Here is a 57,671-nt window from a genome sequence, read left to right on the forward strand (position 1 = left end):
CGAATCGCTGCACAGCAACCGCAGCATCTATTCGCTCCGCTACTCCCTATCGTGCAGCATCTATCTGGCGAAGTCGCAGCACAGCAGCTGGACTATATTATCAAGCATACAGCAGAATATCCGTACAGCGTCGGCTACATGCGCCGCCCTTATCGCACGTCCAATCTTCTTTTACATATGGATCAAGTCATTAACAAGATGCTCTCACTTATCCGTCTGCACGGATTCGGCTTCACACTGACAGAATATTTGACCGCACCGGATTATGATCTGGTCGAACCGTATATGCTCAGCCGGGAAATTGTTATCCCTGATCTGATCGCTTATGCGCTGGATCAACAGGATCAGACTGTACATGATGCGTTATTAACGATTATTCATGGCGATAATCAGAATGCGTTGCTGGCACGTCCTATGATCAAAGGCATGCTGATGTCCCATCGTACGGAAGCGCATCAATCCATCAGCGATCTGCTGCTTGCCGCGCGCTTGCAGGAAGGCTTGCGCCAATCGATTACCGAGGTCATGGACGAAGGTACAGTGGACAGTATGCGCGGCTTGCTGCATACCATTCTTGAGCACAATCTGATTCGCTACAGCTCTGTCGTACGGGCGCTGGATGTATGGACGGGGATGAATCTGGAAGCCGCCAATACCCGAGTCGCAGGGCAGGTGATTACACAGCTGTATGAAGTGCTGTGCGACGCTTCGCTGCGTCAGGAATGGTTATCCAGCGAGAACGCCAATCATATTTATCTTGCCCTATGGGCGATTGCCGTACATGAAGAGAATGATGTACCGGATGCTCTGGAGCAGGTCATTCATTCCGGTCTTCGTTATCGCAAAATCATTGGACTGTATGTACTGGGCAACAGTCAGAATACCGAGCTGCGATTAGCAGTAGCTCGTCAATTGTTGCAAGAGTCAGCGATTCAGCCAGCGGAAGACCCGGAGCTACTCTATCGGATCGTATATAACTACGCTTACGGCTGTGAATACGTATGGGATTTTGTCGGCGACAGTAAGGAATCGGAGCGACTTCTGCGTATTCGGCGCACACCGCAACTGGAAAGTAAGAGTCAACGCGCGCGCGATTTCGCCACATTCCGTGCACTGTTGGACGGAATGCCTGGTAGCTCGCTTGCCGGAGCTTCCAGCGTGTTGGACTTTGCATCGTATCATCTGGATCACGATCTGCTGATTGATAAGCTGCTGTATTTGGCATCTTACGACAATGATCCCGCCTGGATGGAGCAGGTGCTGCAATACAAAGATAAAATGTCGCCGGATCTGCGCGGCAACATACTGGAATATGTCATTCGTGATGGTAACGATCCTGCCCAGCGCCGTTTTGTGCTGGAAGCACTGGCTGACAAAAGTATGAGTAATCGTGAGAAGGCACTGCATTGTGCTACTCATTTTGTGCTGCATGCGGATGAATTACAGCGGATCGAAGACCTGTTCAAATTGAAAACAGGTTCCTTGCGGCAAGGTGGCATTCGTATCCTGCTCTCTCAGCCAGAAGAGATGCTTGATCCCGTACTACCACGCCTGCTGCATGGCAAAAGCGAGTTGCAGCGACTTGCCGGGCTGGAGATGTTAACGGAATTACAAGGGCTACCTGAGCGACAGGAGCAGCTGGCACGCCTGATTGGGCTGACGGAAGTGATCCAGTCGCCAACGGCGAAGGAACAGCTGCTGCTGGATAAACTTCAAACTGCAAACGACGAACCTACCTATACAGCTGCTAACGGATTCGGTCTGTTTGATCCTCAGCAAACGGAAACATGGCTACAAGAGCCTGTCGACACGAGAGGATTTCGGTTTGAACGCGATATATTCCAAATGTCGACCGAACGCATAGCTAGTATTTTGCAAGGATTGGACGAACTGGTGCATGAGCATCGGAATGTGGAATACGATATTCGTCACTACGGCGGGTATACATCCCAATATTTGATTGGTTCTCGTCTGATGATGATGAATATGGATACAGATGATGAGCAGACATCCATGCTGGAGCAATTTCCACTGGTGCATGTTTGGCGAGAATTTCTGCAACGTTATCAGCTGACTCCGTCAGAATTGTTAGAATTGCATGTACATTATCAGCTGTATGATTCCTTGTTCCAATATTATGATACATCTAGCGGTACGTTCAGCCAGTTGCCCGGATGGTGGAATTATCGAGGAACGAATTTGAAAGAGTTACAGCAATGGCTCAAACCATTCCTTGCATCGGTCTATCCGCTGGAGCATCTGCTGACTGTGACCGATTATTATGCAAAACAAACCTATCCGCAGCAGACCAGCATGCTCTTATGGGCGGCATTTAACGATGTTATGAATGACGATACGTGGCAGACTGTACGCTTTGCGCTGCATACGTGGTGTACAGCGATTACAGCAAAAGAGGTTCAAAAGCATATCCATATATGCGAAGTCCTACTGTCGCCATGGATTCGGTTATTGCACAATGATCATATATCTGAGAAACAATTCAAGGACGTATTCCAGACACGTTATCAGACGGAGCAGACGATTGTCGGTCTATTTGATCTGAACGCCCCAGCCGATTATGGACGTGCTCATCAGCTCCATCTGATTGAAGATAACGAAGTATATCGCCGCATCTTGAGTCAATCGGATTCGCGTAGAGACTATATGCGTGCTCTGACTACAATCTATTCGCGGAATAATCTGGTAGAGAAATATCCCAATCTGCTACCGATTCGCGATCATACTGTTGCACGTATACTGGATATTGAATTAAAGCGCGGGGAACTGCCGACCGAAGTCTCATCCATGGCAGCGAATATTGAGCGTTTTTACGGCATGCACTACTTTGTCGATATTCTCGTGCGACTGGATCGGGAAACGTTTATTCGTGGCTATATTTACAACTCTGGCAACAGCAGTACCAAAAAGGAAATCTTCAGCCAACTATTGAAACGATGCTACCCACTTCCAGGGGAAGATGAAGCTCTATTGGCGCAATTGCTGAATCAGCAGCCTGTACCGGAACGTCGATTGCTGGAAGCGGCGATGTACGCGCCACAATGGATCGAGATTGTTGCCCGTCACCTGAATTGGAACGGATTGCGCAGTGCCGCATGGTACTTCCATGCGCATATTAACGAAACCTTTTCCGCGGAAAAGGAAACCATTGTGGCGCATTATTCACCGATTACACCACAGCAATTCAACGACGGCGCATTCGATCTGAACTGGTTCCAGCAGGCATATGATGAGCTCGGTGCGGAGCGCTTCAAACTGCTGTATGAATGTGCCAAATATATCTCCGGTGGCTCCAATCACCGGCGCAGTCAGCTGTTCGCTGATGCAGTGCTTGGCAAGCTGAATGTAGAACAGACACGCCAGCAGGTAGAAGACAAGCGCAACAAGGATCAGCTGTTGACGTACAGCCTGATTCCGCTAGCAGAAGGCAATTCGCGCGATGCCGATCTGCGCGCACGTTACGAATATATTCAGCTATTCCTCAAGCAGAGCAAAGCTTTCGGTGCTCAGCGTCGTGCCAGTGAAAGCAGTGCCGCCGCTATTGCGCTGGACAATCTGGCACGCAATGCAGGTTATACCGATGTCACCCGACTAAGATGGGATCTGGAAGCACGCAAGCTGGACGAGCTGCTGCCGTATTTTACCGATCACGAAGTAGAAGACGGTCTGTTCGTACGACTGGATATCGACAATGAAGGGCAAGCCAGTCTGCTCGCTGCCAAAAACGGCAAGCCGCTCAAATCTGTGCCAGCCCGATTGAACAAGCATGACTATATTATCCGACTCAAGGAATTGAAGTCTGAGCTGACCGATCAGTATAAGCGTGCACGCGAGGAACTGGAACGCTCGATGCTGGCGGAAACGGTATTTACGGCGAGCGAGATCGCTACTCTGCTGCGCAATCCGGTGCTGTCGCCACTTTTCACAGCGCTCGTGCTCCGCAAAACCGATGGCAGTGCGCTTGGTTATATTAGCGGACATGCGGAATACGAACAGCAAGCTCCATTGCAATTAGTCGCTCCAACAACTAGCGCAGATGCTAGTGCGACGACAGCCATAGCAGATAATACTGCCAAGGATCACCAGCCTGACGATATCCAAGCAGGTTATGCGCTGACCTCTGTTCCACTATTGCCAGAGGAAGAATTAGTTATCGCGCATCCACTGCATCTGTATGAGAGCGGCACATGGCATCTGTTCCAGCGCCATCTGATCGAGAAACAATTCTGGCTACAACAGCAGGATCGCGGCAACAAACAACAACGCGAGCCATTCAAGCAAGTATTCCGTGAATTGTATCTGCCCAATGCCGATGAGAAGTCCAGTAATACCATTTCTCGTCGCTATGCCGGGCATCAAGTACAGCCGGGCAAAACGACTGCTCTGCTGCGTGGACGCGGCTGGACAGTCAGTTATGAAGAAGGGCTGCAAAAGGTCGATTACCGTCACAATCTAATCACCAGCCTGTATGCGCTGGCAGATTGGTTCTCACCTGCCGATACCGAAGCGCCCACGCTGGAAACGGTCAGCTTTTACGATCGATCCAGCTATCAACCGGTATCGCTGGATCAAGTGCCACCTATTGTCTTTTCCGAAGTGATGCGCGATATTGATCTGGTTGTCAGCATAGCTCATGTTGGCGGTGTCGATCCTGAAGCCAGCCTGACAACGATTGAACTGCGCAGTGTCATCGTGGAAGAGGCGGTGCGCCTGCTGAAGCTGGACAATGTGAAGATTAGCGGCAACTATGCGCATATTACCGGCAAACTGGGCGAATACAACGTGCATCTGGGCAGCGCCAATGTGTCCAGACCAGCGGCGGATTCCCTATATATCATTCCGGTGCATTCCCAGCATCGTGGTCGTCTATTCCTGCCATTTATCGACGAAGACCCGCGTACAGCAGAGATCGTTTCCAAAGTTCTACTGCTTGCCGAAGATCATAAGATCAAGGACCCGCAAATTCTGGAACAGATCAACAATGGATCGCGGTAACGAATACAAACTTGCATCGTTACTGTCGTCACACCGCGGTCACACTGAGGTCGCGCTGAGGTCGCGCTGAGGTAGCACTGAGTTCATACTGAGTTCATGCTGAGTCCACATTGAGGATATTGCCGAAAAGGAGCTTACATTTGTGAATGTATACAGTCAAGGTGTGTTCCATCAGATGGATATGGCGATCCAATCTGTCATCAATATAATCCATACGCTACGCGCTGAAGACTTGAATGTGAAGCCAACGCAGGAGAAGATGTCCATCGGTGAGCTGCTTGTGCATATGTCTGTACTGTGCGAAGCTGATTTTCTAATCGGCGCTGGGGCATCTGAGGAAGAGATGGATATCTTTTATGCCGATAGCGAGCCTGCCCTGAATAGCGAAGACATCATCCATTCGCTGACCAAGCATTATACCGCCTTGAAGCACGGCATTGCCGGGCTGACAGAGGAACAATTGCTCACTCCTACGACAGCTTACTGGGGCGGGACGCATTCCCGTTATGAGTGGCTGCTGGATACGCAGGCTCACTTCTACCATCATCGTGGACAGCTGCATGCGATGCTTGTGCATGTACTCCAGCGTGATCCCAAAGTACAGCTATTTGAATAAGCGCTGACCATGGCAATCATCAAGGAATGAACGGACTGAACAATATAGAGCGATAATGATACAGAACGATACTGATACAGAACACGCTCATCATACCAAACCATAGTGATATAAAACGACAATGAGAACCATAATGATAAATAAAAAGGCAGAGCGATCTTGGAATAGATCGCTCTGCCTTTTTTGGTGATACGTTTGATAACACAATTGATAATACAACTAATAATACAACGCTGTTTCCTTCGATGATGTGCTTCACTTACAGCTCATACGCATTCCATACCATCACCGCTGCACCCGTAGATACTGCGGTCTCCTGCAAAATGCCTTTGGAAAACTCCGGCTGGTAGCTCGCAGAATAATAAATGTTTTGTTCTGCCACTGCAATCGCTGTATCGTAAAACAGATCGTGCGCGCTGATCATCACGCCACCAAGAATGATTCGTTCCGGGTGCAATACATTGATCAGATTCGCCAGTCCAATGCCCATATACGCCGCCGATTGCGCAAAAATCTCGCGCACATACTCATTGCCTGATTGCATCGCCTGCACAATTGTCGCAAAATTAATCGCTTCCGGCTTTAATGCCAGATTGCCGCCCGTCCACTGCTCCCGACTCATTTTACTACGCGAGCGTACCTGCTGCTCCACCGCCTGCACCGATGCAAAAGCTTCCAGCGCGCCATAGTTGCCTGTACCGTGCAGTCGTGGTCCATCTGTCTGAATGATCATCTGACCGATCGAACCTTCCATATCGACCGCTCCATGCACAATTCGTCCGTTGGACATCATCGCCGACCGCAAACCGGTGCCGATATGCACATACAGCATATGTCGGATATTATCGCCGCGCACCATCCAGTGCTCACCCGTGAGCGCCGTATTCGCACCATTTTCTACAATGACCGACAACTCAGTCGCTTCCTCTAGCCAGCTGCGCAGCGGCACATCGTTCCAGCCCGGCGCGGCAAAATAGAGCGGATTCAGAATCCGTCCCTGCTCCCGACTAAGTGGACCTACCGCACCGACACCCAGACCAAGCACCAGATGCCGCGGAATATCGTGACGTAACAGTAGCTCATGAATCTGCTGCGATGTATGCTCAACGAGTCGCTGCGGGGTCATCTGTTCATCCATGCTCCAGCGCACCATTTCCAGCGGTCGCATCTCCATGTCGTATAACCCCAGCACCGAATAAATCCGCGAAATATCCAGCCCCAGAATGTACCGATGTGCCGGATTGATTTGATATAAAATAGGACGACGCCCACCTGTCGATTGCCCAAAGCCGGATTCCATAATCCAACCCTCACGCGTCATTTCATCCAACAGCCGCGTCAGACTGCTGCTGGTCAACTGAAACTGCTCCATGATTTCAGCCTTGGAAATATTGCGCTGCGCCGCGATGCGATCGTACACTGCTTTTTTGACCGAAGGCATCCCTTTTATGTGTTTTGCCATGTCATTTCACCATTCCCTATAATTCTTATCGGAATTATTTTTTTCATTATATCCGTTTTTGCTAGGGAATGCTATGTATTTATGTTAATTGTTGATATTTGGAAGAGGAATACGGTTACTCATTCTCCAAATGCTTAAGGGGAGTCGTTCCGATAGGATCACGAATTTCGCCATTTGTTGGTCGATGCTGCATTTGTTTAACTCCCGCATGAGCAAAGTACGTATACGTTATGTTAGGTTCATCTGCAAACACCACATCCACATAAAATGCGGGCAGCATAATTCCCCAGAATCCTTCTACTGACTGCAATTCTTGTTGGGTATAGTGCTCTTGCTGTATCAGATAATCTGTAACTCGCTGCGCATAACTCCATTTGTTGTACTGTACATATCCATATGGCGTACCGACCAGCAGTGCGATTATGATTGCTGCTATGATAAGTCTTCGTTTGGATTGAGGACTCATCTTTTGAGGTGGTGCACCATTACCGCCGCGTCCTTGTGAGAATCTGCGGTCATATTGCTGATTTTGTACTTTCATACGAAGCCTCCTTTGTATCATCATTAGGTGATCTCGAACTAGACCATTCCGACATAAACCGATCATCTCGTTGATATCCACCAGCAAAACATATTGTCTGATAAATGACATATCTGTTTATATGTTCAGCATAATATGTAAAGTTAATAAAATCCATTTTATACCAACTATTCAATAACAACATAAGCTCATTCTCAAACGAAAAAACGCCTTCCCTATAAGCAAGCAGAGAAGGCGTTCTTTATTATATTCTATTTAAATCTTTAGATAATGTGTGTGTTTGCCTATCCAATGATGATGCACCAAATACGGATTCGAAATCGCTAATTACTTCGCTTCCGTTACTACGCTAATGCGCTCGTTGACATGAGCTGCTTGTTCGGCTTCGTCTACAATCGCGATGGCATAGTCAGCGTAGCTGGAATAGCTGTTGCCTTCACTGTTGACGGTCAGTTTCTCGCCTGCCAGTGTGTACGAGCCTGTGCGCGGACCGCTTGGGTCGAAGAAAGCGCCTGGGCTAACAAATGTCCATTGGATGCCGGACGATTGCTTCAGGTCTTCCAGGTTTTTGCCTTGATTGGATGCAGTCGGTTTGTATTCGTCTGGGAAGTCCGGTGTATCGATAAGACGAGTCGTTTGTGCATCATCCACATACAGGCTACCTGCGCCGCCTACGACGATCAGGCGTGTTGTTGGGTTTTGTTGCAAAATATCGATCAGGTGGCGACCGACGGGTACGTGCTGCTCCGCATCAGGAGAACCAAAAGCGTTCACCAGTACGTCCACACCTTGCAGATCGTTGGCAGTCAGATCATTGACTTCTTTTTCGACGACATGTAGCTTGTCATTTTGCACTTTGCTTGCGCTGCGTACAACCGCGACTACTTCATGACCTCTGCTCAATGCTTCCTCGGCGATCAGTGAACCTGCTTTACCTGTTGCTCCAATAACTGCGATTTTCATATCAATTGCCTCCTCGTAAAATGATGTATCTATAGAATTCAGCTTGCATACAAATAACGTCTTCCTGTAACCATAATAGTTACATTACATTCGAATGTCAACTTTGTATCGTCGATTCCATTCATTTTCCCATTCCGGCACAAAGCTTAACCTGCTGCAACACAGCTGATAACAAGGACTGGTGAAACGGGTAATGCATAGGAGGTAAACGAAATGGCAAGAGCCACAGCGTGTTCTAAAACGTACTCGTTAGCGTAAACCAATGCACAATTGCATCTATCCACCATTTATACCAATCAGTTGAAGATGAAACGTCATTTAACAGACAAAGGAGTTTTAATCATGAGCAATGTAGCATGGATTGGCACCGGACATATGGGGTTGCCGATGGCACAGCGTTTGCAACAAGCAGGCTATTCCCTACACGTATACAACCGGACTGCCGACAAAGCAGCACCACTAAAACAAGCGGGCGCTACATTACATTCGTCCCCGGGCGCAGCGGCAGCCGAAGCGGATACGATTTTCATTATGCTGACCAAGGGCGATACCGTGCAACAAGTGCTGGATGGTGAGGACGGCATTCTGAATCATGTACGCGCAGGCAGTTATATCGTCAACATGAGCACAATTAGTCCGGGCGAAGCGCGAGCATTTGCACAATCCGTACAGCAAAAAGGCGCTATCTATCTCGATGCACCTGTGTCTGGTTCAGTTGCCCCCGCGCAGCAGGGACAACTCGTTATTTTGGCGGGCGGTACAGCGAATGCGGTACAGCATTGTCAGCCGTATTTTGATATGCTTGGCAAACATACGATTCATTTTGGCGATGTTGGCGCAGGCAATTCTGCCAAGCTGTCGATCAATCTGATGCTCGGCATTACGATGCAGGGCATTGCCGAAGCACTGGTGATCGGGGAGCATGCCGGGTTGAAGCGCGAGCAGCTGATTGAGATGATCGGTCAATCCGCAGTCGCTACGCCGATGCTGAATGCCAAAAAAGACTCTTTATTGCAAGAAGACTTTCCATCCGCCTTCATGATTCGCCTACTATCCAAAGACCTCGGTCTGCTAATGGACGAAGCGCGCCGTGACGGTGTTGATCTGCCACTCGCGGCTGCCGCCGACCGCACATTTGCCGATGCGACAGAGCATGGTAAAGGCGAACTCGATATGGCAGCAATTTTGCTAGAGCTTCAGGAGCGCAGACAGCGATAACAGATATTTGTAAACTGATCAGATCAACATCCTATAGACCCCCAAACCGTTCATTCCTTTTACATAATCAGCGGCTTGGGGGTCTTGTATGAATCTCTGCTACTTTATTCAGCGAGCCTCTATACCTGCCCGAATGAAATCGACCACACGCTCCGCTGTACGTAACTGTCCTTCCCCATTGCGAATGATGACATCGCATTGTGATAGCGCTGCAATCTCCTCATCAAATGAAGCCAATCGCAATTGCTGCTCCTCCACGCTCACCTTACGATCAAACAACCGCTGTGCCAATTGCTCGCGGCTAGCACTTACACCGATCAGTAGTGCCTTGTCGCCCAGCTGTCGTTTAACAAGTGCCGCTCCCGGCGCATCCATCACGCTAGAACGCGGCTGCTGATCGCGTACCGCTTCGTCCAGCGAACTTCGTGCTGTACCGTACAGATTGCCGCGATATTCGCTAATTTCCAGCATTAAGCCCTGACGGTTCATCACCTCCATCTGCTCGCGTGTAGCGAAGTGGTAATCTACCCCGTCCTGCTCGCCCGTTCTTGGCGTACGCGACGTCCATGTGACGATCTTGGGCAAGCCCAATCGCGCTTGTAGCGTGCTTTTTCCCGAAGCGCTTGGTCCCTGAAAAATCACGATGGAAAATGACATGTAATCCCCTCCTATAAGTATGCCCATTATACAAATGCACCTTCCTTTATACAAGCGCAGACAGCAGCAGACGAATGTCACTTCCTAGCATAATTAACTTGCTATTATAGCCATTTCAGCTTTTCATTTGCAGGATGTTGCGTATGGTGTTCCTTTGTAAAAGATGGTTGCCTGCCATGAGATGTTATATTAAACTGAAATGTATGACTTTTCATTTTCTTGCATACATATTGATGAATAGGAGGAAGTACATTAGTGGATATTTATTTGAAATATATTCTGATTGGGCTAACCATTGCTCTGCCGATTGGTGCGATTACGGTGGAGATGATCAAGCAAGGTTTGAAAAACGGCTTTATCCATGGTTGGGCGGTTGGTCTCGGTGGCATGACGATTGATCTGACGCTGATTGTTGTACTGTATTTTGGCGGAGCATCCGTATTGTCATTGCCGTATATCCAGATTCCACTCTGGCTGATTGGTGCTGGATTTCTCGGGTATCTAGGTTATGATTCCATCCGTAATGCCGACAAGGACATTACGCCAGCCGATAGCAAAACGCAAAAATCATTCTTCGCCACTTACCGCAATGGCTTGCTCGTCGCCATTTCGCCAGGGAATCTAGTATTCTGGGTATCCGTATTTGGAGCCGTGCTCGCCAGCTCGTACGATACACGTCAACAGGGCGGCTTTGTAATTGCAGCCTGTGGGATTCTGAGTGGTATCCTTGCTCATGACATAGTGCTGTTAAGCATCGTATCGGTGACACGTAAAGTGATGAGTCGCCAAGCGATCAAGATCGTCTCTATAATCGCCGGTTTGCTATTGATCGGATTTGCGCTTTATTTTGTATACGAATTTGTATTGGCGCTCATGCCGTATTTGAGATCATAATGTGACACAATCATAGCTACATACTGCATGAATATACATAAATGTCACACTTGAGCAGATTGTATTCGGAATATAGATTTTGCTGCCTTCTCTTCAAAGAGCGGTGGTATAATGGGAAGAATTTAGATGACATATCATCGCATATTGCATAGGAAATGAGGAATGATTGGGATGGAAAAAGCAACATTTGCTGGCGGATGCTTCTGGTGCATGGTGACACCGTTCGAGGAACAGCCGGGTATTCACAGCATCATATCTGGATATATGGGCGGTACGGTCGAGAATCCAACCTACGAACAGGTATTAACTGGCGAAACCGGGCATCTGGAAGTCGTGCAAATTACGTATGATCCTGACATTTTTCCGTATGAGCGTTTGTTAGAACTATATTGGCCGCAAATCGATCCAACCGATGCAATCGGTTAGGGCAATGATCGTACTAGCCAGTATCGGGCGGCGATTCTGCACCATACCGAGCAGCAGCGTGAGCTTGCCGAGCAATCCAAAGTGGATCTGCAACAATCCGGTCGTTTTGAACAGCCGGTTGTAACTGCGATTGAACCTGCCTCCGTCTTCTATCCGGCAGAAGAATACCACCAGAATTTCCACAAAAAAGACCCAAAATACTACAAAGAATCCCGCATGTATTCCGGTCGCGACGAGATTATTAATAAATACTGGAAATGATCACAATGTAGACCCATGGTTATACGTGCGCTATCCCTCGGCTCTACTGATTCATTGTCCATGTCTATACACGATGTCGGACTAGAAAAGGAATGCTTATATGCCGTCATCCACACAGAAGAATCCTGCGCCATGATCATTCGTCTATATCGAATATAGTTCACAAATCCAGTCTTGCATTTTGCGAATGACGGGCATATAATGGCTAATAATTCAAACGGAAGCCCTGTGCTCCCGACTACATGGATCGAAGGAGGAGATTGTTGTATGAAGCAAGCGGATACTATGGTTTGTCGTCTGGATGTATCGTGGATCATTCCATCATGCGCAGTCTCTTCCATCGGTCTGACCGGAAAGCTGTATCATTTTCATAGGCGTTAGCCAATCTGTTGAGTTATACAACAGGGTGGCTAGCGCTTTTCGCGTTGGCCTCCCTGCGGGATATGAAACGCGCAGGACCAAGAGGTCCTGCGCGTTTTTTGTTTGATACCGTCCAACCGGCATATCCTACCTATCCCGAAGGAGAGATGATTATGCAAACCCTATACACGCAAAATGTCAAAGGCACGTCCGACTACACGGGCGGCGAACAACGGCTGCGCCGACAAATCCGCAATTTGCTGGAGCAGCAGTTTTCCTGTTTTGGCTACGAGGAAGCGGAGACTTCTGCACTGAGTGAGCTGGAATGGCTGACTTCCAAATACGGCGGTGGCGAGGAAATCACCAAAGAAATCTATCAGTTTAGCGATCAACGCGGTCGAGAGCTTGGCTTACGTTACGACCTGACGATGCCGCTGGCGCGCTTGCTGACCTTGAACCCCGGTCTGCGTCTGCCGTACCGCCGTTTTGAAATGGGCAAAGTGTTCCGCGACGGACCAACTAAGCGCGGACGGCTGCGTGAATTTTGGCAATGCGATGCCGATGTAATCGGTCTGACCGGACCAGAAGCGGAATTGGAGCTGTTCCAACTGGCTATGCAGTCATTTGACCAATTGGATATTCCGGTGGTCATTCGCTGGAACAATCGGCGCCTGCTGGCAGAAGTGCTAACAGCGCTTGGTGTGCCGGAAGCGCTGCTCTCCTCAGTCATGCTCACGCTCGATAAATTGGCGAAAATCTCCCGCACCGACGTTGCTACCGAATTAAGCGGCAAAGGGTTGAATGCCGCCTCAACAAATCGCCTGATGGAGCTTATCGACCGCGATCCTCAGCAATTGACACTGACCGCCCTTTCGATTGCATACGGATTGGAAGATCAGCCGGGATATAGAGAAGCTATGCGCTTGCAGCAGTTACTGACAGCTCTAAACATGGACGAAGTTTGTATATTCGATCTCTTTCTGTCGCGTGGATTGTCCTTTTACACCGGCACCGTATACGAAATCTTCGATGCCACCGGTCAATACACATCCAGCCTCGGCAGCGGCGGACGATATGACGGCATGATCAGCAAGCTGGCTGGCGATCCAGAATTGGAGTTGCCTGCGGTCGGATTGTCATTTGGATTGGAATCAGTGATGGAATTGTATCGCCAGCAGACGCAGGCGGAAGCCATGTTGCGCAATTGTGCTGCTATAGATGTGGCTGTAATACCGATTGGGGACACACTAGTCGAAGCTGTTCGTACGAGCGGTTTACTGCGTGCGGCAGGCATCTCTACGATTACAGATACGAGTGGACGCAAGCTCGGCAAATTGCTGAACAGTCTCTATACGCGTGGTATTCGTTTTGTAGTGTTAATCGGCGAAGATGAAGTACGTACACAGCAGGTGAAGCTACGCGATCTGGCGGAAGGCGTAGAAATGGCTGTGCCTGTGGAGGAAGCAGTCCACCGACTGACGCAGCTGTGTTTGTAATATAACAAATGAGCATAATAAAGCAGCGGATCGAATAGGAAGCATAAAGAAACTATCCAGCAGCCTATGTAATAAAATGGATCGCTACATTCGCCATTTTGTTCACCTCTTCATCCCCTGTTTACAACCATGCTATAATAGAGCAGGCACTGCGCGGCTGAGAAGATGCGCAAAGGCACAATCACTTTGACATAAGTGCAGCTTCGTCTGCGCAGGAGGTATATAGCTATGGACATGACAAGTTATCAGGTGGAATGGATTCGCGATCCGTTCGGCATTTTATCCGGCAAGCGTTATGAGTTCAGAATCGATCTGGATGTGGATGCAGAGGACGATCTGTACACACCGAACGGTGTATATATTCGCGCCGTTTATCGCGTAGAAGACAAACAGGGCAAGCTGGTCACATACGATCTTGTCGAAAAGGGGACCGATCGTCTGCTCGAATTTGATCTGGAAGATGATGAAGAGAGCGAACTGGCAGCATTTTGCGAACAGCACTGGCAAGACGCTGAATAATCCTGTTGTCCACTTACGTTTCGCTTCATGATAGTGAGCGAATTCGCAACATACACAGGATGCCTTCCTATACGGATACGCACAATACGGACGTGACATACGCATTTCGTGGGAGGAATGGAATATGAATATTGCCTTACTCGGTGCCACCGGTCGTACGGGTCGGCTTATCTTGCAGTATTTGCTACGTGCTGGACATGATGTTACCGTGCTGGTGCGTTCTCCCGAACGCTTGCAGGAGCAACTGTTTACGACCGACATTCCTTCGCTGGATCAGCAAGGAGTGCCGATTCGTGACGAAAGGGAGCTGTTGCCGCCTTCTTTTGCCAATATGATCGAGACGGTCACGCCTACAGCAGATGGGATACGCAGCAACGATGCACGTTTGCATCTATTGACTGGCGATACGCGTAATAGTACCCATCTGTTTGCTGCTTTGAATGGAGCAGATGCAGTGATTAGCGCCATCGGTACTGACAAGTCCGATGCATTAACTGTGACGATGAATACGTTAATTCCACTTATGCAGCAGCAATCCATTACTCGACTGATCACCATCGGCACCGCTGGCATTTTGCAAAGTCGTACCGCCGCTGACCGCTATCGCTACGAAACCACCGAATCAAGGCAGCGTAGCACCCGTGCTGCCGAGGAACACCGCAAAGTGTATGAATGGCTGCACAAGTCCTCTCTACAATGGACGATCGTCTGCCCGACCTATTTGCCGGACGGCGAATATACAGGCGGCTACCGAGTAGAGCGCGACATGTTGCCGGATGGTGGTAAACAAATCTCGACCGGAGATACAGCTTATTTTACCTATCAGCAATTGCATGATGATCGCTATATTGGCTATCGGGTCGGACTCGCATACTGATTCACTCATTCGTTCCCTTCCAGTTCACCGCTGACCAAATCCATTACACTGATCAAGTACTCTCTTCTCCACATTATGCGAAAAACTCACCCTTGGTACACCGCCGCAGGATGAGTTTTTTCGCGTATTCACAGATGATGACGATGCACATACGCGACTCCACTTCACACCATCAATTCCCATTCACACTCAATGCTCCAGTACATGTTGCTGCTGCCGATATTCCGTCGGCGTGAGCATATACTTTTTCCGAAATACCTGTGTAAAATGTCGCACACTCCCATACCCGATCTGCTCCGCAATATCCACCAGCCGCAGATGTGGGTTCAGCAGTAGTTCCCGCGCCTGATCCAGACGCAGCGAGATCACATATTCTTTATACCCTTGCCCCGTCTTCTGCTTGAACAGCTGGCTAAAATACACCGGATTCAAAAACACCACCGCCGCCACCTTTTCCAGCGATAATTCCTCTTGAAAATGCGCCTGAATATATTGCAGCGCCATCCGAATTGCTGTATCGCTACTTTTGCCCTCCGGCTGCTCATACATAGCGACAGCTGGGCGATGACGCAATTGCTTTACCTTTTCCGCCACCTGTTCAAACCCGCGATGCGGACCAGAATGCACCGTATACAATGATTGCGTTTTCAAGCAACGCTGCAACTGTTCCACAATCCGCTCCTGCAATTCCTCTATGCACACATCTGCACGCAGCGATACCAACCCTAGCAGGCTATGCCGATCCAAACTCACCACAAAGCCGCGCCCGTACTCCTGCATCAGCTCGGTGAGTACATTTTCTACAATAAAATGCTCCAACGGACCATGATTCCCACCCTGCTCCAATTCGGCAGAGATCAGATAATACTCCGGGTAATCGTCCAATAATGGCTCCAAACTAATCTTACCGACACTCAGCCCCGCCGCCAACCGTTGAAATGCCGCCTCGCGCAAATAATGTAGCCCTTCACGCAGCGTCTCCTCTTCCTGCACATGATTGCGCTCCTGCACAATTTCCGCCGTCAGTGTCTGCATCAGCTCGGTCAGCTTTGTTTTACCAATTGGCTTGAGCAAATAATCGCGTGCGCCCAGATGCACCGCCTGCTGCGCATAACTGAATTCGGAATGCGCCGAGATGACAACCCATTTTGCCTGCGGCTGCTTATTGCGGGAGATACGCATCAGCTCCAGCCCATTGATGCCGGGCATCAGAATATCTGTCAGCACTACATCCATCTGGTAACGGCTCATCAGCTCCACTGCTTCCTCTGCCGATGCTGCCAGATGCACATCATATTGCGGAAATGCATTGCGAATCGTCCGCTTGATACCTTCCCGTATAAAATTCTCATCGTCAGTGATCAAAATATGCATGATTCTGTCCTCCTTCATGATATTTCCGATCCATTACTTCTTCTCTGTAGCTAGCTCCGTATCGCACGTTTGAGTTAGTTCCACATCATTCGCTGCTATCATCTCACTCGATGTTGTTACTGTAACTGCCTGCGCTCTTATGATCTGGCTCAGCTTTATTGCTGCGATTCACCGTACCATCATTATATTCATACGAATCGGCTGCCAACGCTGGCGCCGACCATTCTACTGGCAAAGGCAGCCGCAGCGTAACCGTTGTCCCTTGACCAACCCTGCTCTCAATCCCAATTCCGTATTGCTCGCCAAACATATATTTCAGCCGCTGATGTACATTTTGCATCCCAATGCCCTGACGAAGCTTCGCTACCGTCATTCCATCGTCACCATGCGAATCCTGTTGCTGATCCGGCAAATGCAGAGAACGACGCAACCGATTCAGCGTCTCTGGCGTCATTCCCGCCCCGTCATCCTGCACACGGATATTCAGATACTTCTCATCCGGCACCGCTTTCACGAGCAAATGACCCTGTTCCCGCTGTGCCTCCAGCCCATGCTTGACCGCATTCTCGATCACTGGTTGTAACAGCATTTTGGGCACGATCAGATCCAGCCATCGTTCATCAATGACAATCTCCACCGTCAGCCGATCCTCAAGTCGCATCTGAATAATGGTCAAATAATGCCGAATCTGCTCCACTTCCTCGCGCAGCGTCACCTCTGCATTGCCTTCCCAGTGACTGCTGTATCGGAACATCTGCGATAACGACAGCACCACCTCGCCCAACCGATCATTGCCCTTTTCATCGAGCATCCAGTAGATCATATCCAGCGTATTATACAGAAAGTGCGGATTCACCTGCGATTGCAGCGCATGTAGCTCGGCATTCTTCTCACTCACCGTGGACAGCTTCACCCGCTCAATCAGCTCCTCCACCCGCCGAACCATATGGTTAAACGAATCCACCAACCCGTTAATCTCCTCATACGACGTCACATTGACCATCCCGTGAAAATTCCCGTTCTCCACCTGCTTCATCTGCCGTACCAGTCGACCGAGCGGCGAAGAAATCGTGCGCGACACAATCAACGCCACTAACGCCGAGAACAACAGCAAAATCGTCACCACAATGAATAAATACCGCTTCGTCTGCGCCAGCTCCACATTCAGATCCTGCGATGGTGTCGTACTTACAATCGTCCAATCGATTTTATCCAGCCGCGAAGCTGCCACCAGTGTCGTTCCATCCTGCCGCACCGTCACTTCGCCCGGAATATCCGGCAGCTCCAGATGCTCTGGCAGACGTGCAGGCTGCGGGTTCGGCTCTAGCGAGATTGCTACCGGTTGACCGGTGCCATTCACGATATTCACCTTGCTGTTCGGTCCCAGCTTCAGATTGTTGACCGCAGCCACAACCGTATCCGCCTTCGCCTCAAACAGAACAATCCCAATCTGATGCTGCTCATTCAGATCGAAGATCGGACGCCCAAACGCAAATACCGGCGAATCCTCCATCGTATCAATCAGCGAATGTGAGAACACACCGAGCCACACCATTTTGCCAGTCGATGCATGAATCTGCTTATACCAGTCGGATGAAGCATAATTGGGATCAGTCACAGTTGTATAATTGCCGTAATCGTAGATTTTGCCGTTCTCCCCGATAATATGAATACCGACCAGATCGTCACGGGAAAAATAAATCGCACCCATCATATTCGTAATATTGTGCTGATTCACATACTCCACCTGCGGCGGCAATATCCGTTTCTCCGCCACCAGCCGCACAATATCCGCATTCGTACTGATCGACTTGGACAGACTGTCATAACTGGCGAGCAGCAGATCCAGCAGCCCTGCCGTCTGCGATACATTTTTACGAGCAATCTCGCCCAGCTTATCATGAAACTGCGTCGTCGCCCGGTTATAAAACAACACCGTCACAATCAACAAAATCGCCGTCATACATACCAAGAACAGCACAAACAACCGATGATGAATCGACCGAAACCTGCGCGGCACACCAACCCCTCCCCCATAAACCGTCTACTCAGCACCTAACTGTCACCTTTTTCATTCAACATTCAACATTCAACATTCAACATTCAACATTCAACATTCAACATTCAACATTCAACATTCAACATTCAACATTCAACATTCAACATTCAACATTCAACATTCAACATTCAACATTCAACATTCAACATTCAACATTCAACATTCAACCTCAATTGTTAAACTGTACACTTCAAAAGTCTACTCTTTTCACGCCAATCCACAACTTCATACGTGTACTCTGTTGATGTCCCTCCGCGATTGGTTTCACAGAAGCCCACTCGCTCATAATCCCAATTCCCGGCTACATTAATCCACACCAAACCGTCTCTTACAAGTCAAACAGCGACAGCAGCGGAAGCTCATTCCCTCTGCTCCGCACCTGTCGCCCACAACCTGTCCCCTCATCTCCAAATCATACCAGACTACATGACATCAGAGGGTTTATTTTACAAAATAATATATAATTGTGCTTACATGAGAACGATACAATCTACAGCATATGCTACGCATAACTCATAACACTTTAACAGCATATACGTACTTCTCCATCTGATCGTCCTTTGAACAATCCTTCAAAAAACTTCATAATCCAATAATAAACATCCTAGAGTCAAAACCTCAGAGTAAACAGCTTAGAGTAAACAGCTTAGAGTGAATACTCTAGAGCAAACACCTTAAAGCGAATACCTTAGAACAAACACCTTGGAACGACCGTTGATCCACCCAGCGTATTACGTTCAACATCAACCTATCCTTTAACAGCTCCCGCAACCATACCTTTCGTAATCCGCTCCGACAGGATAAAGTAGATAATAATAACCGGCAACGCACCCATAATCAGAAACGCCCCGATATTACCATAATTGACCGAATACTGGCTCACAAACGTGTACACCCCAAACGGCAGCGTCTTGAGATTCTCTGACGAGATAAACGTCGCCGCCACAATATACTCGTTCCAAATATTAATAAAAGTCAAAATACACACCGTCATTACCGGCGGCATCGAAATCGGCAAAATAATACTACGGAAAATCCGATATACACTCGCCCCATCAATAAACGCCGACTCCTCAATATCCGTCGGAATTGCTCGCATAAATCCGCTCAGAATAAACACCGCGATCGGAAGCGCAAATGCCGTATACGGAATAATAATCGCCCAGCGTGTATCCAGCAGATGCAGGTTTTTGAAAATAATCATCAGCGGCAGCAGTGTTGCCTGCATCGGAATCATCATTCCTAGCAAAAATAGCAGCATCACATACGGTCCGTACTTCCACTTAAATCGTGAGATCGCATACGCCGTCATCGCACTAAGCAAAATCACCGCAACTAGCGTCACACCCGTCACCAGCACACTGTTGCCCAGATACTTGAGATAACTGCCCGACGTATAGGCTTCCGCATAATTATGCCATTGCGGAATCTTCGGAAACGAAAAGAAACTGCCGCTCAAAATCTCCTCATTCGTTTTCAGCGAGTACATGAGCAGCCAGAACAACGGATAGATCTGCGTAACGACCAGAACGGCGAAGAGCAGATAGACAAACCCTTTTTTCACTTTTACCATCGTATATGCTCCTCTCCTCAGGTCACTTTACGTTCAATCCGGTTAAAGATAAAATTAATCACTACCGTAATGATCAGACAGAATACGACCAAGAACGTCGCCACTGCACTGCCGTATCCATATTTCTGAGATAAGAACGACATATTGTACATATGCGTCGCAATCGTATCCGTTGCGTGTGCGGGGCCCCCGCCCGTCATAACCATCACCAGTTCAAACGCTTGCAGCGAGCCGATAAATGCCAGTACAATTGAGATTTTGAAAATAGGCACAATCATCGGAAATGTAATATACCGATCCGCCTTAAATCCTTCCGCACCATCAATTTTCGCTGCTTCATAAATCTCATCGGGAATATTCTGTACCCCGGTAAACTGAATCAACAGATGATATCCAAAATACTGCCACAACGATACAAAATACAGAGCGTACATCGCATACGCTGGCTCTGTTAACCAGCTGTGCGTCCAATTCTCCAATCCCAACTGTACCAGAATCCCGTTCAACATCCCGCCCATCGAAGTCGGATTGTAGATCGTTTTCCACAGCTGACCGAGAATAACGTTCGACAGAATGACAGGTACAAAATAAATCGTCACCAGCCGATTTCCCTTACGCACATACCGATTCAACAAAATCGCAAATAACAGACAAAACGGAATCTCAATCATCGAGAAGACTGCATACATCACCGTCCGCTTCACCGATGGCCAAAAGTTATTGTCCGCAAAAAGTAGCGTATGGAAGTTCGCCAGTCCTACAAATTTCGCATCCCCAATCCCATTCCAATCCAACGTCGCCGTATAAAAAGAAACCAGAATCGGCACAAACACCGTCCCGATATACAACAACAAACAAGGCAACACAAACACCGCAATCGTCCGCGCTGGCACCTTGAGTACATTCATGGTTGCTCCCCCTCCTTTTTCTATATCCTTGTTAAGCATCATCAGTACTTCTTAAAAATGACAGGGACGCAACCGGCGCCCCTGTCATTTTTTCCACTTGCGCCTATTCATTTTCACTCAACGGATCGCGATCGAAGTCGATAAAGTATGAACTACTAACCTCACCGTTCATCTTTGTAAATCATTTGGCTGATTACTTCTAATTCAAATCCAAAATAAGTATTGCAAGTGACCCTACAGCACTCATTTCCTCAATTCAGATTGAATTCAAGTGCTACCCAATTTTCACTTCACTAGTTCAGATTCGATTCCATTATCGTCCAACTCTTACCTCATCAATTCGGGTTTGCTTCAAATGCTGCCTGATGCTCCTCAGCCACTTGCTTCGGATCGACCTGCTGTACAAACAGGTTTTGAATACTGCTCAAATGCACCTGCGATACCGCCGGATTCATCGTATTATCAAACGACAAATCGCCGCCTTTGATATTTTTGAACAGATCCAGCACTTCAATCGCCAGTGGAGAGTAACCCGCTGCTTTGAAGTCGCCATCCACTTTCTGACCAATACCTACCGCATTTTTCAAATCAAACGACACCTTCGGATACTGAGTCGCAAAATACTTCAAGAAATCCTTCGTTTCCGTCAAATGCTCACTATTTGCAGACACTGCAAACGCACTACCCGGCGCTAGCATGTATTGATCCGGATCGCCTTTGCCATTAACAGTCGGGAACTTGAACACTCCGACATCCTTGCCGACTGTAGACGAATCATTCGCCCCCGTCTCCCACGTACCGATAAAGAACATTGCCGCCTGCCCTGTACGGAACATATTACCGCCTGCTGTCGCATCAATCGAAGTTGCACCATCCGGGAATGCTCCCGCCTGTACCAGCTTCTCAAACGCCTCCACCGCTTCAGTAAACGCAGGATCGTTAAACGTCTTCTTACCATCTGCAACATCCTGCAAGAAGCCCGGCCCACCGTTCGTACGCAGCAAGATGTTCATGAACAAAAACGAACCTGTCCAAGAATCTTTCTCCCCGATCGCAATCGGCGTAATCCCTGCCACTTTCAACTTGCCTACATCCTGTAGCAACTCGTCAAATGTAGTCGGTGGTGCAGCAATACCCGCTTTTTCAAACAGCGCTTTATTGTAATAACCTACCTCGATATTATTCCCATCCGGCAATGCGTATACTTTGTTGTCCTTGCTGTAATAATCGAGCAGGCCCTTTTGATATGTATCACGAAGGCCGTCCTGATCGAGAATATCGTCCAACGGTGCCAGCAAACCAGCATCTATATAAGGCTTCATCTGTGCAGCCGGATTCACGATCGTGATATCAGGAATCTCGCGCGAAGCTGCCTGTGTTTTCAGTTTCAACTTCTGCTGATCGGTATTGAGTGTATCCAGTGCAATCTCAATATTCGGATGATCCTTCTGATATTGATCCACAATCTGACGAATCATTTTGTACGTCGGTGTCGTTGGATCTGGATAAATATTTTGGAACGTAATCGTCACTTTCTCGCCGCTCGTCCCCGTTCCTGTACTGCTGGCACCTTGACTGCCAGAATCGCTGTTCCCACAAGCGGCCAATCCCAACGTCAATGCTCCTGCCATTACCAATGATAAAAGTCTGCCTGTCTTTACCACCATCTGTGTTCATCCCCTTTGATGAATATCTGTTTGATTAAACCATGTATAATCGTTTAGCCGAATATCCACATTATCATGTAAACGCTTACTAAGAACAATACAGAAATTCAAGTAATAAGGTTCGTGTTTTTAAGGTGTTTGTAAACTTTGTAAGCAACGATACTCTAAACGAAAGCACCTAAAACCATGAATTTCTACAGCTTCCTCTCTCACAACTCTCTATCCCTCTATCCCTCTATCCCTCTATCCCTCTATCCCTCTATCCCTCTATCCCTCTATCCCTCTATCCCGAATAAGTTTATCTTCGAAATATCTAATCTCAATACAAATAGCCCATCCTAACCTAAACAAATTAACTCGCAACGCCAAACATTAAATAATAACTGCGTCCCATTAAACAAATGAAAATCGAATAACAACGTGCAACAAAAAAGGTCGAAACAAAACAAGCCCAAATAAAAAAGCACCTTTATGAGAAAAGAGACTGTGTATACAATCAACAATTCTTCTCATAAAAGTGCTTTTTATTCCGTATTCCTCTATACAATCGGGATGACACGATTTGAACATGCGACCCCCTGGTCCCAAACCAGGTGCTCTACCAAGCTGAGCTACATCCCGTTACAATAAAATGGCGCGCCCTAAGAGATTCGAACTCCTGACCTTTTGATTCGTAGTCAAACGCTCTATCCAGCTGAGCTAAGGGCGCAAATGGAGCGGACGACGGGAATCGAACCCGCGACCCTCGCCTTGGCAAGGCGATGCTCTACCGCTGAGCCACGTCCGCATCTTGCTTGTACTTCTCAGTCCATTTCCGCTTTCCATCCGAAAACCAAAAGTGAAAATGGCGGAACCGACGGGATTTGAACCCGCGATCTCCTGCGTGACAGGCAGGCATGTTAACCCCTACACCACGGTTCCATCATTGCGGGGACAGGATTTGAACCTGTGACCTTCGGGTTATGAGCCCGACGAGCTACCGGACTGCTCCACCCCGCGTCGTTGAAAAAGGAAAATCTAGATGGTGGAGACTGAGGGGATCGAACCCCCGACCCTCTGCTTGTAAGGCAGATGCTCTCCCAGCTGAGCTAAGTCTCCATCTAATGACCCGTAGGGGATTCGAACCCCTGTTACCTCCGTGAAAGGGAGGTGTCTTAACCCCTTGACCAACGGGCCATACTATCAAAATGTAATACCTAATCCCTATTACGGGCGAAAAAAAATCCCCTAAGGGGAATACGCTTGGCAACGTCCTACTCTCCCAGGACCCTGCGGTCCAAGTACCATCGGCGCTGGAGGGCTTAACGGTCGTGTTCGGGATGGGTACGTGTGGAACCCCTCCGCCATCATCACCAAACGTGCAGATGTGTTCATCACCTGAAAACTGAATCCGAAACGATCCATCGCGTATTTAGAATCTTGGATAAGCCCTCGACCGATTAGTATTGGTCAGCTCCATGCATTGCTGCACTTCCACCCCCAACCTATCAACCTCGTCGTCTTCAAGGGGTCTTACTAACTTGGGAAATCTCATCTTGAGGGGGGCTTCACGCTTAGATGCTTTCAGCGCTTATCCCGTCCGCACGTAGCTACCCAGCGATGCTCCTGGCGGAACAACTGGTACACCAGCGGTGCGTCCATCCCGGTCCTCTCGTACTAAGGACAGCTCCTCTCAAATTTCCTACGCCCACGACAGATAGGGACCGAACTGTCTCACGACGTTCTGAACCCAGCTCGCGTACCGCTTTAATGGGCGAACAGCCCAACCCTTGGGACCTACTTCAGCCCCAGGATGCGATGAGCCGACATCGAGGTGCCAAACCTCCCCGTCGATGTGGACTCTTGGGGGAGATAAGCCTGTTATCCCCAGGGTAGCTTTTATCCGTTGAGCGATGGCCCTTCCATGCGGTACCACCGGATCACTAAGCCCGACTTTCGTCCCTGCTCGACGTGTAGGTCTCGCAGTCAAGCTCCCTTTTGCCTTTGCACTCTTCGAATGATTTCCAACCATTCTGAGGGAACCTTAGGGCGCCTCCGTTACATTTTAGGAGGCGACCGCCCCAGTCAAACTGCCCACCTGACACGGTCCCCGTACCGGATCACGGTACTAGGTTAGAACTCAGATGCGATCAGGGTGGTATCCCAACGGCGCCTCCAAGGAAGCTTGCGCTCCCTCTTCCAAGGCTCCCACCTATCCTGTACAAATCGCACCCCAGTTCAATATCAAGCTGCAGTAAAGCTCCATGGGGTCTTTCCGTCTTGTCGCGGGTAACCTGCATCTTCACAGGTATTAAAATTTCACCGGATCTCTCGTTGAGACAGCGCCCAAATCGTTACGCCATTCGTGCGGGTCAGAATTTACCTGACAAGGAATTTCGCTACCTTAGGACCGTTATAGTTACGGCCGCCGTTTACTGGGGCTTCGGTTCATAGCTTCGCCCGAAGACTAACCACTCCCCTTAACCTTCCAGCACCGGGCAGGCGTCAGCCCGTATACTTCGCCTTGCGGCTTCGCACAGACCTGTGTTTTTGCTAAACAGTCGCTTGGGCCTTTTCACTGCGGCCCCCTCGTGCTATTCACACTACCGGGGCACCCCTTCTCCCGAAGTTACGGGGTCATTTTGCCGAGTTCCTTAACGAGAGTTCTTCCGCGCGCCTTAGAATTCTCTTCTCACCTACCTGTGTCGGTTTACGGTACGGGCACCTGCTTCCTGGCTAGAGGCTTTTCTTGGCAGTGTGAGATCATGACCTTCGCTACTGTACATTTCGCTCCCCATCACAGCTTGACCTTGGAGTGTGCGGATTTACCTACACACAAGTCTCACTGCTTAGACAGGCATCCATCAGCCTGCGTCACTACCCTCCTGCGTCACCCCGTTGCTCATAGCGGCTTTCGGTGGTACAGGAATTTCAACCTGTTGTCCGTCGACTACGCCTTTCGGCCTCGCCTTAGGTCCCGACTTACCCTGAGAGGACGAGCCTTCCTCAGGAACCCTTAGGTTTTCGGCGGATCAGATTCTCACTGATCTTTTCGTTACTCATACCGGCATTCTCACTTGAATGATGTCCAGCGCTCCTTGCGGTACACCTTCAATCCTCATTCAACGCTCCCCTACCCCTGATGCGATGCATCAAGCCATAGCTTCGGTGGTGTGTTTAGCCCCGTTACATTTTCGGCGCAGAGTCACTCGACCAGTGAGCTATTACGCACTCTTTCAATGGTGGCTGCTTCTAAGCCAACATCCTGGTTGTCTGGGCAACTCCACATCCTTTCCCACTTAACACACACTTCGGGACCTTAGCTGATGGTCTGGGCTGTTTCCCTTTCGACAATGGACCTTAGCACCCACTGTCTGACTCCCGGAATAAAGTCTGCGGCATTCGGAGTTTGACTGAACTTGGTAACCCTTGCGGGCCCCGCATCCAATCAGTGCTCTACCTCCGCGACTCATCTTCCGAGGCTAGCCCTAAAGCTATTTCGGGGAGAACCAGCTATCTCCGGGTTCGATTGGAATTTCTCCGCTACCCCCACCTCATCCCCGCACTTTTCAACGTGCGTGGGTTCGGACCTCCAGTACGTGTTACCGTACCTTCATCCTGGACAGGGGTAGATCACCCGGTTTCGGGTCTACGTCCACGTACTACAGTCGCCCTATTCAGACTCGCTTTCGCTGCGGCTCCGGCTTCTCACCTTAACCTTGCACGGGAACGTAACTCGCCGGTTCATTCTACAAAAGGCACGCCATCACCCTGTCACAAACAAGTTTGTAACATAGGGCTCTGACTTTTTGTAAGCACACGGTTTCAGGTTCTATTTCACTCCCCTTCCGGGGTCCTTTTCACCTTTCCCTCACGGTACTGCTTCACTATCGGTCGCTAGGGAGTATTTAGCCTTACCAGATGGTCCTGGCAGATTCATACGGGGTTTCACGTGCCCCGCACTACTCGGGATCCGTCTCGGAGGGAACACACTTTCAATTACAGGGCTTTCACCTTCTACGGCGGGCCGTTCCAGACCTCTTCATCTACCATATTCCTTTGTCACTCCAAAGAGACGTCCCACAACCCCAAGAAGCAAGCTTCTTGGTTTAGGCTGTTCCGCGTTCGCTCGCCGCTACTGACGGAATCACTCTTGTTTTCTCTTCCTGAGGGTACTTAGATGTTTCAGTTCCCCTCGTCTGCCTCTGCACATCCTATGTATTCAGATGTGAGTCACTGGAGATGAATCCAGTGAGGTTTCCCCATTCGGACATCCCCGGATCAAAGCTTGCTTACAGCTCCCCGAGGCCTTATCGTTGTTCGCCACGTCCTTCGTCGGCTCCTAGCGCCTAGGCATCCACCGTGTGCTCTTACTAGCTTAACCTAGTTGGTGGTCTTCTTATGAAAAGAAGAACCTATTCATTACTCTTCGTTACCGATCCTGTTTACACAGTGTCCAGTAAGAACAGTTTTCTAAAACGCGATGTTTCGTTTCGGTATCCAGTTTTCAAGGATCAACTTGAAAGAGTGGTTGCTCTTTCAAAACTGACAACGAGTGAGTTCCAAGCCGACCGGCTTGTCCTCTTCTTGCGAAGAGGGGTTGAAGCATTTCGCTTCGTATTTGAATGTCTTCGTTGCAGAAGACGATTCTCCATAGAAAGGAGGTGATCCAGCCGCACCTTCCGATACGGCTACCTTGTTACGACTTCACCCCAATCATCTACCCCACCTTCGGCGGCTGGCTCCTTGCGGTTACCCCACCGACTTCGGGTGTTGCAAACTCTCGTGGTGTGACGGGCGGTGTGTACAAGACCCGGGAACGTATTCACCGCGGCATGCTGATCCGCGATTACTAGCAATTCCGACTTCATGCAGGCGAGTTGCAGCCTGCAATCCGAACTGAGACCGGCTTTTTAGGATTCGCTCCACCTCGCGGCTTCGCTTCCCGTTGTACCGGCCATTGTAGTACGTGTGTAGCCCAGGTCATAAGGGGCATGATGATTTGACGTCATCCCCACCTTCCTCCGGTTTGTCACCGGCAGTCTGCTTAGAGTGCCCACCATGATGTGCTGGCAACTAAGCATAAGGGTTGCGCTCGTTGCGGGACTTAACCCAACATCTCACGACACGAGCTGACGACAACCATGCACCACCTGTCTAGAATGTTCCGAAGAAAAGGTACATCTCTGTACCGGTCATTCCGATGTCAAGACCTGGTAAGGTTCTTCGCGTTGCTTCGAATTAAACCACATACTCCACTGCTTGTGCGGGTCCCCGTCAATTCCTTTGAGTTTCAGTCTTGCGACCGTACTCCCCAGGCGGAATGCTTAATGTGTTAACTTCGGCACCAAGGGTATCGAAACCCCTAACACCTAGCATTCATCGTTTACGGCGTGGACTACCAGGGTATCTAATCCTGTTTGCTCCCCACGCTTTCGCGCCTCAGCGTCAGTTACAGCCCAGAGAGTCGCCTTCGCCACTGGTGTTCCTCCACATCTCTACGCATTTCACCGCTACACGTGGAATTCCACTCTCCTCTTCTGCACTCAAGTCACCCAGTTTCCGATGCGACCCGAAGTTGAGCTTCGGGATTAAACACCAGACTTACATGACCGCCTGCGCGCGCTTTACGCCCAATAATTCCGGACAACGCTTGCCCCCTACGTATTACCGCGGCTGCTGGCACGTAGTTAGCCGGGGCTTTCTTCTCAGGTACCGTCACTTCTCTAGCAGTTACTCTAGAAAACGTTCTTCCCTGGCAACAGAGCTTTACGATCCGAAAACCTTCATCACTCACGCGGCGTTGCTCCGTCAGGCTTTCGCCCATTGCGGAAGATTCCCTACTGCTGCCTCCCGTAGGAGTCTGGGCCGTGTCTCAGTCCCAGTGTGGCCGATCACCCTCTCAGGTCGGCTACGCATCGTCGCCTTGGTGAGCCGTTACCCCACCAACTAGCTAATGCGCCGCAGGCCCATCCTTCAGTGACAGATTGCTCCGTCTTTCGTTCGTCGTCCATGCGGACATCGAACGTATCCGGTATTAGCTACCGTTTCCGGTAGTTATCCCAGGCTAAAGGGCAGGTTGCCTACGTGTTACTCACCCGTCCGCCGCTAAATCTCAAAGAAGCAAGCTTCTCATCAATTCCGCTCGACTTGCATGTATTAGGCACGCCGCCAGCGTTCGTCCTGAGCCAGGATCAAACTCTCCATAAAAGTGTTTGACTTGCTCAATTCTTGCTGGCGAGAACATTGCTGTTCTCTATTGTTTGAAGAACCTAAGTTCTTCACTCACTCGTTGTTCAGTTTTCAAAGATCAAGCTCTTTCGTGTGCTGCATTGTCTCTCGCAGCAACTCTTATATCTTACCACCTTGCTAGCTTACTGTCAACAACTTTTTTTGAAGTTGTTTTTCTCGATGATGTGACTCATCGTGGAAACGACAGATGCTTGCAAAAGGCTTGTACATAAGACTATACCATGGATCGATTGGGCAAGTCAACACCTTTATAAGCGGTTATTTTATTCCCTTGGTAGATCAGGTAGATCAGGTAGATCAGGTAGATCAGGTAGATCAGGTAGATCAGGTAGATCAGGTAGATCAGGTAGATCAGGTAGATCAGGTAGATCAGGTAGATCAGGTAGATCAGGTAGATCAGGTAGATCAGGTAGATCAGGTAGATCAGGTAGATCAGGTAGATCAGGTAGATCAGGTAGATCAAATGATTGTGGGCGACCTGTATGCTTATGTCAAATGTATCGACTTGATTTAAATAGAAAGACGCATTCCGTAGTTTGGTTACCGGAATGCGCCTTGGGTATCGAAGCTTTTATTTACAGTGAGCGGTCATAACCAACTAGAAAAGATTGGTTTTATATAGTAATTGTTTGTGTATAGTAGTTGACTGTTTCATCTCCAACTAACGATACGATTTGGGCTATCTACCTAAATATACTACTTACGCTTACTTGTTCATTTTGACATGCTCTCATGTTTACTTGTTCATTTTGAATTGTAAGAATAGTTCATTATAGTGAACAAGCATTTTCTTGCCTAGATTGTCGTACACTTCCAAACGATCGGTGAGATCATTTGGTGGGTAGAAACGTTCGTCGCCGGAGATATCTTCTGGCAGCAGCTTCAGAGCGGCATCGTTTGGCGTAGAATAGCCTACGTATTCTGCATTCTGAGCTGCTACTTCTGGATCGAGCATGAAGTTGATGAATTTGTGCGCTGCATCAACGTTGGCTGCGGTTTTTGGGATGACCATATTGTCGAACCAGAGGTTGGTACCTTCTTGTGGCACGACGTAATCCAGATCTTCATTTTCGCTCATGATCTCGGAAGCATCACCGGAGAATACGAGACCGGCGGCAGCCTCGTTGTTGGCGAGCAGCATTTTGATCTCATCACCAACGATGGCTTTGACGTTTGGCGTTAGTTTTTTCAACTTTGTCAGCGCCTGTTGTAGATGCTGTTCATTGGTATCATTCAGCGAATAGCCAAGGCTGTTCAGCGCCATCCCCATCACTTCGCGTGCGCCGTCAGTTAGCAGCACATTGTTACGCAGTGAAGGGTTCCACAGATCGTTCCAGCTGTGGAATTTGAGGTTGGTCAGCTTCGGATTGTAGACGATACCAACTGTACCCCAGAAATATGGCGCAGAGTATTTGTTGCCAGGATCGAATGACAGATTCAGAAACGACGGATCGATATTTTTCAGATTCGGCAGTTTGCTGTGATCCAATGGAAGAAGCAGTTTTTCTTCGCGCATTTTGGAAATGGCGTAGTCAGATGGGATGGCTACATCGAATGTTGTGCCGCCCTGCTCAATCTTGGTCAGCATCGCTTCATTGGAATCGAACGTCTGGTAAATGACAGTAATGCCGGTTTCTTTTTGAAATTGGGTCAACAGGTCGGGATCGATATAATCGCCCCAGTTATAAATGGTCAGCGTATTGCCGCCGGAATAGCCTTGACTGACATTCAGGCGTCCCGCTACATACATCAGCAGCAGTGCCGCAGCGACAATAATAATAAACGTACGACTAATTGCTTTCATTTTATCTTGGCACCCCCATTTCGGCAGCTGCTTCGTGACGACGGCTGCGTCCTTGTGCACGGCGGGTGATCATGTAATATCCGACTACCAGTGCAGTAGTGAACAGGAAGATCAGTGTGGACAGCGCATTGATCGATAGCGCAACCCCCTGTCTCGCACGAGAGTAAATCTCAACGGAAAGGGTCGAATATCCATTACCAGTGACAAAGAAGGTGACGGCAAAGTCATCCAGTGAATACGTGAACGCCATGAAAAAGCCAGCAAAGATGCCGGGCTTGATAAACGGCAAAATGACTTTGGTCAGTACATCGCGGCGGCTCGCACCCAGATCGCGTGCCGCATCCACTAAAGTCGGACTCATTTCCTGCAAACGTGGCAAAATCATGAGCACGGTAATCGGTATGCTGAAAGCGATATGCGAGATCAGTACCGAGGCAAAGCCTAATTTGATGCCAACAATAGTAAACAAAATCAGAAACGATGCACCGATGATTACGTCTGGACTAACGATCAACACATTGTTGAGCGATAATACGGTATCTTTTAAACGACGACGACGAATGCGGTCAATCGCCAGTGCACCGATGATGCCAATGATGGTCGCAATGGTGGATGACAGCAGCGCAATGACCAGTGTATTGATCAGAATAATAATAAGACGGGTATCGTGAAATACTTCGCTATACCACTCCCATGTAAACCCTTCAAACTGGTGCATATTACCGGCACTATTGAAGGAATAATACATGAGATACAAAATCGGCGCGTACAGGACAGCAAATACGAGTACAAGATACAGATTGCTCCAGCGATTCTTATTTCCCATGACGCACCTCCTGTCCGAAACTGCCGCTCAGCAGCATCAGTAGCGCCATCGCAATAATGAGCACAACCGCAACGGTCGAACCCATTCCCCAGTCCTGTGTGACTAGAAAATGCTGTTCAATCGCGGTACCGAGCGTAATCACTTTGTTGCCAGCGATGAGGCGTGTGATCATAAACAAGGATAGCGACGGAATAAAGACTGCCATACAGCCAGATTTTACACCGGAGATCGTTAATGGGAAAATCACGCGTTGAAACGTTGTCCACCCGGATGCGCCCAGATCGCGTGCTGCCGAGATCAGCGAAGGGTTCATTTCTTCCAGCGCATTGTAGATCGGCAAAATCATGAATGGCACGAAAATATATACCGATACGAATACAAAGCTGAATGCATTAAACAGCAATTGCTGCGGGCCAAAGCCGATAGCGCCCAACAGTGCATTTATTGGACCATATGTGCCAAAAATACCGATAAACGCGTACGTTTTTAGCAGCAGGTTGATCCATGTCGGTAAAATGATCAGCAAAATCCATAGCTGCCGATGCTTGGTACGGGTGAGTACATATGCTGCCGGATACGCAATCAGCAGCGAAAACAGCGTCACCAGAAACGCGTACCAGAACGAACTGAGCGTCATTTGCAAATAAACAGGTGTGAAAAAGGTACGGTAATTTTGAAAGGTAAAATGACCGTCCACATCAAAAAAGGAATAATACCCAACCAGCACCACGGGTGCTACAACAAACAGGACGATCCATACATAATAAGGCAGCATATAGATCGCGCGCGTATTAGCCTGCATGGACACCGCCCTCTCCGTAACCTTCCAGACGGCGGTCGTAGTCTTCTTCGCTCTCGCCAAAGCGCATAACGTGTATGGCTTCCGGTTCAAAATCCAGCCCGATCTGACTGCCCGGTTCTGCTTTACGGGTAGAATGTACAAGCCATTCATGACCGGAATCATCATAACAGCTGATCTCATAGTGAACACCGCGGAATAGCTGCGTATCGACACGGACTTTGAGCTTGCCCTTATCCTCGGTAGTCAGCTCCAAGTCCTCAGGGCGAATCACAACTTCAATTGCTTCATCTGGGCGAAGCCCGGCATCAAAACATCGGAATTGTCTGCCGTTGAATTCGACTACATAGTCTTCGATCATGCGACCGGGTACAATATTGGACTCACCGATAAAGTCGGCTACAAAGCGATTGATCGGCTCATCGTAAATATCATTCGGCGTACCGCTCTGCTCGATTTTGCCTTTGTTCATGACAAAGATATAATCGGACATCGCTAACGCTTCTTCCTGATCATGAGTTACGAAAATAAACGTAATGCCCAGACGCTGCTGAATTTCGCGCAGCTCGTACTGCATCTCCGTACGCAGCTTCAAGTCGAGTGCAGATAATGGCTCATCCAGCAGCAGCACTTCCGGCTCGTTGACTAATGCGCGCGCAATGGCTACGCGCTGACGTTGACCGCCAGACATTTCCGAAATGGCGCGTTGTCCATAGCCTTCCAAGTTGACGAACTTTAGCGCTTCGTTCACCTTGGTCTGGATGACATCCTTTTTCATCTTTTTGACACGCAGACCAAAAGCCACATTCTCGAATACATTCAAATGCGGGAATAAGGCGTAATCCTGAAATACGGTATTCACCTGACGTTTGTTGGCAGGAACTTTGTTGATCACCTTGCCGTTCAAATAAATCGAACCTCCACTCGGTTCGGTGAATCCGGCGATCATACGTAAAATGGTCGTTTTGCCGCAACCGGACGGTCCAAGCAAGGTGTAAAATTTACCGCGTTCGATCTCGAAATCGATATGCTCCAGCACCTGTGTGCCATCTTCATAACGCTTGCTTACTCCGTCAAAGCGGATCATATTGTTGTCGCTCATAACAGCCTCCTTTTGGCATCCGTATACTTACTGTGGATTATAAATTGTTGTATACTGTGCACCGTTTCCCCTGCTGACTTCAGTATTGCATATCATCAAACCGCTGCGGTCGCATCGACCGGCGGGTTTACTTGCTATTGATACATTAACCATCTGTCCATGCCGCAAAAGGTACAACTGCTATTATAACGTTTGAATTCCATGGAAAACACCCCATTTTTCAACGCTTTTCGTAAAATATCCGCAAATGCGCTTCATAAACATTGTGCAAAAGGACCATCATGAAATGTAAAGACGGATGTACAGTGGATATGCTAATTTGGGCATAGTGAACAGATAGGCAGCAGTCACAGGGAATAAACGGTACAATAGTAGAAGAATACGATGAGGAAGAAATGGATCTGATATACTAATATTCCTATGCAATGCAGCAACGGTTGCCTAATTGCGATAAAACGTTTCTTCTGTTTCTTCTATTAATACGTTCTTCTATATAAGAGTATATTTGTATGCTAAGACTGAATCTGCATCATAGAATGATATGTACATCATCAGATGCGGTCTGTATCACATATAAAGTTATGTCTTCATCACATGATATCTATATATAACGTTATAAAGGAGTATCTTCCATGGAACATTTAATTCATGCACCGATTCACGATATTCAAATTAGCGGTATTCGCAAAATTGCTACTGCTGCGGCGCGTTATCCAGATGCGTTGGCGTTGACACTGGGACAGCCGGATTTTCCGACACCGGAGCATATTGTTATTGCTGCGGATCAAGCGATGCGTCAGGGAAAAACGGTCTATACACCTAATGCGGGTATTCCTGCGCTACGCCGGGCGGCAGCGAATTTTGTAAAAATGAAATATGGGCAGCATTACGATATGGATACCGAGGTCATCGTGACCGTTGGAGCAAGTCAGGCGTTGGATGTAGCACTGCGTACGATTGTATCGCCGGGGGATGAGGTTATTTTACCGGGACCGATCTATCCGGGGTATGAGCCACTCATCCGGTTAGCTGGCGGTGTGCCGATCTATGTGGATACGCGCAGTACCGGTTTTCAATTGACGGCGGAATTGCTGGAGCCGCATCTGTCGCCGCGTACGAAAGCGATCGCCTTGGGGTATCCGTCCAATCCAACGGGGCGTGTGCTGGGAGAGCAGGAGTTAACTAGCATTGCCGATTTGCTGCGTGAACGGGAGATTTTCATTATTTCGGATGAGATTTATAGTGAGCTGATCTATGATGAACCGCATCGCTCGATCTCTCTACTGCCGGGGATGCGTGAGAAGACGATTGTCATTAATGGGTTGTCCAAATCGCATGCGATGACTGGTTGGCGCATTGGTTTTACCTTTGCACCGGCTTGGTTGTCAGCGCATATGCTGAAGGTACATCAATACAATGTATCGTGTGCCAGTTCGATCAGTCAGTTTGCCGCGCTTGAAGCGTTGACTAACGGTATAGATGATGCACTACCGATGCGTGACGCCTATCGTCAGCGCCGAGATTATGTATATGATCGGCTGGTGCAGATGGGATTGGAGCTGGACAAGCCGGAAGGTGCCTTTTACCTGTTCCCTTCTATTGCGCATCTGAATCTATCGTCGATGGAATTTGCAATGCGACTGCTGGAAGAAGAAAAAGTAGCCGTCGTACCGGGAGATGCGTTTTCGGTGTATGGAGAAGGGTATATTCGGTTATCGTACGCGTATGCGTTACCAGTGCTGGAGCAAGCGCTAGATCGACTGGAAACATTTATTCGCAAACTAGCTATGTAGATTGATAAATAAATACTGTAGTTGAAAAGTAAGACCAATCGATTGCTTCCATTTGTGAGACTACGATTGTAAATGGATATAGCAATCATGTAAAATGCATCATGATTTACAATTCTGCTGTTTCATCTCATGCACTTCATTGTAATGACTTTTTTACTGCACTTTGCTGTTCGTTATCCGAATGTCGGGTATGCTGGCGGCAAGGTGCAATTTGCGTTGCAGGCTTATTCGTCCTGTCCTTCTTTTGTATACGCTTCCTTTAACTTGAAATTGATACGAATGGAAACCTACAGGAATTAAGCTGTTTTGCCGATAATAAAAAGGTGAAGGTTGACTGCGGAAACGCCAGCGATACGGGATAAATATGGAATTTTGCGGGTGCAGCCGTGGGGGAAGCTGTCAGTACCAAATACGGAAAGCCTTCGATGAATATATAAACAAAGAAATGTATTCATCGACTTTAGCGCTTTGCCGGAGAAACGCAAAACAATGATTGCTTATTTGGACTGCTATCGGGTGTGGACGCAACCGGAACGATACTACTCGATGGGGTGATATCATGAAATCCTTTTTTACTAAACAATCTCTAGGTCGCAAGCTGATGCTGTCGTTCGGTCTGGTGCTGATTGCAGCGCTGACTGTATCCAGTCTGGCATCGTATTATGTCGCCCAACGCTCGCTCAGCAGCGAACTGATCTCCAGTACTGCTCTGAATACACAGACACTCAGTGCCATCGTCGATAACGATATGCAGCAAAATATCGATGCGGTTGACTATTTTGCTGGTGAGATCACACAGACCAGCTATGCAAACGGAAATGCTTTGATTGAGGAATTGCGTATTTATGATCAGACGATGACCAAGGTGGAAGGATTGTATGTCGGTACAACGACTGGCGCATTCTACACTTCATCAGATCGACCAACCGCAGCGGATTACGATCCACGCAAGCGTCCATGGTATCAAGAAGCAGAAGCCAATCCGGGCAAAACAATCGTAACGCCGCCCTATCTGTCCTCCTCTACGCAGGCGATGACGGTAACAGTTGCCAAACGTACTGACGATGGCAGCGGTGTAGTCGGTCTGGATATTAATCTGGCTTCGCTTATCGAGATTGCGTCCAATATCAAAATTGGCGAAAATGGATATGCCTTTATCGTCGCTTCGGACGGTACGTATATCTCACATCCGACAATCAAAGCTGGCGAAACCGATGATTTATCCAAACAAATTATCGCAGATAATAAGCCAACGGATACATTCAGTTACACCAACAATGGACAAGCTGAGCAGCTTAGTTATACAACAAGCGCTTTGACTGGCTGGAAGTTAGTCGGTAACTTCTATCAATCCGAGATTGATTCCAAAGTCCGCCCACTGCTAATCCAGACAGTCATCGTCTTAATAATTGCTCTAGTTATTGGCGGTATCGTAGTCTGGCTGATCACGCGTTCTATTAGCCGCCGGATGAATCGTATTGTCACGGTTGCGCATGCGATCAGTCAAGGCGATCTAACAAAATCTGTACAGGATAAAAGCAAGGATGAGCTGGGACATCTATCCACTGCTTTTAATGAAATGAATCAATCGCTCGGTACGCTGGTCGGCTCGCTTCAGGATACGGTCAGCGATGTCGTCTCCTCTTCCGAGCAATTGACTGCCAGTTCAGAGCAAACGAGTAAGGCAACCGAGCAAATTACGAGTGCAATTGAACAATTTTCCAATGGTAGCGATCGCCAGAACGCTCATATCGGGCAAAGTGCTGGACAACTGAATCAGGTATCCGGTTGGCTGGATGAAGTACAACAACATTCTCAATCACTGCTGCAATTGTCGGGTACGTCCAACGAAATGGCGGATACGGGCGATCGCCTTGTGCGCACAACGGTTGGGCAGATGCAGCAGATCGACCAGTCGGTCAACGATGCGTATCGGGTCATCAACGGGCTGTCGCACAAATCAACGCAAATTGGCGATATTCTGAAAACGATCAATAACATTGCGCAGCAAACCAATCTGTTGTCCTTGAATGCGGCGATTGAGGCGGCGCGCGCAGGCGAAGCTGGTAAAGGCTTCAGCGTCGTTGCTGGTGAGGTGAAAAAGTTGGCAGAGCAATCGCACGAATCTTCCGGTCATATCGAGAAGCTGTTGCAAGATATTATCGGAGAGATCAACGACTCGCTGGCAACCTTTGAGCAGATTCATCATTCGGTCGAGGATGGATTGCAGGGCGTGCAGCAGTCGGCAGATCAGTTCCAGCAGTTGAAAGCCAATGCGCATCAGATTGCAACGAGTCTGGAAGATATGAATACGCTCGTGCGTGAAGTGAATAGCAACGCAAGTGAGGTTGCCCGTTCGGTAGGCGAAGTGAGTGAGATTTCGGCGCAAAATGCTGGGAATATGCATGACATCGCTGCTTCGGCGGAGGAGCAATTGGCTTCCATGGAAGAGATCAGCGCGTCTGCACAATCACTGGCGAAGCTGGCTGAGGATTTGCAGAAGGAGATCGATCATTTCAAACTGCATGAGTAAATCGTAATTAAAAAGAGGTACAGCCTGCATACAGGTTGTACCTCTTTGGTATATGGAAATGTTATATCAAATGCGCGATCCTTCTTACTTGGACAATTCCAAAAATCCTTCGCCGAATACGTCGCGTACATCGTGGATGGTGATAAAAGCGTTCGGGTCCTCGTTGCGTACGATCTTTTTCAGTACCGATACTTCTTGTTTGCTGATGACGATGTACAGTACTTCTTTTGGTGTTTTGGTGTAGTAGCCGTGACCGGACAATACGGTAACGCCGCGATCCATGACAGTAATGACTTTTTCGGCAATGGCATCCTGATGAGACGAGATGATCGTAACTGCCTTTTTCGGATTGAGACCTTCGATGATAAAATCCATTACCTTCGTACCGATATAGAGCGCGATAATAGTCAGCATCAAACGCTCGGCGCCGATGATGAACAGTGACGAGAAGGCAACGATCAGGTCGAAAAACAGTAATCCGTAGCTGATATTCCAATCCAGATATTTATGCGTAATCCGTGCCAAAATCGCTGTACCGGCTGTCGTTCCGCCTGCACGGATAATCAATCCCAACCCAACACCGACCAGAATCCCCGCGAATACAGCATTGACGACAATCTCGTTGGAATCAATTCTCCAGCCCTCGGTCAGATGCAGGAACAGCGAGTTGAGCGCGACGGCAATAATAGTATAAATAATGCTCGTTTTGTCGAGAAACTTGTAGCCGATCAGGATCAAAAATGAGTTAATGACAAGGTTGACCAAACCGGGCGACCATTGAAACAGATAGTACAAAATAATCGTAACCCCGGTAACGCCGCCCTCACCGAGATTGTTGGGAATAATGAACAGATTGACTGCCAGCGCAAACAAAAAAGCACCAACGGTAATCAGGATCATATCGTAAACACGTTTTTTCATGGGCAAAGCTCCTTCTATACTGACTTTACGTTGTGGAAGTACGACTTGTGTTCGTTATCGTTATATAAAATTGCATAGAGATCATCATGGAAAACGGCTTTATCGTCCAAGCGACTCTGTAATCCATTCAGCTTTTATGCACTCTATGTATAATCGCTGGTATCCACACAATTCTGCTTGTAGACTTGCTATTTCGTCGCAAAATGTAGCATTTTCGTTAAAACTTATCCAAAACAGGCTCAAATGCATGTATGTCCATCCTTACCCGCCAAATGAGTATTTTAAGCCCCGCCTTCAAGCAAGTCAAAGCTTTTTTGACATCCTTTGACTATTCATTTCACTACTTGATTAACGCAAAAAAGCAGTTGTTACATGAACATGCAGTGGAGCTTATGAATATTGAATATTATTTTAGAATATACATACAAAATATTCCGGACTAAATAGTCTATTTATTATTGACTATTTAGTCCGGAATATTTATATTGATATACATAAGCTCTGCAGAGCCTGCATTATACTTTTATATTTCAGCAAAATAGAAGCTAGAACGACATGTTGGTGTTGAGAAACTGTGCTTACTATGCGTCCGTTTTCACTATTTTTGAAAGTGAGGTTTGTTCGATGAATTCCAATTCGTTTTCCCCTGCCTCTTCCTCTATAACCATTTTGCATGAACGAGCGGAACAGGCTGCTCAACTCATGAATCGCTTTTGTTCTCTTTTATTGGAGCAGCAGCGTCAGGCATGGCTGGATTTGTTTGATGAAGACGTGATTTTTGAGTTTCCGTATGCACATACCTTGGACAATCCTAGACTAGAAGGAAAACAAGCACTTGCTCAGCATATGCTTTATTTTGACACGATCATCTCTATGCAGCACATGTCGCAGCCGCTGATTCATCAGACCCTCAATCCCCATATCTTCATTGCACAATTTCACGGACGTGGACAATTGCTGCAAAGTGGACATGTGTACGATCAGCATTATATCTCGGTTGTTGAGGTCAAGGATGGACGTATCCTCCGGTATGAAGATTACTGGAACCCACTGGCGATTGACGTTTCTTCTTAAATGTTAGAATGCATGCATCCATACCCCAGCCATTTTGCAGATAACGTAACAAATAAATACACTTACTGAAAGGATGAGAACAATGCATTCCCCTATTCTATTGACTGCGGGCAACGGCAAAACCTCCCTTCGTATTGCCGCCCAATTGCAAGCCCGCCATAATGATGTACGACGTGCTGTTCGTCATCCCCGCCAGCATATGACCAATAATCAGCAGGATATGTATTTTGACTGGTACGATGCGAGTAGTTATGCGGCTGTATTAGAAGGTGTGCAAGCCGTTTATCTTGTCGCGCCTACAATGGATATGCAGCCTGAGAAGGTGATGAATCCATTTATTGAGCAAGCGATAGCAGCGGGAGTTCGCCGTTTTGTACTGCTATCTAGCGCTTCGATTGCGGAAAATGGACCGTTGATGGGCAAAGTTCATTACTTTCTACATCAGCATGCGCCTGAATGGGCGGTTCTGCAACCTTCGTATTTTATGCAGAATTTTACTGAAGTGGCTCATGCGGAAACTATTCGTACTCAGAATAGCATTATCACTGCGACTGGAGATGGCAAAGTAGGCTTTGTCGATGCCGACGATGTTGCCGCTGTAGCGACGCGCCTGCTGACCGACAAAGTTCCAGATAATCGCGGCTATATCCTTACCGGACCTCAATCGTTGAATTATGCAGAAGCTGCCGCAATCATCGGTGCCGCATGGGGACGCACGATCGTGCATCAATCCATTGATGAACAAAAATTGAAGCAGCATATGATCGCCGCTGGTATGAATGCTGACTATGCTGCCGCTCTTGCTGGTATGGACACCTCTATTCGGCTACATGGTACGGAAGATCAGGTAACAGATACAGTACAGCTAGTTACCGGTCAGCCTGCACGTTCTCTTCAGCATGTAATGCACAAATATGTGCAACAACAGACGATCGCTGGCACCTCAGCCGAAACGTCCATTTGGTAATGATACTATGCAGCTGTATAAAAAAAGGCAGGCAAGCCGTTATGGCTTACCTGCCTTTTCCATCTACTTGAAGTCTGTGCGTTTACTGCTGCTTACCAATGACAGCGATAGTTTGACAACGGTGCGCAATCGAGCTTCGTCCGTACCGGCTCGCGCTGCGAATACCAGTGCGAGACGCTCATGTGCCAGAAATTGTGCGAGCGATTGAGTATCTGCATTCGCTACAAGCTCCTGCTGCTTGACCGCACGCTCTAGTAAAGAACGAAATACATATTCAATTCGCTGCTGATTGTGCTGCACGTACTGTCTCAGCTCCTCGTCGCGCGCTGCTTCTTCGGCAGCAATAGCGATAATGAAGCACTCGTACGACAACTCAGCATGCAGCAATGTATCGACTATTTCTGTGAAACATTGCTCCAGTAGCGGTAGCACCTCTCCCGTTTCTTCCAGCAGACGTTCCATCACTTCTGCCTTGCTATCCATATACATCTGAACAGCCGCGATAAACAAATCGCGCTTCGTTCCGTACGTGTCATACAAACTTTGGCGTGCAATGCCCAGTTCTTTGAGTAAGTCTGGCAATGTGGCTCCCTCGTAGCCAAGAATGCCAAAAGCTTTCATTGCCCGATGCAGTACTGCTTTTGTATCAAATGCCTTCGTTCTTGCCATCCTCGCCTGCCCCCGTATCACCTATATTTCCAGTGCTATGTTCAGTTTGGATGAACAGCTGTATCCGCATCCGATTTCCAGCGTAGATAATCGGTCACCGTGCGCACTGCAATCTCAATCGCATCCTCGCTCGGCTCCAGCTTGGCATGATGCAGTCCATACGGCGTATCTACACCGAGCCAGAACATGAAGCCGGGAATGTCTTTTAGAAAATAGCCAAAGTCCTCGCCAGTCATTGCTTCCGTACATTCCACCAGCTGCACATCGCTGCGCGCAGATAGCCATTGCATAAACTCAGCGGTCAATTGTTCTTCATTATACACCTGCATATAATTGGCGCCCCAATCGATCTCGGCGCGACATTCAAAACCTGCTTCAATCCCCCCCACTAGCGCTTGAATGCGAGATTTTACTAGCGTCATCGTCTCGGCAGATAGTGTACGAATCGTGCCTTCCAGACGTGCGCGTTCGGCAATAATATTTTGCTTTGTACCGCCCTCGATCTTGCCGATCGTAATCACCGCCGAATCAAGCGGATTCACATTGCGGGCAATCACGCTTTGCAATTGACCGACCAGTTGGCAGCCTGCGACTACCATATCGTTGGCACGGTGCGGATATGCTGCATGACCGCCGGTGCCGATCAGATCGATAAATAACTCAGACGTGTTGGCGAACAAGATTCCTTGCCTCGTCGCAATCGTGCCGACCGGATATTCCGGTGCTACATGCAAACCGACCATTTGCTCCGGCATCCAGTCCGCCAGTTCATCGCTTGCCAGCATGGGCTGTGCACCGCCCGGTCCTTCTTCGGCTGGTTGGAACAAGATGACGAGATCGTCCTTCATCCGCTGCTGCACAAACTGGGTCAGCACACCAAGTCCAATCGTCATATGCAGATCATGCCCGCACGCGTGCATGTAGCCGGGATGTTCACTTTTAAAATCATAACTAGTGTCTTCTACAATCGGCAGTCCATCCATATCAGCGCGATATCCGAAACGCCGGGTTGGTGCGGTGCCATGCACATAGACGAGAATGCCCGTTTTCCACGTACGCACTTCAAGATGTTCCTGTGGCAATGAAGCGATATAGTCCAGCAGATAGCGCTGCGTTTTGAACTCCTGAAATCCTGCCTCTGGAATGCGGTGCAGATCACGGCGGATGTCGATCAGTTGATTGTTAGTCATGAGCTTCACTCCGTTTACATAAGATAAGAAGGCTGCCACAGATTCCTATGACAGCCTTCGTGTATATGGAGATGATGTATCGTTTATGCAGCAGCTAAAACGCCCGATCACCTCAATGATGAAATTAGCAATGAATTACAGGGTTACAGGGTACGCAGATCTTGCAGAATTTCGGTTTTGGACTTGGTTTTGTCGTCCACTTGTTTGATCACGCGTGCCGGTGTACCTGCAACAACGGAGAATGCTGGTACGTCTTGCGTTACAACCGCACCCGCAGCAACGACTGCACCTTCACCGATACGTACGCCTTCCAGTACAACAACGTTAGCACCGATCAGCACATCATCTTCCACGACAACCGGTTGTGCACTTGGTGGCTCGATTACGCCCGCTAGTACAGTACCTGCGCCAATGTGACACATTTTGCCGACTTGCACGCGACCGCCGAGTACAGCGCCCATATCGATCATCGTGCCTTCACCAATCACAACGCCGATGTTGATAACCGCGCCCATCATGATGACCGCATTGTCACCAATCGATACCATTTCGCGGATAAATGCGCCCGGCTCAATGCGAGCATTGATGTTTTTCATATCCAGCAGTGGAATCGCAGAATTACGACGATCGCTCTCGATCACATGATCTTCGATCTGTGCGCTATTCTCGGACAGCACGCCTTGAATGTCAGCCCAGTCACCGAAGATGACGCCAGTGTTGCCTGTGATAAAGGTTTGCACGCCTTCCGGGAAGGAAATGCCGTCCAGTTGACCTTTCAGGTAAACTTTAACCGGGGTTTTCTTTTTGCTTGTTTTGATCAGATTGATAATTTCGTGCGTGTTCATCTCAGTAGACATATGTAGATGACAGCTCCTTTTTCTCATTATAATATCACCGCTGCCATGTCTGGCGCAGTGCGCTTTATTCAACCGTTATGGCATACGCCATCACCCAATTGCGAACATCAACAGCCGCCCTGACGGGAGACTACATCATTTATAGCACAGATGCAGGATCGCTCGCAATTGATCCATGATATTTACACCAAATGTTTATACAGATAGTACATAATTTTCATGAAGACACCTAACACTGCACGCCTAATCAGAAATAGAAAAGGAAACACAGGTCTGGACCCACTATATAGATGATAGGTTCAGACCTGTGTTTTTTGAAAATAAGACTTACCGTAACTATACTTCTCAATGCATCAGCAGATATCTACTACCTATATCATAATATCACTCTACATCAAGCCTCTGTCACAACCATCCCTTATTGCTTCGTAGCATACACATCTTGCGTCGCGTCGCTGACTTCCTTTCCATATACATCGCCAGTCACAGAAGCATTGGGATCTTTTCCGTGAATAATCACCTCATTCACACTCACATATCTGCCTGTTGTCTTCACATGAATCTTGAATTTTTGATAATAACCCGGTTTAACCGGTATCGTCTTCAGATAAACGATACCATCGCCGCCCGGATCGCGAACCGTTGTCTTCAGTTGACCGATCTGAATATCTCCTGTGTTCCAATCCCAACCGGACGTAATCGTATATTCATCTTCCCGTACACCAGATCGATCCAACGCGACAGGGGAATACTGAGTCACGATTTGAATGCTGTCTATATAGGTGGGATTGCTGTAGAAATAAACAGAGAGCGAACCATCGTCATTCGGCGGATAATTAGGATTGGTATAGTACCATGACGTATAAATGTCTCCATCAAATGCATCATTCGGCGTCAGATTCAGATCACTGTAATACGGCCAGACACCTCCCCGTGTTCCTGCCGGCAATGTTTTGGGAATTGTACTCGATTTGGGTACAACCGACAGTTCTTTGGAATAATAGACTTTTCCCTGTATGTTAGCGGCTATTTTGAAATAGTACTTCTGATCGTTCACCAGATTGTATACGCGCGTTCCCAGATAGCCACGCCATGGCGCAATGACTTTGTCTGTGTACACCCCAGACTTCGTACCGTAATAGATAACGGTCTGGTTGGCGAAGCCATCATATTGCCACGTCAAAAATGCTCCGCCGCTCAATTGAGAGATCGTAGCATTGTCAAATGTAGGTTCTGTTCCTTGGGTGAGATCAAGTTCGTTGATCGACACAAATGCTTTGGTGCTAGAATCCATGGAAATCAATACCCCGCCGTATGTTCCTTCCAGAACAGGGATTCGCTCTAAAATAGTAGCTTTGCCGTCTGCGCGATATTCTACCGTCCGCGAAGCACGTCCAATTTCTTCCCAATGGTTACCATTCAGTCCGTAGATCAGATAGCTGAATGTGCTGGTCGAAGAAGCAGTCGTTGCAATCTCGATACCATTCATCTTGATATTCTGATTAAAGACAAAGCTAATCACACCGCTGTTACGTCCTGCATTCCATGCTGTATTCAGATTACCGTCTACAGCCATCTGGAGCGTACTGCCTGACAACGTGTTATGTGCACTGATCAGGCTGTTGCTTGGTACATTGATTCTTTCGTAATCTCCCTGCTCTGCATGCACCGTTCTAACAGGTACATCCGATACTAGCAGACAAACAATACACAAAGCCATACACACGACACGCCAATTCATGAATAATCCCTCCTTTGTAGTATGAAGTTCAATTCATTATATAGCGATAGTCACGGATTATAATACATTTATTTGTAAATATTCCATAATTAATTATTATTTATATCTGTTCAGCTATAGCTCGAATCATACAAGCATACAGCTAAAAAACGCCGACCGTTCTCAACCCATTTTTTCAAAGGCAATGGAGCTAGTATCATTAATCTATTTTGCTCTGGTACATACATCTGAATGTATAAGATATACATTATGCTTGGTAGGATCGACTGCTATTGGTTTCTGATCAGAGTATCATATATTTTTGCTTAGTTTATTTTTGATACTAAAAGTATTAAAAATAAGCATTCTCTAGAATATCAAAACTAATACTATGATACTCTATACAAACACTCATACAGCGACACATGTAATAAACCCTTTAACAGCAAGGTATCATTGCATTTTTTATAGCGAAAAATCTTTTGATAATACCAACTTAATACTTCATATTAGTATTAATACACTTCATATTAAGTATTAATACTATGTTGATACAGTATTAATACTGTGTTAAAGTATCAATAACGAATGTTTTGCATCATCTTACTTCTTCCTGGGGGTTCTGTTATGAATCAGAAAAATTCCAATGCTGAGGGTATACGTAATCACGTGCTTAGCTATTTACAAAAAGAAGGTAAATCCGGCTTTGCAGTGGTTCGTAAATACCTCGAACAATTACCGGAAAATTATAGTGAAGGCTCCATCGTCGGTGCGCTACGAACCATTGCCGACCGTGAACCTCGCATTGTGAAAATCAAGGAAGGTACGGCTGCTTATTATGATCTTGCCGAGAATCAGGTAAAGATCCAGCAGACAGCTTCTTCCCCTACTGCCTCAAGCACAGACGATACCACATCCCAATCTTCATGGTCGATCCAACATGATCGTCATGCGCTACTAGTGCAGGATATTGAACAGCTGATTCTTGATTTGAACAAGAAGACACAGGAACTGAATATTCTGATGATGGAAGGCAAAATCAAAGACTGTGACGCATACCATATGGGGCTAGCAATCAAAGCCAATGAGCTGCAAACGCTAGTCCTTCAGAACAAAATCGAGCGAAGTTAACTTCTATACTATTCATTCCCACACTATTCTTCTTTATATCCGCACAATAGCTACACAAAAAAGAGCAGCAGATCTCATGGATATTCATGAAATCTGCTGCTCTCTTGGTTGTTTCCATTCCTATATGATGTCATTACTTGATGACTCTGAATGAATTGCTTACTGCACTGTTTGCTTCGCAGCTTACTTTTTCATGTGACAGCTTACTTCGTTATTTCACTTCAATGCCCCAGCCGAATGGATCTTCCTCTACACCCTTCTGGATACCGGTCAGTGTCTCATACAGCTTGGCGGACAGTTCGCCCGTTTTGCCTTCGTTGATAAGCATTTTCTCGCCTTGCCAGTTTAGCTCGCCCATCGGGGAGATAACGGCTGCCGTACCTGTACCGAATGCTTCTTCCAGTGTACCGGCTTTGTGTGCTTCTTCCAGCTCGTCGATTGACAGCAGGCGCTCTTCTACCGGAATGTCCCAGTGCTTGAGCAGCTGGATGATCGAATCGCGAGTGATACCGTTCAGGATACTGCCGTTCAGTGCTGGTGTAACCACGGTGCCATCGATTTTGAAGAAGACGTTCATGCTGCCGACTTCTTCGATATATTTGCGGTGTACGCCGTCCAGCCACAGCACTTGAGAATAGCCCAGCTCTGTAGCGCCTTCTTGTGCTTTCAGACCTGCTGCGTAGTTACCGGCGGTTTTCGCCATGCCTACGCCGCCCGGAACAGCACGTACGTATTTGGATTCGACGTAGATTTTGACCGGGTTGATGCCTTCTGCATAGTAAGCGGCAACCGGGGACAGAATGATCATGAATTTGTATTTGAGCGATGGGGCTACGCCCAGTGTCGCTTCGGTCGCAATGACGAATGGACGTATATACAGCGATGTACCTTCGCCCTGCGGAATCCAGTCTTTGTCAGTCAGGATCAATTGACGCAGCGCTTCCAGTGCCAGTTCCGGGTCAATCTCTGGAATGCTCAGGCGCTCGTTGGACAGGTTCAGACGCTCGATGTTTTTGTTCGGACGGAACATCAGGATGCGACCGTCTGGTGCCAGATACGCTTTCAGACCTTCAAAGATCGTTTGACCGTAATGAAATACTTTCGCTGCTGGGTCAAGGCTGATGTTCTGGTACGGCACGATACGTGCGTCATGCCAGCCTTGTCCGTGATCGTAGTCCAGAATGAACATATGATCTGTAAATTGGGTTCCGAATACTAACCCTTCAGTTGCTGGTTTTTCTTTTGGTGTAGTCGTTTGTTCTATTTTGATCTCGATACTCATGGCTATGTCTCCTTAACAGGAATTCCTTTGGATTTCATTAAATCATATCACTTTTAGGCGCTTCGGGAAAATAGCCAAAATGTGATGAATCCGACTGCCTTTTGTGCACAGGGGACGAGACGTTCTTTTCGTAAACGCTTCCTCCTTCTCCTCGTTCATGAAAAAGACGCAATTTTACTTTTTTTGGCTTTTCTTTTGTCCAAAATGAAAAATCTTACATTCACGGTAAAATCGCGAAGGAACGTACCGGAAAGCCGGATGCACGGGCTGCTTTGGGCACAATATTGAAAATAACCGCGCCTGTTGGCGGCACCTGATCCAGATTGGTCAACAGCTCCACCTGGTATGTATCCTGATCCAATACGTAATATTCTGCAAGTAGCGAACCGTTGCGTGTATAATCGACCGCAGCGTCCGTATCAAACGTCTCATGCCCAACCGCCTTGATGCCGCGCTCTTGGAATAACAGTTGCAGCGCCTCCACCGACCAGCCTGGCGCATGATTATTGCCCTGCTCATCCTTATTCTCAAATTGCTCCTGACTCGGCCAGCGCTTGCTCCAATCGGTACGCAGCGCGACAAAGCTCCCCTCTGCGATGGTACCGTGCTCTTGTTCAAATGCCAGCACATCGTCAGGGGTGAGAATATAGTCAGCATCGTGTGTGACTGCTGCCGATTTGTCGATGACGACCAGTGGCAAAACCAGCTCCTTCAACTCCAATTGCTCCAAATAGCGAGCGTCCCGTACAAAGTGGATCGGCGCATCCAGATGTGTACCATATTGACCAGCAAAGCTGAAGTTCTGCGCGAAAAAGCCGTCATTGTGATCAAACAACGTTTGGAATTGCGCGGGCGGAAAGGCAGCAAAGTGTGGTGATTCTGGGCCAAAGGTGTGCGTCAGATCGACCCATTTCTTTTGCTTGAGCAGTTGAAGTGCTTGTAATAGTTCGTTGGACATCATAGTCACCTCTCTACTTGGAATGAATGCCATTATTGGGGCAATCGTATCAAGCTTTGGGGTATCTGGGCAAGCTTCGCCTGTCATAGGATCAGGATATGTTGCCGAGATGCAGGAAACAATATGCTATACTTTGGACAAATGAATCTACCAAGAATATTCCAACAAACCGAAAGGAATGGCTCCTATGAATATTCCAGAACATAATCAGATCAACAATATCGACCGCTTTAATGGGTTTGAGGATGTGTATGATCAGAATCGTCCGCATACACCGCCGCTCGTAGTCGATCTACTCAGTAATTATTTGCAAAAGCGTCCACAGCTAGTCGTCGATGTCGGTTGTGGGACAGGGTTGTCTACACTGGCTTGGGAAGGACGTGCACGGCAGGTGATCGGGGTAGAGCCGAATGCCGATATGCTGGGCAAAGCGCGGCAAAAGCTAGCATTACTGCCGGAAGGACGACAAATTTCATTTGAGCATGGGTATTCCAATGAACTGCCCGTACAGACTGGCAGTGCCGATATTGTCACCTGTTCGGTTGTGGGACAGGGTTGTCTACACTGGCTTGGGAAGGACGTGCACGGCAGGTGATCGGGGTAGAGCCGAATGCCGATATGCTGGGCAAAGCGCGGCAAAAGCTAGCATTACTGCCGGAAGGACGACAAATTTCATTTGAGCATGGGTATTCCAATGAACTGCCCGTACAGACTGGCAGTGCCGATATTGTCACCTGTTCGCAATCGTTTCACTGGATGGAGCCGATCAGTACGTTACAAGAAATACATCGCGTGCTGGCGGAAGGCGGGATTTTCGCTGCGTATGATTGTGATTGGCCACCGATCCTTAACTGGCAGTTGGAACGGGAGTATGAGCATCTGATCGATCTCGCGGAACGGATACTGGACGAGCATGGTGATCCGCAGCAGCGTGCAGTGAAGCGCGACAAGTCGACACATTTGCAAACGTTACACAATAGCGGGCATTTCCGATTTGTACGGGAGATTGTATTCCATAATACCGAACCGTGCAGTGCAGAGCGATATACGGGGATTTTGCTCAGTCAGGGTGGGATTCAAGCGGCGCTCAAGCTGGGAGCGGCTGCGCGTTATCTGGAATCCGAGATTGACGTGTTTCGGGCGATGGCAAACGATGTGTTTCGCGGTGGCATGATCAATGTGCTGTTCAGCTACCGGATGCGCTTGGGCATCAAGTGATGGATTAGACAGCGTGCGTGGTGCGTGGTGCGTGGTGCGTGGTGCGTGGTGCGTGGTGCGATAAAGTTTGCAATGATATCGCGATATTTGGCAATAGCGAAGTTCGTATACACCGCATATAAAGCTGAAAAGGCAAATCGTTTGCAGAGACTATTCTGCATAACGATTTGCCTTTTTCGTGTGCCATCGAATATCGTACCGATGCCATCGGCACATGTATCACACGACGATTTGTCATGATCTCATGTCAGTAAGCTTACTTTTTCACTAGACTTATTTTTTCACGAGATTGATATGATCCAGATCGGTGCCGGTGTTGAAGATAAATTCAAGCTTGTAATCGCCGCGGTTGTAAGTGACTTTGGTTTGCTTTTGCTTGCCCGTAGTGATGGTCGAGGTGGAGCTTGGCGCATACCATTGCTGGCGCAGCAACTGCATCGTAATGCCACCGATATTCGTCTGGCGCTCCACATTTGTGCCGAAATAGCGAATCTCACTCAGCACGTCGTTGGTATAACGGAACGAATAGCCCGGTGAGCCCATCGTTGCTGTATACGCATCGAATCCGGTTGCACTGGTACGCGGTACATCTGCGGAGCTGAAGCGTTTCATCACATCGGCACGTTTTGTTTTACCGATGGCGAATTCTTGGACATTGCCCGGAAATTGACCTTTCAGCGCAGGCTTGTAAAAGCTATTCAGATTCTTGATCGCCAGATTTCGCTGATAGCTGGCTTCGCTGGCGCTGGAATTGGATGCTGCCTGTACAGATTGAGTTGGTAGTACTGTAGATGCAGCACCCAATGCTCCGGCTGCGGTTACGCCTGTAATGGTAGCGATCATAGCTGCTTTGCGAGTATGTGAAATAAGATTCGTGATTTTCATGGAAATGACCTCCCTGTTCTGTTATCCAACCGATCCCCCTACTGGATCAAGTGTTGGCTGCGAGTACCATTATATGACGTGATCGATCATGAAGAAGTTACCCTCATATCTCAAATCAGTAACAATGTCGTATTCATTTATTGTCATATCGGTTCTATTTCACTACGACTTTGTATCCGCTATAATGTGCTTGCTTGCTTTAATGCAATCGTTGTAGTTGCAGTAACTTGCCGGGTTAGAGCATCCGCAAACAGGGTATTGTAAAAGCAGAAGCTTTTCTATTCTTTTTGTAGCTATATTCATTCTTTCAGACGTTCTATTTTGCTGAATATTCATATAATTCATTCTTGTTCATCCAAATTGTACACTGAGGTGATACCGTTGAACGATAACAATCATTCTATTTCCCCGACACCCGAATCAAATGCGTCCCCTATTACGGAACAACAGACTGATACTACCCAGCGACGACCGAAGATTGCGTTGACTGGAGCCAGCGGCTATATCGGGCATAATCTGTTGGAGACGTTGACTGAGCATTTTGATGTCATTGCCTTGTCTCGTAACGGCGATGATCGTGAAAATAGTGAGCATGTCGAATGGCGTTCACTGGATCTATTTTCACTATCGATGGCGGAAGAAGCGCTGGAAGGCGCCGATTATGCTGTCTATCTGGTGCATTCGATGATGCCAACTGCGAAGCTGACGCAGGCGGATTTTGAAGATATGGACTTTATTCTTGCCGATCATTTTGCCCGTGCAGCCCGTAAAAAGGGCATCAAGCAGATTGTATATCTGAGCGGGATTTTGCCAGAAAATGAGCCGCGTGAGAAGCTATCTCGTCATCTGCGTAGTCGGCTGGAAGTGCAGCAGACGCTCGGTTCGTACGGCGTACCAGTAACGACGATTCGCGCTGGTCTGATCGTCGGACCACAAGGCTCGTCATTCCCGATTCTGGTACGTCTGGTAGAGCGCTTGCCTGTGATGACACTACCGTCATGGACACGTACCAAAACTCATGCTGTTGCGCTTCCCGATGTGATGCACGCTCTGAATGCGAGTATTGGTAAAACAGAACTGTACAACCGTTCCATCGATATCGGTGGTCCAGATGTGATGACTTATAAGGAAATGATGGAGCGAATGGCAGCTGTCATGGGCAAAAAACGCCATTTTATCGACTTTCCCTTCCTTAGTATTCATCTATCTCGACTATGGGTGACACTCGTTACTCAGATGCCGCGTGAGATGGTTTATCCGCTGGTTGAAAGTCTGGCGCATCCGATGGTGGCGCATCCCGATAAAATGGTTCCGGGCATCAGCGATGGCAAAATTGGCTTTGAAGAATCTGCCAAAGAAGCGCTGGAAGAGGAGCAAAAGCACAAAGAGGAGAAAAAAGAGAAAAAGAAAACATCCTCTTCGGACTCAGCTTCTTCGTCTAAGGAAAAGCAGGAAAAGCTGGCAGATGTGCGCTCCATTCAACGTGTATTGCTGCCTGAAGGCAAAAATGCCGACTGGGCAGGCAAATACTATATGCAATGGCTGGGCAAACTGGCTGGTCCGATTATTCGTACGGAATGTCATGAAGGTGTGCACCGCGTCTATGTATGGCCCAAAAAGCAGCCGATTCTGGAGCTGACCTATGCGCCGGAGCATAGCAATGAGGAGAGCGCCATTTACAATATTACTGGCGGTAGCTTCGCCCGTGTGCAGGAAGATCGCCGTATCGGTCAGCATGGGCGACTGGAATTCTCACAAATTCCGGGTACGCAAGAATGCGTCATAGCGATTCATGATTATCTGCCTGCATTACCATGGTTTTTGTACAAATATACACAAGCGAAGCTGCATCTGTGGGTTATGACATTGTTCCGCTGGCATCTGAAGCGTCTCATTGTTGGCGGCGATACTCAGTCGTTACAGCATACGCCAGACATGCCGGAAGCGACCGGTACACCGCGTACGCCAACACCGACGCAAACGTCTTGATCTCATCATCCCTTATGATTGACATGTAACATGCAGCTGTTCCGTACTCATCACGTATTCAACCGATTTCCCCGCCAACAGGTGTGGTGGAGCCGGTTGTTTGCTGTTGTAGTCGTGAATCTGCTACACGCCTCCTGCATCGCAGGCTTTCAATACCCGCTGTTCATGCTAAAATGTAAGATAGCATTTACTATTCCCGAGTACGCGAGAGGAGCATGACCGTTTTGAAAAATGAACTAATTGAACGTTTGAGTTCCTATGTACAGATTGATACGCAATCCAATGATGAGAGTGAAACTTGCCCGTCCACACCCGGACAATGGGATTTGCTGCGCCAGCTGGAGCAGGAGCTACATACGCTCGGACTGGCAGAGATTACGCTAAACGACGAAGGGTATCTGATGGCGACACTGCCGTCCAATAGCGACAAGGATGTACCAGTTATCGGCTTTATGGCGCATGTTGATACGGCAACTGATTTTACCGGCAAACATGTAAAACCACAGCTGGTGGAATATAACGGTGGCGATATTTTGCTAAGTAAAGAGCATGGCGTTGTGTTATCGCCGAAGGACTTCCCAGAGCTGGACGGCTATCACGGTCATACGTTGATGACGACGGATGGCACGACTCTGCTCGGCGCGGACAACAAAGCAGGCATCGCCGAGATTATGACAGCAGTGCATTATCTGCTAGATCACCCGGAAGTGAAGCATGGCAAGCTGCGCATTGCTTTTACCCCGGATGAAGAGATTGGTCGCGGTCCGCATCGCTTCGATGTCGATGCCTATGGTGCCAAATACGCTTATACTGTCGATGGCGGTCCACTTGGTGAACTGGAATACGAGACGTTCAACGCCGCCGCAGCGCGTGTCATTTGCAAAGGCACCAATGTACATCCTGGTACTGCCAAAGGCAAAATGATCAACGCCACCAAGATCGCTATGGAACTGAACCGCCGTCTGCCAGTGGATGAAGCGCCAGAATTCACGGAAGGCTACGAAGGCTTCTACCATCTGCAATCTATCAAAGGCGATGTCGAACGTACAGAGCTGTCCTACATTATCCGTGACTTTGATCGTGAGAACTTTGAACATAAGAAGAATACACTGACTAGCATTGTGCATGAATTCCGCCAGACGTATGGCGAAGATAGCATCCTGCTGGAGATTCGTGATCAATATTTCAATATGCGCGAGAAGATTGAACCTGTAATGCATATCGTCGATACTGCTGCGCAAGCTATGCGCAATCGCGGTGTAGAGCCACATATTATACCGGTTCGCGGTGGTACAGATGGTGCACAGCTGTCCTATATGGGATTGCCGACACCGAATATCTTCACTGGCGGGGAGAACTACCACGGCAAGTTTGAATATGTATCTGTCGACAATATGGTCAAAGCAACCGAAGTGATCGTGGAGATTGCACGATTGTTTGAAGAACAAGCTTAATTATAGCCTTCATTTTACATGAGCTGGAATCTCTGGTACGATGCAACATAAAATATGATTCCTATCCAGAAAGTAGGTATTGATTATGACATCTTCCCTATCTTCCTCACAACGCACGACCGCGCCTTTTCGTGCGGATCATGTAGGCAGTCTGCTACGTACTGAGAAAATCAAAAAAGCACGTCTTCAGCATACCGCAGGCGTGATCACTGTTGAACAGCTGCGCGAGATTGAGAACGAGGAAATCCGTCGTATCGCTGCCAAGCAGGAAGAAATCGGTCTGCAATCCATCACAGACGGCGAATTCCGCCGCGCGTGGTGGCACTTTGACTTCCTCGAGAATCTGGACGGCGTTGAAGCATTTGAAGCGCAGCAGGGTATCCAGTTCCACGGCGTCACCACCAAGCCGCGCGGTATCAAGGTCATCGACAAAATCGACTTTACCAGTCATCCGCATCTGGAAGATTACAAATTCTTGCACAGCGTCGTCAGCCCGGATCGCACTGCGAAAATGACGATTCCTAGCCCGAATATGCTGCAATTCCGTGGTCAAATCGGCACCGACCTGTACAGCGACAGCGATGTACTGCTGAACGATCTCGGTCTTGCGTATCAAAAAGCGCTGCGCGCGTTTTACGATGAAGGCTGTCGTTATCTGCAACTGGACGATACATCGTGGGCGGCGTTCTTCTCCGATGAAGCGAAGCAAAAACTGCGCGCTGAAGGGAAAAACCTGGATCAAATGCTTGCCGATTCCGTGAAGCTGATCAATCTGGCGGTAGCGAACCGTCCAGACGATATGGTCATCACGATGCATATTTGCCGCGGCAACTTCCGCTCTACTTGGACAGCTTCCGGTGGTTACGAAGGCGCAGCCGATGCGATTCTGGATCAATTGAATCTGAACGGGCTGTTTATGGAATTCGACGATGAGCGTTCCGGTTCACTGGACGTGCTGAAGCATGTGAAACGCAAAGACCTGCAACTGGTGCTCGGTCTGATCACGTCCAAGCATGGCGAATTGGAAAGCAAAGACGATATCAAGCGCCGTATTGATCAGGCAGCGCGTTATGTGAATCTGGATCAGCTGTGCCTCAGCCCGCAATGCGGCTTCGCTTCTACAGAGGAAGGCAATCTGCTGACCGAAGAACAACAATGGGACAAACTGCGCCATGTGATCGAAATCGCGCAGGATGTATGGAAATAACATACGTGGACGAACGTTTCACCTGAAGCGTTCCTCTGTCAGACGTCTGCTCAAGTCGGCGATATGTCGGCTGTAGCAGGCGTCTTTTTGCGTTTTTGGTATACCCGTACAGGATATTTCCGGTTTCTTCACTGGATAGAACATTCATCCTGTATAATAGAATGAATCCACCTCTTTTCATTTATACTTGGCATTAAAGGAGATATTGCTTATGGAATGTCGTGCTGGCTGTGCTGCCTGTTGTATCGCCATCTCGATCTCTTCACCTATTCCGGGTTTGCCCGCAGGTAAACCGGCTGGCATGCCGTGTCCGCATCTGACGACCGAGCGTCGTTGTGGTCTGTTTGGCAGACCGGAGCGCCCGGCAGTATGCAGCGGTTTGGCGGCTTCACTCGATATGTGCGGAACGACAGATGATTACGCATTTGCTTATTTGGAACAATTGGAACGGCTTACTTCTCCATAATTCCTTATTTTTATGAAATATTTTTATTTTTTTTGGACAGTTTTCAAATGGAATACAGAGTATTATGATCCATTTCGCTACCTTTTCCAGCTTATTCTGTATATTTATAGAAATAAATAACGCTTTATCTACATTTTATGGTGAAATATATAGTTAATCCTATTTTTTTACTATAAATGACCAACTAAAAATTTATACCTCAGTTCCCGATAAATATACAAAGTATTGCATCCTCTATAAAGGAAGGGATAAAATGAGCGTTGTTGAGTCACTAATACAGGTAATTCCTTTTTTCACCAAAGCGCTGCGTGAAAAGGCTGCGGTTTCCGTTTACGATCACAGTCATATTTTATATTATGAACAGCTTGGAGATTTCAATCTTGGTTATACGAGTGGTAGTGAGCTGGAACCAAGTTTTCATAATTTTCAAGGTGTAGCGGACAAAACCAAAACATCGATCAGTTTCTTCCCTGCTGACATCTTCGGATATCCGCTGGAAGGCGTTTCTGTGCCTATTTATGAAGGTGGTAAGCTGGTAGCGATGTTTAACGTCTTTTACGAGCAGTCCAATCACCAGAGTCTGGAGCATGTTGTCTCTGACAGTCGTTCCATCTCGGACAGTCTGGTCGATATGGTACAGCACGTCGCTTCTCATGCCCAGCAATTGCAGGCAACTAGCGAACAAATTTTGCAAAACAGCAAAACGACGGTCGAGAAATCGTCCAAAATTAACGAAGTCGCTACTCTGATCAAAGAAATCTCTGAACAAACGAACTTGCTCGGTCTGAATGCGGCGATTGAAGCGGCGCGTGTTGGCGAACTGGGTGCTGGCTTTGGCGTAGTAGCTACCGAAGTACGCAAGCTTTCCGTTAACGCCAAGCAAGCGACGGGTGATATCGAGAATGCCCTGCGTGAAGTGCAGGAGTCGATCCGCAACATGGAGCGTGAGATTGAACAGATCACCACGTCCTCTCAGGAGCAAGCAACGCTGGTCGGTTCATTTACCGATGTTATCGAGCGTCTGCACAGCACTAGCTCCACTATGCAAGCACTGGCGGACAATCTGTATCATTACTCCGTACCGAAAAGCAAAAAATAATGTTTTCTGATATAGCGAAATAGTGATATAGCAAAAGACCAGCCCGGTTCATAAGGGCTGGTCTTTGTTTCGGTTCTGAGCATCATTCGCAGTAGTGTATAGCTGCTAACCCTCTCGCTGGGTATTTTCTATTCCTCTATGCGATTTCTTTTATAACAACACTATGGCTAGCCTACAGCTCTGTATTGCTTGCTGCCAGTTCTTGCTGTTGCTGCGTAAATACCTGACCGAGAATCTCGACACCACGTACGATCTGCTCGTCGGATGGTGTGGAGAAGTTCAGACGCAGGGCATTGCATGGCTCGCTCTCGTTCACGAGGAACGCATTGCCCGGTACGACAGCGACGCCACTTGCTGCGGCTTGTTTGCAATACGCCAGCATCGGCATGTTAGGCGGCAATTCGCACCAGAGGAACAGTCCGCCATCCGGCTGTGTATAGGCGACTGACGCGTCCATATGCTGCTCCAGCGAACGGCGCATGAGATCACTTTTGCGACGATACACATCACGCACCAGCTGGATATGTCCTTCGTAATCGTATTCGGTCATGAATTTGTGGGCGATCATCTGCGGCAGAATCGCCGTGTGTACATCCTCACCCTGCTTGGCGA

General features: G+C 48.0%; 42 protein-coding genes, 7 tRNA genes, 3 rRNA genes and 1 pseudogene (2 of these 53 cut by a window edge). 21 read left to right on the plus strand and 32 right to left on the minus strand.

The window, feature by feature from the left end; all coding sequences use genetic code 11:
* Positions 1-5,013, plus strand: partial view of a DUF4132 domain-containing protein gene (locus ACDE64_RS22355; protein WP_411348363.1) — the 3' portion only. The gene continues 171 nt to the left of window position 1, outside the view; only the last 5,013 of its 5,184 coding nucleotides appear in the window; the start codon falls outside the window, past its left edge; it ends in the stop codon at positions 5,011-5,013.
* Positions 5,014-5,155: 142 nt separating this feature from the next.
* Positions 5,156-5,629, plus strand: a complete 474-nt coding sequence (locus ACDE64_RS22360) for a DinB family protein (protein WP_411348364.1) — start codon at positions 5,156-5,158, stop codon at positions 5,627-5,629.
* A 259-nt stretch (positions 5,630-5,888) separates the two neighbouring features.
* Here ACDE64_RS22360 and ACDE64_RS22365 read toward each other — a convergent pair whose 3' ends face one another.
* The 3 genes from ACDE64_RS22365 to ACDE64_RS22375 all read right to left on the minus strand — a co-directional run bounded on the left by ACDE64_RS22365 (position 5,889) and on the right by ACDE64_RS22375 (position 8,595).
* Entirely contained in the window at positions 5,889-7,091 is a 1,203-nt protein-coding gene (locus ACDE64_RS22365) for an ROK family protein (protein WP_411348365.1), read from the minus strand.
* Between the two features lie 115 nt (positions 7,092-7,206).
* Positions 7,207-7,632: a DUF3139 domain-containing protein gene (locus ACDE64_RS22370; RefSeq protein ID WP_411348366.1), complete on the minus strand. Its 426-nt coding sequence runs from the start codon at positions 7,630-7,632 to the stop codon at positions 7,207-7,209.
* Between the two features lie 327 nt (positions 7,633-7,959).
* Positions 7,960-8,595 (minus strand): NAD(P)-dependent oxidoreductase, encoded by a 636-nt coding sequence (locus ACDE64_RS22375; RefSeq protein WP_411344265.1) that lies wholly within the window; start codon positions 8,593-8,595, stop codon positions 7,960-7,962.
* A gap of 342 nt (positions 8,596-8,937) precedes the next feature.
* Here ACDE64_RS22375 and ACDE64_RS22380 point away from each other — a divergent pair, with 342 nt between their 5' ends.
* Positions 8,938-9,813: an NAD(P)-dependent oxidoreductase gene (locus ACDE64_RS22380; protein WP_411348367.1), complete on the plus strand. Its 876-nt coding sequence runs from the start codon at positions 8,938-8,940 to the stop codon at positions 9,811-9,813.
* Between the two features lie 108 nt (positions 9,814-9,921).
* Here ACDE64_RS22380 and ACDE64_RS22385 read toward each other — a convergent pair whose 3' ends face one another.
* Entirely contained in the window at positions 9,922-10,470 is a 549-nt protein-coding gene (locus ACDE64_RS22385; RefSeq protein ID WP_411348368.1) for a guanylate kinase, read from the minus strand.
* Between the two features lie 255 nt (positions 10,471-10,725).
* Between ACDE64_RS22385 and ACDE64_RS22390 the strand changes: the two genes are divergently transcribed.
* From ACDE64_RS22390 to ACDE64_RS22410, 5 genes and pseudogenes are all read left to right on the plus strand, one after another.
* Positions 10,726-11,364, plus strand: a complete 639-nt coding sequence (locus ACDE64_RS22390) for a LysE family translocator (protein ID WP_411348369.1) — start codon at positions 10,726-10,728, stop codon at positions 11,362-11,364.
* Between the two features lie 171 nt (positions 11,365-11,535).
* A pseudogene (gene msrA / locus ACDE64_RS22395) lies at positions 11,536-12,051 on the plus strand (peptide-methionine (S)-S-oxide reductase MsrA).
* Positions 12,052-12,584: 533 nt separating this feature from the next.
* Positions 12,585-13,907 (plus strand): histidine--tRNA ligase, encoded by a 1,323-nt coding sequence (hisS, locus tag ACDE64_RS22400; RefSeq protein ID WP_411348370.1) that lies wholly within the window; start codon positions 12,585-12,587, stop codon positions 13,905-13,907.
* Between the two features lie 228 nt (positions 13,908-14,135).
* Positions 14,136-14,426: a DUF6509 family protein gene (locus ACDE64_RS22405; RefSeq protein ID WP_411344273.1), complete on the plus strand. Its 291-nt coding sequence runs from the start codon at positions 14,136-14,138 to the stop codon at positions 14,424-14,426.
* A gap of 124 nt (positions 14,427-14,550) precedes the next feature.
* Positions 14,551-15,303 (plus strand): NAD(P)H-binding protein, encoded by a 753-nt coding sequence (locus ACDE64_RS22410; protein WP_411348371.1) that lies wholly within the window; start codon positions 14,551-14,553, stop codon positions 15,301-15,303.
* A gap of 189 nt (positions 15,304-15,492) precedes the next feature.
* On the opposite strand, the gene ACDE64_RS22415 is transcribed toward ACDE64_RS22410, so the two are convergent.
* From ACDE64_RS22415 to ACDE64_RS22485, 15 genes are all read right to left on the minus strand, one after another.
* Entirely contained in the window at positions 15,493-16,677 is a 1,185-nt protein-coding gene (locus ACDE64_RS22415) for a response regulator (protein ID WP_411348372.1), read from the minus strand.
* 103 nt (positions 16,678-16,780) lie between these two features.
* Positions 16,781-18,697 carry a sensor histidine kinase gene (locus ACDE64_RS22420; RefSeq protein ID WP_411348373.1) on the minus strand — a complete coding sequence of 639 codons (1,917 nt, stop codon included), beginning with the start codon at positions 18,695-18,697 and terminating at the stop codon, positions 16,781-16,783.
* A 787-nt stretch (positions 18,698-19,484) separates the two neighbouring features.
* Positions 19,485-20,309, minus strand: a complete 825-nt coding sequence (locus tag ACDE64_RS22425) for a carbohydrate ABC transporter permease (RefSeq protein WP_411344277.1) — start codon at positions 20,307-20,309, stop codon at positions 19,485-19,487.
* 17 nt (positions 20,310-20,326) lie between these two features.
* Positions 20,327-21,217 carry a carbohydrate ABC transporter permease gene (locus ACDE64_RS22430; RefSeq protein WP_411344278.1) on the minus strand — a complete coding sequence of 297 codons (891 nt, stop codon included), beginning with the start codon at positions 21,215-21,217 and terminating at the stop codon, positions 20,327-20,329.
* 335 nt (positions 21,218-21,552) lie between these two features.
* Complete coding sequence (locus ACDE64_RS22435) at positions 21,553-22,884, minus strand: extracellular solute-binding protein (RefSeq protein ID WP_411348374.1); 1,332 nt, start codon at positions 22,882-22,884, stop codon at positions 21,553-21,555.
* A gap of 547 nt (positions 22,885-23,431) precedes the next feature.
* Positions 23,432-23,505, minus strand: a tRNA-Pro gene (locus ACDE64_RS22440).
* 11 nt (positions 23,506-23,516) lie between these two features.
* Positions 23,517-23,593 (minus strand) — tRNA-Arg (locus ACDE64_RS22445).
* A gap of 3 nt (positions 23,594-23,596) precedes the next feature.
* A tRNA-Gly gene (locus ACDE64_RS22450) sits at positions 23,597-23,671 on the minus strand.
* 58 nt (positions 23,672-23,729) lie between these two features.
* Positions 23,730-23,805 (minus strand) — tRNA-Asp (locus ACDE64_RS22455).
* Between the two features lie 4 nt (positions 23,806-23,809).
* A tRNA-Met gene (locus tag ACDE64_RS22460) sits at positions 23,810-23,883 on the minus strand.
* Between the two features lie 23 nt (positions 23,884-23,906).
* A tRNA-Val gene (locus ACDE64_RS22465) sits at positions 23,907-23,982 on the minus strand.
* A 6-nt stretch (positions 23,983-23,988) separates the two neighbouring features.
* Positions 23,989-24,060 (minus strand) — tRNA-Glu (locus tag ACDE64_RS22470).
* 64 nt (positions 24,061-24,124) lie between these two features.
* Positions 24,125-24,241: ribosomal RNA gene (rrf, locus tag ACDE64_RS22475) — 5S ribosomal RNA — on the minus strand.
* 62 nt (positions 24,242-24,303) lie between these two features.
* Positions 24,304-27,247 (minus strand): 23S ribosomal RNA (locus ACDE64_RS22480).
* A 273-nt stretch (positions 27,248-27,520) separates the two neighbouring features.
* Positions 27,521-29,073, minus strand: a 16S ribosomal RNA gene (locus tag ACDE64_RS22485).
* Together the 16S, 23S and 5S rRNA genes with 7 tRNA genes alongside form the textbook arrangement of a ribosomal RNA operon.
* 313 nt (positions 29,074-29,386) lie before the next feature.
* Between ACDE64_RS22485 and ACDE64_RS22490 the strand changes: the two genes are divergently transcribed.
* Positions 29,387-29,629, plus strand: a complete 243-nt coding sequence (locus tag ACDE64_RS22490; RefSeq protein WP_411348375.1) for a hypothetical protein — start codon at positions 29,387-29,389, stop codon at positions 29,627-29,629.
* Positions 29,630-29,851: 222 nt separating this feature from the next.
* On the opposite strand, the gene ACDE64_RS22495 is transcribed toward ACDE64_RS22490, so the two are convergent.
* The 4 genes from ACDE64_RS22495 to ACDE64_RS22510 are packed head-to-tail and all read right to left on the minus strand — an operon-like array spanning position 29,852 to position 33,646.
* Complete coding sequence (locus tag ACDE64_RS22495; RefSeq protein WP_411348376.1) at positions 29,852-30,919, minus strand: ABC transporter substrate-binding protein; 1,068 nt, start codon at positions 30,917-30,919, stop codon at positions 29,852-29,854.
* Between the two features lies 1 nt (position 30,920).
* Positions 30,921-31,745 carry an ABC transporter permease gene (locus ACDE64_RS22500; protein WP_411344282.1) on the minus strand — a complete coding sequence of 275 codons (825 nt, stop codon included), beginning with the start codon at positions 31,743-31,745 and terminating at the stop codon, positions 30,921-30,923.
* Entirely contained in the window at positions 31,735-32,547 is an 813-nt protein-coding gene (locus ACDE64_RS22505; RefSeq protein ID WP_411344283.1) for an ABC transporter permease, read from the minus strand. Before ACDE64_RS22505 ends, ACDE64_RS22500 begins: the two co-directional genes overlap by 11 nt.
* Positions 32,537-33,646: an ABC transporter ATP-binding protein gene (locus tag ACDE64_RS22510; protein ID WP_411344284.1), complete on the minus strand. Its 1,110-nt coding sequence runs from the start codon at positions 33,644-33,646 to the stop codon at positions 32,537-32,539. The genes ACDE64_RS22505 and ACDE64_RS22510 overlap by 11 nt, the downstream gene beginning before the upstream one ends.
* 632 nt (positions 33,647-34,278) lie before the next feature.
* On the opposite strand from ACDE64_RS22510, the gene ACDE64_RS22515 reads away from it, so the two are divergent.
* Both ACDE64_RS22515 and ACDE64_RS22520 read left to right on the plus strand, forming a co-directional pair.
* A complete protein-coding gene (locus tag ACDE64_RS22515; RefSeq protein ID WP_411348377.1) occupies positions 34,279-35,439 on the plus strand; it encodes an aminotransferase A in 1,161 nt (386 codons plus the stop codon).
* 559 nt (positions 35,440-35,998) lie between these two features.
* Positions 35,999-37,972: a methyl-accepting chemotaxis protein gene (locus tag ACDE64_RS22520; protein ID WP_411348378.1), complete on the plus strand. Its 1,974-nt coding sequence runs from the start codon at positions 35,999-36,001 to the stop codon at positions 37,970-37,972.
* A gap of 84 nt (positions 37,973-38,056) precedes the next feature.
* On the opposite strand, the gene ACDE64_RS22525 is transcribed toward ACDE64_RS22520, so the two are convergent.
* Positions 38,057-38,893 (minus strand): YitT family protein, encoded by an 837-nt coding sequence (locus ACDE64_RS22525; RefSeq protein WP_411344288.1) that lies wholly within the window; start codon positions 38,891-38,893, stop codon positions 38,057-38,059.
* A 624-nt stretch (positions 38,894-39,517) separates the two neighbouring features.
* Here ACDE64_RS22525 and ACDE64_RS22530 point away from each other — a divergent pair.
* Positions 39,518-39,967: a nuclear transport factor 2 family protein gene (locus tag ACDE64_RS22530; RefSeq protein ID WP_411344289.1), complete on the plus strand. Its 450-nt coding sequence runs from the start codon at positions 39,518-39,520 to the stop codon at positions 39,965-39,967.
* An 82-nt stretch (positions 39,968-40,049) separates the two neighbouring features.
* Positions 40,050-40,934, plus strand: a complete 885-nt coding sequence (locus ACDE64_RS22535) for an NAD(P)H-binding protein (RefSeq protein ID WP_411348379.1) — start codon at positions 40,050-40,052, stop codon at positions 40,932-40,934.
* Between the two features lie 63 nt (positions 40,935-40,997).
* Here the strand turns inward: ACDE64_RS22535 and ACDE64_RS22540 are convergent, their stop codons facing one another.
* The 4 genes from ACDE64_RS22540 to ACDE64_RS22555 all read right to left on the minus strand — a co-directional run bounded on the left by ACDE64_RS22540 (position 40,998) and on the right by ACDE64_RS22555 (position 45,391).
* The gene (locus ACDE64_RS22540; RefSeq protein ID WP_411348380.1) at positions 40,998-41,603 is read right to left on the minus strand and encodes a TetR/AcrR family transcriptional regulator; all 606 of its coding nucleotides are present in this window, start codon (positions 41,601-41,603) and stop codon (positions 40,998-41,000) included.
* Positions 41,604-41,644: 41 nt separating this feature from the next.
* Complete coding sequence (locus ACDE64_RS22545) at positions 41,645-42,793, minus strand: N-acetyldiaminopimelate deacetylase (RefSeq protein WP_411348381.1); 1,149 nt, start codon at positions 42,791-42,793, stop codon at positions 41,645-41,647.
* A 143-nt stretch (positions 42,794-42,936) separates the two neighbouring features.
* The gene (gene dapD / locus ACDE64_RS22550) at positions 42,937-43,650 is read right to left on the minus strand and encodes a 2,3,4,5-tetrahydropyridine-2,6-dicarboxylate N-acetyltransferase (protein ID WP_411344293.1); all 714 of its coding nucleotides are present in this window, start codon (positions 43,648-43,650) and stop codon (positions 42,937-42,939) included.
* Positions 43,651-44,068: 418 nt separating this feature from the next.
* Positions 44,069-45,391, minus strand: coding sequence for a hypothetical protein (locus ACDE64_RS22555; protein ID WP_411348382.1), 1,323 nt, complete (start codon positions 45,389-45,391; stop codon positions 44,069-44,071).
* Positions 45,392-45,997: 606 nt separating this feature from the next.
* Here ACDE64_RS22555 and ACDE64_RS22560 point away from each other — a divergent pair.
* A complete protein-coding gene (locus ACDE64_RS22560) occupies positions 45,998-46,501 on the plus strand; it encodes a hypothetical protein (RefSeq protein WP_411348383.1) in 504 nt (167 codons plus the stop codon).
* A gap of 211 nt (positions 46,502-46,712) precedes the next feature.
* Here ACDE64_RS22560 and ACDE64_RS22565 read toward each other — a convergent pair whose 3' ends face one another.
* A complete protein-coding gene (locus ACDE64_RS22565) occupies positions 46,713-47,783 on the minus strand; it encodes a branched-chain amino acid aminotransferase (protein WP_411348384.1) in 1,071 nt (356 codons plus the stop codon).
* A 220-nt stretch (positions 47,784-48,003) separates the two neighbouring features.
* Complete coding sequence (locus ACDE64_RS22570) at positions 48,004-48,741, minus strand: cyclase family protein (RefSeq protein ID WP_411350375.1); 738 nt, start codon at positions 48,739-48,741, stop codon at positions 48,004-48,006.
* Positions 48,742-48,928: 187 nt separating this feature from the next.
* On the opposite strand from ACDE64_RS22570, the gene ACDE64_RS22575 reads away from it, so the two are divergent.
* Positions 48,929-49,336, plus strand: coding sequence for a class I SAM-dependent methyltransferase (locus ACDE64_RS22575; RefSeq protein WP_411348385.1), 408 nt, complete (start codon positions 48,929-48,931; stop codon positions 49,334-49,336).
* Positions 49,297-49,959 carry a class I SAM-dependent methyltransferase gene (locus tag ACDE64_RS22580; protein WP_411348386.1) on the plus strand — a complete coding sequence of 221 codons (663 nt, stop codon included), beginning with the start codon at positions 49,297-49,299 and terminating at the stop codon, positions 49,957-49,959. The genes ACDE64_RS22575 and ACDE64_RS22580 overlap by 40 nt, the downstream gene beginning before the upstream one ends.
* Before the next feature lie 273 nt (positions 49,960-50,232).
* On the opposite strand, the gene ACDE64_RS22585 is transcribed toward ACDE64_RS22580, so the two are convergent.
* Entirely contained in the window at positions 50,233-50,844 is a 612-nt protein-coding gene (locus ACDE64_RS22585; protein WP_411348387.1) for a YjgB family protein, read from the minus strand.
* Positions 50,845-51,279: 435 nt separating this feature from the next.
* Here ACDE64_RS22585 and ACDE64_RS22590 point away from each other — a divergent pair, with 435 nt between their 5' ends.
* From ACDE64_RS22590 to ACDE64_RS22610, 5 genes are all read left to right on the plus strand, one after another.
* Positions 51,280-52,833: an NAD(P)H-binding protein gene (locus ACDE64_RS22590; protein WP_411350376.1), complete on the plus strand. Its 1,554-nt coding sequence runs from the start codon at positions 51,280-51,282 to the stop codon at positions 52,831-52,833.
* Positions 52,834-53,057: 224 nt separating this feature from the next.
* Positions 53,058-54,287: a peptidase T gene (pepT, locus tag ACDE64_RS22595; protein ID WP_411348388.1), complete on the plus strand. Its 1,230-nt coding sequence runs from the start codon at positions 53,058-53,060 to the stop codon at positions 54,285-54,287.
* An 85-nt stretch (positions 54,288-54,372) separates the two neighbouring features.
* A complete protein-coding gene (locus tag ACDE64_RS22600) occupies positions 54,373-55,494 on the plus strand; it encodes a 5-methyltetrahydropteroyltriglutamate--homocysteine S-methyltransferase (RefSeq protein ID WP_411348389.1) in 1,122 nt (373 codons plus the stop codon).
* 211 nt (positions 55,495-55,705) lie between these two features.
* The gene (locus ACDE64_RS22605; protein WP_411344301.1) at positions 55,706-55,960 is read left to right on the plus strand and encodes a YkgJ family cysteine cluster protein; all 255 of its coding nucleotides are present in this window, start codon (positions 55,706-55,708) and stop codon (positions 55,958-55,960) included.
* Positions 55,961-56,213: 253 nt separating this feature from the next.
* Entirely contained in the window at positions 56,214-57,059 is an 846-nt protein-coding gene (locus ACDE64_RS22610) for a methyl-accepting chemotaxis protein (RefSeq protein ID WP_411348390.1), read from the plus strand.
* Positions 57,060-57,231: 172 nt separating this feature from the next.
* Here the strand turns inward: ACDE64_RS22610 and ACDE64_RS22615 are convergent, their stop codons facing one another.
* Positions 57,232-57,671, minus strand: partial view of a PLP-dependent aminotransferase family protein gene (locus ACDE64_RS22615; protein ID WP_411348391.1) — the final stretch only. The gene runs 778 nt beyond the window's last position; the window shows 440 of its 1,218 coding nt (coding positions 779-1,218); its start codon lies beyond the right edge, outside the window — the gene reads right to left on this strand; the stop codon is at positions 57,232-57,234.

It is taken from the genome of Paenibacillus sp. WLX2291, assembly GCF_046603665.1.
Lineage (GTDB): Bacteria > Bacillota > Bacilli > Paenibacillales > Paenibacillaceae > Saccharibacillus.

Bases quoted from the DNA above. Each gene is read 5' to 3' on its own strand.
- ACDE64_RS22525 (WP_411344288.1), bottom strand. From the start codon at position 38,893: ATGAAAAAACGTGTTTACGATATGATCCTGATTACCGTTGGTGCTTTT.
- ACDE64_RS22365 (WP_411348365.1), bottom strand. From the start codon at position 7,091: ATGGCAAAACACATAAAAGGGATGCCTTCGGTCAAAAAAGCAGTGTAC.
- ACDE64_RS22505 (WP_411344283.1), bottom strand. From the start codon at position 32,547: ATGCAGGCTAATACGCGCGCGATCTATATGCTGCCTTATTATGTATGG.
- ACDE64_RS22495 (WP_411348376.1), bottom strand. From the start codon at position 30,919: ATGAAAGCAATTAGTCGTACGTTTATTATTATTGTCGCTGCGGCACTG.
- ACDE64_RS22500 (WP_411344282.1), bottom strand. From the start codon at position 31,745: ATGGGAAATAAGAATCGCTGGAGCAATCTGTATCTTGTACTCGTATTT.
- ACDE64_RS22530 (WP_411344289.1), top strand. From the start codon at position 39,518: ATGAATTCCAATTCGTTTTCCCCTGCCTCTTCCTCTATAACCATTTTG.
- ACDE64_RS22370 (WP_411348366.1), bottom strand. From the start codon at position 7,632: ATGAAAGTACAAAATCAGCAATATGACCGCAGATTCTCACAAGGACGC.
- ACDE64_RS22380 (WP_411348367.1), top strand. From the start codon at position 8,938: ATGAGCAATGTAGCATGGATTGGCACCGGACATATGGGGTTGCCGATG.
- ACDE64_RS22600 (WP_411348389.1), top strand. From the start codon at position 54,373: ATGACATCTTCCCTATCTTCCTCACAACGCACGACCGCGCCTTTTCGT.
- ACDE64_RS22510 (WP_411344284.1), bottom strand. From the start codon at position 33,646: ATGAGCGACAACAATATGATCCGCTTTGACGGAGTAAGCAAGCGTTAT.
- ACDE64_RS22540 (WP_411348380.1), bottom strand. From the start codon at position 41,603: ATGGCAAGAACGAAGGCATTTGATACAAAAGCAGTACTGCATCGGGCA.
- ACDE64_RS22415 (WP_411348372.1), bottom strand. From the start codon at position 16,677: ATGCATATTTTGATCACTGACGATGAGAATTTTATACGGGAAGGTATC.
- ACDE64_RS22405 (WP_411344273.1), top strand. From the start codon at position 14,136: ATGGACATGACAAGTTATCAGGTGGAATGGATTCGCGATCCGTTCGGC.
- ACDE64_RS22410 (WP_411348371.1), top strand. From the start codon at position 14,551: ATGAATATTGCCTTACTCGGTGCCACCGGTCGTACGGGTCGGCTTATC.
- ACDE64_RS22555 (WP_411348382.1), bottom strand. From the start codon at position 45,391: ATGAATTGGCGTGTCGTGTGTATGGCTTTGTGTATTGTTTGTCTGCTA.
- ACDE64_RS22570 (WP_411350375.1), bottom strand. From the start codon at position 48,741: ATGTCCAACGAACTATTACAAGCACTTCAACTGCTCAAGCAAAAGAAA.
- ACDE64_RS22425 (WP_411344277.1), bottom strand. From the start codon at position 20,309: ATGGTAAAAGTGAAAAAAGGGTTTGTCTATCTGCTCTTCGCCGTTCTG.
- ACDE64_RS22575 (WP_411348385.1), top strand. From the start codon at position 48,929: ATGAATATTCCAGAACATAATCAGATCAACAATATCGACCGCTTTAAT.
- ACDE64_RS22375 (WP_411344265.1), bottom strand. From the start codon at position 8,595: ATGAAAATCGCAGTTATTGGAGCAACAGGTAAAGCAGGTTCACTGATC.
- ACDE64_RS22520 (WP_411348378.1), top strand. From the start codon at position 35,999: ATGAAATCCTTTTTTACTAAACAATCTCTAGGTCGCAAGCTGATGCTG.
- dapD (WP_411344293.1), bottom strand. From the start codon at position 43,650: ATGTCTACTGAGATGAACACGCACGAAATTATCAATCTGATCAAAACA.
- ACDE64_RS22430 (WP_411344278.1), bottom strand. From the start codon at position 21,217: ATGAATGTACTCAAGGTGCCAGCGCGGACGATTGCGGTGTTTGTGTTG.
- ACDE64_RS22515 (WP_411348377.1), top strand. From the start codon at position 34,279: ATGGAACATTTAATTCATGCACCGATTCACGATATTCAAATTAGCGGT.
- ACDE64_RS22560 (WP_411348383.1), top strand. From the start codon at position 45,998: ATGAATCAGAAAAATTCCAATGCTGAGGGTATACGTAATCACGTGCTT.
- ACDE64_RS22585 (WP_411348387.1), bottom strand. From the start codon at position 50,844: ATGAAAATCACGAATCTTATTTCACATACTCGCAAAGCAGCTATGATC.
- ACDE64_RS22435 (WP_411348374.1), bottom strand. From the start codon at position 22,884: ATGGTGGTAAAGACAGGCAGACTTTTATCATTGGTAATGGCAGGAGCA.
- ACDE64_RS22535 (WP_411348379.1), top strand. From the start codon at position 40,050: ATGCATTCCCCTATTCTATTGACTGCGGGCAACGGCAAAACCTCCCTT.
- ACDE64_RS22610 (WP_411348390.1), top strand. From the start codon at position 56,214: ATGAGCGTTGTTGAGTCACTAATACAGGTAATTCCTTTTTTCACCAAA.
- hisS (WP_411348370.1), top strand. From the start codon at position 12,585: ATGCAAACCCTATACACGCAAAATGTCAAAGGCACGTCCGACTACACG.
- ACDE64_RS22385 (WP_411348368.1), bottom strand. From the start codon at position 10,470: ATGTCATTTTCCATCGTGATTTTTCAGGGACCAAGCGCTTCGGGAAAA.
- ACDE64_RS22565 (WP_411348384.1), bottom strand. From the start codon at position 47,783: ATGAGTATCGAGATCAAAATAGAACAAACGACTACACCAAAAGAAAAA.
- ACDE64_RS22545 (WP_411348381.1), bottom strand. From the start codon at position 42,793: ATGACTAACAATCAACTGATCGACATCCGCCGTGATCTGCACCGCATT.
- ACDE64_RS22605 (WP_411344301.1), top strand. From the start codon at position 55,706: ATGGAATGTCGTGCTGGCTGTGCTGCCTGTTGTATCGCCATCTCGATC.